The organism is Jeongeupia chitinilytica (assembly GCF_014652315.1).
GTDB classification, from domain to species: Bacteria; Pseudomonadota; Gammaproteobacteria; order Burkholderiales; family Chitinibacteraceae; genus Jeongeupia; species Jeongeupia chitinilytica.
Genome location: NZ_BMYO01000010.1, coordinates 1 through 55,935 on the forward strand (window position 1 = coordinate 1; position 55,935 = coordinate 55,935).

Annotated in this window: 56 protein-coding genes and 1 pseudogene (1 of these 57 only partly in view); 26 read left to right on the forward strand and 31 right to left on the reverse strand. The window is 64.2% G+C overall.

Annotated elements, in window-relative coordinates; genetic code table 11:
- Positions 1-273 precede the first annotated feature (273 nt).
- The 12 genes from IE097_RS16730 to IE097_RS16785 form a co-directional block, all read right to left on the reverse strand.
- On the reverse strand, positions 274-1,317 hold the full coding sequence (locus IE097_RS16730) for an NADP(H)-dependent aldo-keto reductase (protein WP_189462014.1): 1,044 nt from the start codon (positions 1,315-1,317) through the stop codon (positions 274-276).
- Between the two features lie 82 nt (positions 1,318-1,399).
- Positions 1,400-2,017 (reverse strand): glutathione binding-like protein, encoded by a 618-nt coding sequence (locus tag IE097_RS16735; protein ID WP_189462015.1) that lies wholly within the window; start codon positions 2,015-2,017, stop codon positions 1,400-1,402.
- A gap of 55 nt (positions 2,018-2,072) precedes the next feature.
- Positions 2,073-2,873 carry a class I SAM-dependent methyltransferase gene (locus IE097_RS16740; protein WP_189462016.1) on the reverse strand — a complete coding sequence of 267 codons (801 nt, stop codon included), beginning with the start codon at positions 2,871-2,873 and terminating at the stop codon, positions 2,073-2,075.
- A gap of 7 nt (positions 2,874-2,880) precedes the next feature.
- Complete coding sequence (locus IE097_RS16745; protein WP_189462017.1) at positions 2,881-3,699, reverse strand: NADPH-dependent oxidoreductase; 819 nt, start codon at positions 3,697-3,699, stop codon at positions 2,881-2,883.
- A 30-nt stretch (positions 3,700-3,729) separates the two neighbouring features.
- Positions 3,730-4,536, reverse strand: coding sequence for an ABC transporter ATP-binding protein (locus IE097_RS16750; RefSeq protein WP_189462018.1), 807 nt, complete (start codon positions 4,534-4,536; stop codon positions 3,730-3,732).
- 27 nt (positions 4,537-4,563) lie between these two features.
- Entirely contained in the window at positions 4,564-5,415 is an 852-nt protein-coding gene (locus IE097_RS16755) for an ABC transporter permease (RefSeq protein WP_189462019.1), read from the reverse strand.
- A 16-nt stretch (positions 5,416-5,431) separates the two neighbouring features.
- A complete protein-coding gene (locus tag IE097_RS16760) occupies positions 5,432-6,277 on the reverse strand; it encodes an ABC transporter permease (RefSeq protein ID WP_189462020.1) in 846 nt (281 codons plus the stop codon).
- A gap of 2 nt (positions 6,278-6,279) precedes the next feature.
- Complete coding sequence (locus IE097_RS16765) at positions 6,280-7,482, reverse strand: MFS transporter (protein WP_229797643.1); 1,203 nt, start codon at positions 7,480-7,482, stop codon at positions 6,280-6,282.
- A complete protein-coding gene (locus IE097_RS16770; protein WP_189462021.1) occupies positions 7,479-8,525 on the reverse strand; it encodes an ABC transporter substrate-binding protein in 1,047 nt (348 codons plus the stop codon). Before IE097_RS16770 ends, IE097_RS16765 begins: the two co-directional genes overlap by 4 nt.
- Before the next feature lie 7 nt (positions 8,526-8,532).
- Positions 8,533-9,594 carry an ABC transporter substrate-binding protein gene (locus IE097_RS16775; protein ID WP_189462022.1) on the reverse strand — a complete coding sequence of 354 codons (1,062 nt, stop codon included), beginning with the start codon at positions 9,592-9,594 and terminating at the stop codon, positions 8,533-8,535.
- A gap of 82 nt (positions 9,595-9,676) precedes the next feature.
- Complete coding sequence (locus IE097_RS16780) at positions 9,677-10,750, reverse strand: ABC transporter substrate-binding protein (protein WP_189462023.1); 1,074 nt, start codon at positions 10,748-10,750, stop codon at positions 9,677-9,679.
- A 10-nt stretch (positions 10,751-10,760) separates the two neighbouring features.
- The gene (locus IE097_RS16785; RefSeq protein ID WP_189462024.1) at positions 10,761-12,209 is read right to left on the reverse strand and encodes a putative porin; all 1,449 of its coding nucleotides are present in this window, start codon (positions 12,207-12,209) and stop codon (positions 10,761-10,763) included.
- 68 nt (positions 12,210-12,277) lie between these two features.
- Between IE097_RS16785 and IE097_RS16790 the strand changes: the two genes are divergently transcribed.
- The 5 genes from IE097_RS16790 (at position 12,278) to IE097_RS16810 (ending at position 18,943) form a co-directional block, all read left to right on the forward strand.
- On the forward strand, positions 12,278-12,544 hold the full coding sequence (locus IE097_RS16790) for a hypothetical protein (RefSeq protein WP_189462025.1): 267 nt from the start codon (positions 12,278-12,280) through the stop codon (positions 12,542-12,544).
- A 26-nt stretch (positions 12,545-12,570) separates the two neighbouring features.
- Complete coding sequence (locus IE097_RS16795) at positions 12,571-13,536, forward strand: TauD/TfdA dioxygenase family protein (protein ID WP_189462026.1); 966 nt, start codon at positions 12,571-12,573, stop codon at positions 13,534-13,536.
- 128 nt (positions 13,537-13,664) lie between these two features.
- Complete coding sequence (locus tag IE097_RS16800; RefSeq protein ID WP_189462027.1) at positions 13,665-14,588, forward strand: TauD/TfdA dioxygenase family protein; 924 nt, start codon at positions 13,665-13,667, stop codon at positions 14,586-14,588.
- A gap of 90 nt (positions 14,589-14,678) precedes the next feature.
- Positions 14,679-16,022 carry an LLM class flavin-dependent oxidoreductase gene (locus IE097_RS16805; protein ID WP_189462028.1) on the forward strand — a complete coding sequence of 448 codons (1,344 nt, stop codon included), beginning with the start codon at positions 14,679-14,681 and terminating at the stop codon, positions 16,020-16,022.
- A 911-nt stretch (positions 16,023-16,933) separates the two neighbouring features.
- On the forward strand, positions 16,934-18,943 hold the full coding sequence (locus tag IE097_RS16810) for an alkyl/aryl-sulfatase (protein WP_189462029.1): 2,010 nt from the start codon (positions 16,934-16,936) through the stop codon (positions 18,941-18,943).
- A gap of 163 nt (positions 18,944-19,106) precedes the next feature.
- On the opposite strand, the gene IE097_RS16815 is transcribed toward IE097_RS16810, so the two are convergent.
- Positions 19,107-19,511: a VOC family protein gene (locus tag IE097_RS16815; RefSeq protein WP_189462030.1), complete on the reverse strand. Its 405-nt coding sequence runs from the start codon at positions 19,509-19,511 to the stop codon at positions 19,107-19,109.
- Between the two features lie 210 nt (positions 19,512-19,721).
- Here IE097_RS16815 and IE097_RS16820 point away from each other — a divergent pair, with 210 nt between their 5' ends.
- Positions 19,722-20,114: a VOC family protein gene (locus tag IE097_RS16820; RefSeq protein ID WP_189462031.1), complete on the forward strand. Its 393-nt coding sequence runs from the start codon at positions 19,722-19,724 to the stop codon at positions 20,112-20,114.
- Positions 20,115-20,166: 52 nt separating this feature from the next.
- On the opposite strand, the gene IE097_RS16825 is transcribed toward IE097_RS16820, so the two are convergent.
- The 4 genes from IE097_RS16825 to IE097_RS16840 form a co-directional block, all read right to left on the reverse strand.
- A complete protein-coding gene (locus IE097_RS16825) occupies positions 20,167-20,502 on the reverse strand; it encodes a DUF2325 domain-containing protein (protein WP_308429729.1) in 336 nt (111 codons plus the stop codon).
- A gap of 205 nt (positions 20,503-20,707) precedes the next feature.
- Positions 20,708-21,913, reverse strand: a complete 1,206-nt coding sequence (locus IE097_RS16830) for an MFS transporter (RefSeq protein ID WP_189462032.1) — start codon at positions 21,911-21,913, stop codon at positions 20,708-20,710.
- Positions 21,914-22,024: 111 nt separating this feature from the next.
- A complete protein-coding gene (locus tag IE097_RS16835) occupies positions 22,025-23,140 on the reverse strand; it encodes a sigma-54 interaction domain-containing protein (RefSeq protein ID WP_189462033.1) in 1,116 nt (371 codons plus the stop codon).
- 208 nt (positions 23,141-23,348) lie between these two features.
- A complete protein-coding gene (locus IE097_RS16840) occupies positions 23,349-23,549 on the reverse strand; it encodes a hypothetical protein (protein WP_189462034.1) in 201 nt (66 codons plus the stop codon).
- A 228-nt stretch (positions 23,550-23,777) separates the two neighbouring features.
- On the opposite strand from IE097_RS16840, the gene IE097_RS16845 reads away from it, so the two are divergent.
- Together IE097_RS16845 and IE097_RS16850 are read left to right on the forward strand one after the other, a co-directional pair.
- Entirely contained in the window at positions 23,778-25,235 is a 1,458-nt protein-coding gene (locus IE097_RS16845) for a DUF1800 domain-containing protein (RefSeq protein ID WP_189462035.1), read from the forward strand.
- On the forward strand, positions 25,228-26,430 hold the full coding sequence (locus tag IE097_RS16850) for a DUF1501 domain-containing protein (protein WP_189462036.1): 1,203 nt from the start codon (positions 25,228-25,230) through the stop codon (positions 26,428-26,430). The genes IE097_RS16845 and IE097_RS16850 overlap by 8 nt, the downstream gene beginning before the upstream one ends.
- Positions 26,431-26,470: 40 nt before the next feature.
- On the opposite strand, the gene IE097_RS16855 is transcribed toward IE097_RS16850, so the two are convergent.
- Complete coding sequence (locus IE097_RS16855; RefSeq protein ID WP_189462037.1) at positions 26,471-27,505, reverse strand: hypothetical protein; 1,035 nt, start codon at positions 27,503-27,505, stop codon at positions 26,471-26,473.
- Positions 27,506-27,652: 147 nt separating this feature from the next.
- A complete protein-coding gene (locus IE097_RS16860; RefSeq protein WP_189462038.1) occupies positions 27,653-28,942 on the reverse strand; it encodes an MFS transporter in 1,290 nt (429 codons plus the stop codon).
- 122 nt (positions 28,943-29,064) lie between these two features.
- Here IE097_RS16860 and IE097_RS16865 point away from each other — a divergent pair, with 122 nt between their 5' ends.
- Both IE097_RS16865 and IE097_RS16870 read left to right on the forward strand, forming a co-directional pair.
- On the forward strand, positions 29,065-29,670 hold the full coding sequence (locus IE097_RS16865) for a TetR/AcrR family transcriptional regulator (protein WP_189462039.1): 606 nt from the start codon (positions 29,065-29,067) through the stop codon (positions 29,668-29,670).
- A gap of 71 nt (positions 29,671-29,741) precedes the next feature.
- Positions 29,742-30,350, forward strand: a complete 609-nt coding sequence (locus IE097_RS16870) for a hypothetical protein (protein WP_189462040.1) — start codon at positions 29,742-29,744, stop codon at positions 30,348-30,350.
- Positions 30,351-30,630: 280 nt separating this feature from the next.
- Here the strand turns inward: IE097_RS16870 and IE097_RS16875 are convergent, their stop codons facing one another.
- On the reverse strand, positions 30,631-31,671 hold the full coding sequence (locus IE097_RS16875; RefSeq protein WP_229797644.1) for a LysR family transcriptional regulator: 1,041 nt from the start codon (positions 31,669-31,671) through the stop codon (positions 30,631-30,633).
- A 17-nt stretch (positions 31,672-31,688) separates the two neighbouring features.
- Here IE097_RS16875 and IE097_RS16880 point away from each other — a divergent pair, with 17 nt between their 5' ends.
- Positions 31,689-32,489: an alpha/beta fold hydrolase gene (locus IE097_RS16880; protein WP_189462041.1), complete on the forward strand. Its 801-nt coding sequence runs from the start codon at positions 31,689-31,691 to the stop codon at positions 32,487-32,489.
- Between the two features lie 390 nt (positions 32,490-32,879).
- Positions 32,880-34,637, forward strand: coding sequence for a P-loop NTPase fold protein (locus IE097_RS16885; RefSeq protein WP_189462042.1), 1,758 nt, complete (start codon positions 32,880-32,882; stop codon positions 34,635-34,637).
- A 313-nt stretch (positions 34,638-34,950) separates the two neighbouring features.
- Here IE097_RS16885 and guaA read toward each other — a convergent pair whose 3' ends face one another.
- Entirely contained in the window at positions 34,951-36,519 is a 1,569-nt protein-coding gene (gene guaA, locus IE097_RS16890) for a glutamine-hydrolyzing GMP synthase (RefSeq protein ID WP_189462043.1), read from the reverse strand.
- 232 nt (positions 36,520-36,751) lie between these two features.
- Here guaA and IE097_RS16895 point away from each other — a divergent pair, with 232 nt between their 5' ends.
- From IE097_RS16895 to IE097_RS16930, 9 genes and pseudogenes are all read left to right on the forward strand, one after another.
- Complete coding sequence (locus IE097_RS16895) at positions 36,752-37,354, forward strand: DedA family protein (RefSeq protein WP_189462044.1); 603 nt, start codon at positions 36,752-36,754, stop codon at positions 37,352-37,354.
- Between the two features lie 144 nt (positions 37,355-37,498).
- Positions 37,499-38,227 (forward strand): annotated as a pseudogene (locus IE097_RS16900) (methionine ABC transporter ATP-binding protein); the annotation flags it as partial.
- Positions 38,219-38,509 (forward strand): NIL domain-containing protein, encoded by a 291-nt coding sequence (locus tag IE097_RS19650; protein ID WP_444542878.1) that lies wholly within the window; start codon positions 38,219-38,221, stop codon positions 38,507-38,509. The pseudogene IE097_RS16900 and the gene IE097_RS19650, both read left to right, overlap by 9 nt.
- Complete coding sequence (locus IE097_RS16905; protein ID WP_189462045.1) at positions 38,502-39,170, forward strand: methionine ABC transporter permease; 669 nt, start codon at positions 38,502-38,504, stop codon at positions 39,168-39,170. The genes IE097_RS19650 and IE097_RS16905 overlap by 8 nt, the downstream gene beginning before the upstream one ends.
- 63 nt (positions 39,171-39,233) lie before the next feature.
- On the forward strand, positions 39,234-40,007 hold the full coding sequence (locus IE097_RS16910; RefSeq protein WP_189462046.1) for a MetQ/NlpA family ABC transporter substrate-binding protein: 774 nt from the start codon (positions 39,234-39,236) through the stop codon (positions 40,005-40,007).
- Between the two features lie 147 nt (positions 40,008-40,154).
- Positions 40,155-40,799: a paraquat-inducible protein A gene (locus IE097_RS16915; RefSeq protein ID WP_189462047.1), complete on the forward strand. Its 645-nt coding sequence runs from the start codon at positions 40,155-40,157 to the stop codon at positions 40,797-40,799.
- Positions 40,796-41,440, forward strand: coding sequence for a paraquat-inducible protein A (locus IE097_RS16920; protein WP_189462048.1), 645 nt, complete (start codon positions 40,796-40,798; stop codon positions 41,438-41,440). Before IE097_RS16915 ends, IE097_RS16920 begins: the two co-directional genes overlap by 4 nt.
- Positions 41,424-43,070 (forward strand): PqiB family protein, encoded by a 1,647-nt coding sequence (locus IE097_RS16925; protein ID WP_189462049.1) that lies wholly within the window; start codon positions 41,424-41,426, stop codon positions 43,068-43,070. Before IE097_RS16920 ends, IE097_RS16925 begins: the two co-directional genes overlap by 17 nt.
- Entirely contained in the window at positions 43,067-43,675 is a 609-nt protein-coding gene (locus IE097_RS16930) for a PqiC family protein (RefSeq protein ID WP_189462050.1), read from the forward strand. Before IE097_RS16925 ends, IE097_RS16930 begins: the two co-directional genes overlap by 4 nt.
- A gap of 67 nt (positions 43,676-43,742) precedes the next feature.
- Here the strand turns inward: IE097_RS16930 and IE097_RS16935 are convergent, their stop codons facing one another.
- From IE097_RS16935 to IE097_RS16965, 7 genes are all read right to left on the reverse strand, one after another.
- Positions 43,743-44,117: a DUF2237 family protein gene (locus IE097_RS16935; protein ID WP_189462051.1), complete on the reverse strand. Its 375-nt coding sequence runs from the start codon at positions 44,115-44,117 to the stop codon at positions 43,743-43,745.
- A complete protein-coding gene (locus IE097_RS16940; protein ID WP_189462052.1) occupies positions 44,110-44,901 on the reverse strand; it encodes an MBL fold metallo-hydrolase in 792 nt (263 codons plus the stop codon). Before IE097_RS16940 ends, IE097_RS16935 begins: the two co-directional genes overlap by 8 nt.
- Positions 44,898-45,674 (reverse strand): TatD family hydrolase, encoded by a 777-nt coding sequence (locus tag IE097_RS16945; RefSeq protein WP_189462053.1) that lies wholly within the window; start codon positions 45,672-45,674, stop codon positions 44,898-44,900. The genes IE097_RS16940 and IE097_RS16945 overlap by 4 nt, the downstream gene beginning before the upstream one ends.
- A 71-nt stretch (positions 45,675-45,745) precedes the next feature.
- On the reverse strand, positions 45,746-46,114 hold the full coding sequence (locus IE097_RS16950) for a PilZ domain-containing protein (protein WP_189462054.1): 369 nt from the start codon (positions 46,112-46,114) through the stop codon (positions 45,746-45,748).
- Positions 46,111-47,142 (reverse strand): DNA polymerase III subunit delta', encoded by a 1,032-nt coding sequence (gene holB / locus IE097_RS16955; RefSeq protein ID WP_189462056.1) that lies wholly within the window; start codon positions 47,140-47,142, stop codon positions 46,111-46,113. Before holB ends, IE097_RS16950 begins: the two co-directional genes overlap by 4 nt.
- The gene (tmk, locus tag IE097_RS16960; RefSeq protein ID WP_189462058.1) at positions 47,139-47,801 is read right to left on the reverse strand and encodes a dTMP kinase; all 663 of its coding nucleotides are present in this window, start codon (positions 47,799-47,801) and stop codon (positions 47,139-47,141) included. Before tmk ends, holB begins: the two co-directional genes overlap by 4 nt.
- 201 nt (positions 47,802-48,002) lie before the next feature.
- Complete coding sequence (locus IE097_RS16965) at positions 48,003-48,545, reverse strand: gamma carbonic anhydrase family protein (RefSeq protein WP_189462059.1); 543 nt, start codon at positions 48,543-48,545, stop codon at positions 48,003-48,005.
- 94 nt (positions 48,546-48,639) lie between these two features.
- On the opposite strand from IE097_RS16965, the gene IE097_RS16970 reads away from it, so the two are divergent.
- Genes IE097_RS16970 through IE097_RS16980 form a run of 3 tightly spaced genes read left to right on the forward strand, consistent with a single transcriptional unit; the run spans position 48,640 to position 52,975 of the window.
- Positions 48,640-50,700 (forward strand): M3 family metallopeptidase, encoded by a 2,061-nt coding sequence (locus tag IE097_RS16970; RefSeq protein WP_189462061.1) that lies wholly within the window; start codon positions 48,640-48,642, stop codon positions 50,698-50,700.
- Between the two features lie 36 nt (positions 50,701-50,736).
- The gene (locus IE097_RS16975) at positions 50,737-52,620 is read left to right on the forward strand and encodes a M30 family zinc metallopeptidase (protein WP_189462062.1); all 1,884 of its coding nucleotides are present in this window, start codon (positions 50,737-50,739) and stop codon (positions 52,618-52,620) included.
- Between the two features lie 43 nt (positions 52,621-52,663).
- Positions 52,664-52,975, forward strand: coding sequence for a hypothetical protein (locus IE097_RS16980; RefSeq protein ID WP_189462064.1), 312 nt, complete (start codon positions 52,664-52,666; stop codon positions 52,973-52,975).
- A 58-nt stretch (positions 52,976-53,033) separates the two neighbouring features.
- Here IE097_RS16980 and IE097_RS16985 read toward each other — a convergent pair whose 3' ends face one another.
- The 3 genes from IE097_RS16985 to fur are packed head-to-tail and all read right to left on the reverse strand — an operon-like array spanning position 53,034 to position 54,896.
- The gene (locus IE097_RS16985; RefSeq protein WP_189462066.1) at positions 53,034-53,762 is read right to left on the reverse strand and encodes an arginyltransferase; all 729 of its coding nucleotides are present in this window, start codon (positions 53,760-53,762) and stop codon (positions 53,034-53,036) included.
- Positions 53,759-54,460, reverse strand: coding sequence for a leucyl/phenylalanyl-tRNA--protein transferase (gene aat / locus IE097_RS16990; protein ID WP_189462068.1), 702 nt, complete (start codon positions 54,458-54,460; stop codon positions 53,759-53,761). Before aat ends, IE097_RS16985 begins: the two co-directional genes overlap by 4 nt.
- A gap of 16 nt (positions 54,461-54,476) precedes the next feature.
- Positions 54,477-54,896 carry a ferric iron uptake transcriptional regulator gene (gene fur, locus IE097_RS16995; protein WP_189462069.1) on the reverse strand — a complete coding sequence of 140 codons (420 nt, stop codon included), beginning with the start codon at positions 54,894-54,896 and terminating at the stop codon, positions 54,477-54,479.
- Between the two features lie 137 nt (positions 54,897-55,033).
- On the opposite strand from fur, the gene IE097_RS17000 reads away from it, so the two are divergent.
- Positions 55,034-55,492, forward strand: coding sequence for an outer membrane protein assembly factor BamE (locus IE097_RS17000; protein ID WP_189462070.1), 459 nt, complete (start codon positions 55,034-55,036; stop codon positions 55,490-55,492).
- A 4-nt stretch (positions 55,493-55,496) separates the two neighbouring features.
- Positions 55,497-55,935, forward strand: partial view of a 4-hydroxy-tetrahydrodipicolinate reductase gene (gene dapB / locus IE097_RS17005; protein ID WP_189462072.1) — the 5' portion only. It continues 362 nt past the right edge of the window; the window shows 439 of its 801 coding nt (coding positions 1-439); it begins with the start codon at positions 55,497-55,499; its stop codon lies off the right edge, out of view.

Below are 55,935 nucleotides of genomic sequence, written 5' to 3' on the forward strand. Positions count from 1 at the left end.
ATTTCGCACCGAACCGATAAACCCCTGATCGGACAGCGAAATTTCGTCACCCCGATTTCAGCCCTAACCGCAACGCCGCCCCAAGCCCGACTGCGAAGCTGACAAACTCATGCCAACAGCATCAAAACCGTCAGTTTCGGCCTCGCCGGACTCACCCAACCGGCCCGAACACCACTGCCGGCCCGTCAAACATCCCGCAGTCCCTGCTTCGCCGCGCCGGAAAAGCACAACGGGCGGCCCAAGGCCGCCCGTTGTTCAGCATCCCTACCCCGTTTACGGCGCCGGACTCGGCTGGCGCGTGTGGATCGCTTCGATCTCCTGCAGCGCCACTTCGCCCAGCGTGACATCGGCGCTGTCGATGTTTTCCTTCAGCTGCGCCAGCGTCGTCGCGCCGATCAGGTTGCTGGTGGTGAACGGCCGGCTGTTGACGAAGGCGAGCGCCAGCTGCACCGGCGACAGCCCGAGACGTTTTGCCAGCCCGACATACTCGCGTGCCGCCGCCTCGGCCTGCGGATTGGTGTAGCGCGAGAAGCGCTCGTACAGGCTGAGCCGTGCGCCTTGCGGTTTTGCGCCGTCGAGGTACTTGCCGCTGAGGACACCGAAAGCCAGCGGCGAGTAGGCCAGCAGACCGATGTCCTCGCGATGGCTGAATTCGCTCAGGCCGATCTCGAATGTCCGGTTCAGCAGGTTGTACGGATTCTGGATGCTGGCAACACGCGGCAGCCCGAGCCAATCGGCGGCATTCAGGAAGCGCGACAGTCCCCAGGGTGTTTCATTGGAGACGCCGATGGCACGCACCTTGCCGGCCTTGATGAAGCCGGCCAGCGCCTCCAGCGTCACCTCGATCGCGACGCTTTCCTCGCCGTCGATCCACGGGTAGCCGAGCCGGCCGAAGGTGTTGGTACTGCGATCGGGCCAGTGCAACTGGTAGAGGTCGACGTAATCGGTCTGCAGCCGTTTCAGGCTGGCGTCGAGTGCACGCTCCAGGTTGCTGGCGGTATGACCGCCCGGCGGGATATGCGACGGCTGGTGTGACTGCCGGACCGGCCCCGCTGCCTTGGTTGCCAGCACGATGTCCTTGCGGCGACCGGTCCTGGCGATCCAGCTGCCGATGTACTGCTCGGTGCGCCCCTGCGTCTCCGGCCGCGGCGGCACCGGGTACATCTCGGCGGCGTCGAGCAGGTTGACACCGCGGTCGAGCGCATAATCGATCTGCGCATGTGCTTCCGCCTCGGTGTTCTGTTCACCCCAGGTCATCGTGCCCAGGCCGATCAGGCTGACCTCGATGCCGCTACGCCCCAGCTTGCGATACTCCATCGTTCCTCCTCCCGGTGCAGCCGGCAGCACTACGCCACGACTGCGCCCAATGCGTGTTGATATGTATATATGCGATGCCGGATCAGCCGGCCTCCGCCGCCAGCGCGGCCTGCACGCTCGGGCGCGCCAGATAGGCTTCACGGAAGCGGTTCAGCGCGTCGAAGCCGGCGAAGTCCGGCCCGAGCCGCGCGATCCAGCGCACGAACACGCCGAGATAGGCATCGGCGATGGTGAAGCGGTTGCCGACCAGCCAGTCCCTGCCCTGCAGGTGGCGGTCGATGTGGGCGATGGCGGCATGCAGCGTCCGGGCCGATTGCCGGCGTATGCCGTCGTGGCTGGCCGGGTCGGCCGAATAGCGCTCCGGACGATTGACCTGGCGGAAACCGGCGGCGTGGATTTCGGTACTGATGTAGCTGATCCAGCTCTGGATCTGTGCGCGCTCGGGCTCGCCCGGCAGCGCGAACAGCGTGGTGCCCGGTTTCAGGTCGGCAAGGTAAGGCAGGATGGCGCCGTTCTCGGTAATGACGGTGTCGTCGTCGAGCCGCAGCGCCGGCACCCGCCCGAGCGGGTTGACCGCGTGGATCGGCGATTCGGCGGTGCGCAGCGCTACGCGAACGACTTCAACCGGCAGGTCGAGCTCGCGCACGACGACATGGGCGCCAAACGAGCAGGCATCGCGGGCGGTAAACAGGGTGCTCATGTGTTTCTCCTTATTTCGATGTGGATTTCTGTCCGGATTTCGGTGGAGACCGGCGTCAGGCCGGTTTGTGGGCCAGGGCAAACAGCAGGTTGCGATGCAGCAGGATGCCGTCCGCATTGCGGTGCGCGCCGATGCGGGCCTCGAGTGCGGCGAGCAGACCGGTGCGGACGTCCGGCAGGAATTCGCCGAGGAAATTGCCGAAGGAGCTGGCCTGGCTGAACACGCGGACGGCCTCGGCATCGGCGAAGCGGTCGGCGAACCGGCGCAGCCGGACATCGTCGACGTGAAAGCCCGCGGCTTCGAGCTGGGCGGCAAGTTCGGCGAAGGTCACCGGATGCGGCGTACTGCCGCTGCCGCCACGCCGGCCAAGACCGGCCTGAGCGAGCACATCGGCAACCAGTTGCTGCAGGTCGTGCGGGCGTTCGCGGCTGGCGCTGCTGATCGCGATCCGGCCGCCGGGACGCAGTACGCGCCACGCCTGGCGCAGCACCGCGTCCTTGTCCGGCAGCCAGTGATAGACGCTGTTGAGGATCACCGCGTCGAACGCACCGGCGGCGAAGCGCGACAGGTCCTCGGCCCGGCCGACTTCGGCGTGGTGCCACGGCGATGCCCGCTTGCGGGCGATGTCGACACGCAGCGGCAACGGTTCGATGCCGACAACACGGCCGGTCGGGCCGACATGATGCCGTGCGGCCAGTTCGGTCAGCCGGCCGGTCCCGGCGCCGATGTCGAGCAGGCTCTCGCCCGGTCGCAGTTGCAATGCATTGAGCAGGTGCTGGCCGTGTTCGTACTGCAGGTCGCTGACCGCGTCGTACTGTTCGGCCAGTTCGGGGGTATCGAGGGCAAGGCTGGGCATGGTGTCCTCAGTTGTCGATCAAAAAGCCGAGTGCTTCGATCTGCGCACGCAGGCGGTCACGGCCGTACAGCGTTTCCGGTCCGCGTACCCGCGCGACCGAATGCGCCGACCACGGCTGCGGCGGCAGGCCCTGTGCGGTATAGAAGCGCCGCATCACGGCGTCGTAATCGGCAACGGCGGCCTGCTGCGGACTGACCGCGTACCGTTCGCGATGCAGCACGGCGGTCTGCGGCAGCCGCGGCTTGACCGCCGACGGCCGGGTCGGATCGGGATGGCCGATCACCACGCCGAACACCGGCGCCACCTTGGCCGGCAGGCCGAGTTCGGCCGCCACCTTGTCGAGCTGGTTGCGGATCGCGCCGATGTAAACGGTCCCGAGCCCGAGCGATTCGGCCGCGGTCACGACGTTCTGTGCCGCCAGCGCCGCGTCGATCACCCCCATCAGAAAGGAATCGAGGTAGTCGAGCCCGGCGACCGGTTCGCCCAGCTGGGCACCGAGCCGTTCGAGCCGCGACAGGTCGGCCAGCCACACCAGCAGCAGCGGTGCGTCGCGGATGTGCTGCTGGCCGCCGGTCCAGTCGGCGAAGCGGTAGCGCCGCTCGCGGTCCTCGACCGCAACGACGCTCCACGCCTGCAGGTTGGACGAACTCGCCGCCGACTGCGCCGCCGCGACCAGCGTTTCGAGCGTGCCCGCCGGCAGCGCATCGGGCAGGAAAGCGCGGACCGAACGGTGGGCGAGCAGGCTCTCGAGGACGGCATTGCCGTCGACGCGGACATCCTGTTCGCTGCCGTAGCGGGCGTGGAGCAACTGGAAAAGTGCGCTCATCAATCTGTTCTCGTTGGGGAGGAAGTGGAATTACCAGGCGAACACGTAGTCGCCGAACGGCCGCGGCAGCGGTTCGATCAGTTGTGGCCTGGGTGCGTGGCCGAACTCGGACAGCACGTCGTCCTTGATTGCCACGAAGGCCGGATCGGCACGGTTGCGCGGATGCGGCAGCGGCACCGGCACGACGCGTTTGATCCGCCCCGGACGCGGCTGCAGCACGACGATGCGGTCGGCAAGGAAGGTCGCCTCCTCGACGTCGTGGGTCACCAGAATCATGGTGATGCCCTCCTGCTCCCAGATCCGCCGCAACTCGGCCTGCAGGTTGGCGCGGGTCAGCGCGTCGAGCGCGCCGAACGGCTCGTCCAGCAGCAGCACGCCCGGCCGGTTGACGAGGCCGCGGGCAATGGCAACGCGCTGGCTCATGCCGCCGGACAACTGGTAGGGATAGGCGGTCTCGAAGCCCTTGAGGCCGACGAGATCGAGGTGCCCGGCGATCGTGCGTTTCTTCTCGTCGTTCGACAGCGGCGAGTTTTCCAGCGCCAGACCGACGTTCTGTTCGACCGTCAGCCACGGGAACAGCCGGTGTTCCTGGAACACGATGCCGCGATCGAGGCTGGTGCCGCTGATCTTCTCGCCGTCGATGCGGATCTGCCCGCGGTAGTCGTCGTCGAGGCCGATCACCAGCCGCAGCAGCGTCGATTTGCCGCAACCGGAGCTGCCGACTATGGCGACGAACTCGCCGGGCTGGATGTGCAGATTGATGTCGTCGAGCACGTCGAGCTGTTCGCCCTTGACGCTGTACTGCTTGCCGACGTGATTGAGGCTGAGGGTGCTCATTGGTTTTCTCCCGTTGGATTCGGCCGCTCAGGCGGCGCGGTTGCGCCACTTGAGCGCGCGGTGTTCGAGCCGGACGGCAAACTGGTTCAGCAGCGCGCCGATGCTGCCGACGACGACGAGACCGAACAGCACCGAGCCCATGTTGAAATGCTCGCGGCCGTCGATCATCGAGTTGCCGACGCCGTAGCCGGACTTGAGGAAGTACTCGGCGCCGATGGTCGCCAGCCACGCGTAGATCAGTGCCAGATGCAGGCCGGTGAAGATCTGCGGGCTGGCCGCCGGCAGGATCACCCGGCGCCACAGCTGCAGCCGGCCAAAGCCGTAAACGCGCGCCACCTCGGCGTAATCGCGATTGACGCTGCGGATGCCTTCGAAGGTATTGATCGCCACCGGATAGAACGCCGCCAGCGCGATGAACACCACCTTGGCCGGCTCGCCCATGCCGAACCAGACCGAGATCATCGGAATCCACGCGAACAGCGCGATCTGCTTGACGGCATTGAAGCTGGGCGCGACCAGCAGCTCGGCCAGCCGCGAGGTGCCGAGCAGCGTACCGAGTGCAAAGCCCGCCAGCCCGCCGAGGGTGAAACCGGCCAGATCGCGCGAGACGCTGGCAAGCAGGTCCCAGACGAAGCCGCCGTTGAAGATCTGGTGCAGCCCTTCGACCAGCACGGCTTCCGGTGGCGCCAGCACCTGGGTGTTGGCAAGGCCGAAGCGGGTCACGGCCCACCACAGCGCCAGTACCGCCAGCGGCAGCGCGAAGCCGCGCCAGTCGCGCTGCGACAGCCAGCGCCAGAGCGCGGGGGGCTGCACGTGTTTGTCGGAGGGCACCTCGTCGCGGACGAGCACCGGATCGGTTTCGGGAATTGGATATGTCATCGCGGTGTCCTCCGGGTCAGAACGCTGCGCGCCGCCAGCGCAGCAGACGGGTTTCGGTGATTTGCAGGAACAGGTCGATCGCAAGGCCGACCAGGCCGATGACGAGCATGCACGCCATGACCACGTCGAGCTGGAACAGCTGCCGGCCCCAGACCATCTGGTAGCCGATGCCCTCGCTCGACGCGAGCAGCTCGACCGTCACCAGCGACAGCCAGGCGTTGGTCAGCCCGTAGCGGAACCCGTTGAACAGGCTGGGCAGCGTCGACGGAAAGATCACCTTCAGCCACAGCTGCCGCGGGTTGAAGCGGTAGACGCGCGCGACCTCGAGATACGGCTGCGGAATGTTGCGGATGCCCTGCTGGGTATTGATGGTGATCGGCACCGCGGCGGCCTTGGCGATGACGAGGATCTTCATCGCCTCGCCGATGCCGACCAGCATGATCAGGAGCGGAATCCAGCCGAGCACCGGCACTTCGGAAATCGCCTTGAAGCTCGGATACAGGTAGGCCTCGGCGGTTTTCGACAGCCCCATCGCCACGCCGAGCGCCAGCCCGATCACCAGCGCGGCCGAAAAGCCCCAGGCCACCCGGGTCAGGCTGATCGCGAGATTGGTCCACAGCTCGCCCGAGTGCCACAGATCGAGCAACGTCGTCCATACCAGCGCCGGCGCCGGCAGGATCTGTTGTGCCACCCAGCCGTTCAGCGTGGCGGCATGCCACAGCGCCAGCACCGCCAGTGGCAGGATCAGCGCCAGTGCGCCGCGCCACACCCGGCTGCGCAGGCCGGCCAGCGCCTGGGCCAGCCGGGGCGTGGCGGCCGGAGCCGCCAGCGCCGGTACGGGCAGTGTTTCGGTCAAAGACATGGTCAGACTCCTTGTACAAGAACGGCATCGCGACGCGCGAACACGCGCCAGGCGAACCAGATGAAACACGGGACGAAACAGAGGAACAGCGCCTGCAGGCCGAACAGTTCGCCGAGCACGCCGCCGGCGACGCTGCCGGACAGGCCCCCGGCCGGGCCGACCAGCGCCATCAGGCCGGCAACCTTGCCGCGCCCGAGGCGTGCGCCGATGTGGGCGAAACGCGCCAGATTGGCGATCTGCTGGATGCCGAGCCCGAGACCCAGCAGCACCGCGCCCTGCCACAGCAGCGCCGGCACGCGCGCCAGCCCGAGCAGCAGCAGGCCGGCCAGCGCGAGCGCGAAGCCGCTCAGGTAGAAGCGCGTCTCGCCGAGCCGGGGCAACCCGGCACCGAGCACGAACAGCGCCGCGATGTAGGCCGCGCCCTGCACCGAGATCAGCGCCGCCGCATGCGACGCGCCAAGGCCGAAGCCGTGGACGGCAATCGCCACGATGAAAAAGCTGAAATACATGTGCACCGCGCCGCCGGCGAACTCGATGGCGCTGACGTCGCGCAGCGCCGGCTCGCGCGCCAGCAGCGCCAGCTGGCCGCGGACCTCTTGCCAGCTCAGCGAGCGCGGCGCGTCGGCCCGGTAGCGCGCCGGACCGAACACCAGCGGTGCCAGCAGCACCGCCGCGACGAAGGTCGCGCCGATCAGCCAGTAGCTGGCCGCAAAGCCGAGCGCGCTGACGATCCCGGCCGCCAGCGCCGGGCCGATCAGGAACATGCCGAGCATGTGCGAGCCGCGGAACCAGCCGGCCTTGGCCTCGCCGACGCGTTCGAGCTGCTGCATGAACACCGTGTTGAGCGACACGAAGCGCAGCGGCATCAGGAAGCTGACCAGCGCGGTGCACGCCAGCAGCCACGGCACCGAGGCGAACGCCGGCACGGCCAGATACACCAGTCCGACCAGCACGCAGCCGATGCGGAACAGCCGGCCCGGGCCGTACTGGTCGACCATCACTCCCATCGGCAGGCTCATGAACAGGATGCCGATGCTTTGCGCGCCGGCCACCAGGCCGAAGCCGGTTGCGCCGGTGCCGAGCGACAGCGCGTACAGCGAGGTCGTGACCTTGGCGAGGCCGACGCTGATCCCCGCGGTCGACGTCAGCAGCACGAAGCCGAGCAGGAAACGGTGGCGGGCGACAAAGGCTTGCAACCGACTCACGCCGCCCCCTTGCCGTCGGCCGCCAGCGGCGTCCAGTACCGTTCGAGCTTCTGCGCCTTCAGCGCCTCGCGCAGGTATTGCGGCGCGATCCAGGCGTCGACATCGACGTCCTTGCGGATCAGGCCGAACTGGCGCGCAAAGCGCACCGCATCGCGGTAGTGCGCGTAGAAGAACGGATCGAGCAAGGGCGTCAGCCGCTGTTTCAGCGCATCGGGCTGGTAATCGCGCTGCCATGCCGAGACCGGTACGCCGGCGCGCGCCCAGCCGGTGAACACCTGCTGGCGATTGGCCTCGTCACTCGTCCACGCGGCGTTGGCCACCAGCGCGCTGACCAGCTTTTGCACCAGCTGCGGATGGCGCTGCTCGAACGCGGCGTCGACCAGCAGGTGCGTGTGTGCCGCGACCAGCGGATCGCGGCGCGTGTCCTCGATCACCCGGACCACTCCGCGTTCCTGCAGCTGCAGCGCGTTCACCGGCAGGTAGACGCCGTCGATGTCGCCGGCGGCCAGTGCAGCCAGTGTTGTCGCCCCGTCCATGTTGATGGTCTTGAAGTCGCGCTCGGCCAGACCGCGCTGCGCGGCGATCCGGTTGAACGTCAGCTGCTGCGTCGTTCCCTTGAACAGCGCGAACTTCCGGCCTTTCAGGTCTTCGAGCGAGGCGGCCTTCGACTTTGCCGGCACGACCAGATAACTCGGTGCCAGCCGGCTGTCGCCGAGCAGGATGCGGGTGTTCAGGCCGCCTGCCTTGCCGGTGATTGCCGCAAGGTCGCCCTGCCAGATGAAGTCGAGCTGCTTGCTGGCCAGTGCCTCGTTCGCGGCCGGGCCGGCGCCCTTGAAGAACACCCACTCGACCCTGATGCCGTCGGGTTTGAACGCGGCCTCGAGTACGCCGCGCTGCTGCGCGATCGCGGTGGCCGCACCGCCGAAGGTGGCCGGGCTGCCGCTGGCGCCGGTCGACACACCGACGCGGATCACCGCCGGGTTGGCGGCGACACCGAACGCCGACACAAAACCGAACAGCAAGGAGACGAGTGCGCGTTTCATCATCGCCTCACTTGGCCACGAGTTTGGGCTTGCCGGCCACGTTCAGCTCGGCCCAGTAGCCTTCGAGCTTCTGCTCCTTCAGCGCCTGCTTCAGGTACTTGGGCTCGAACCACTGATCGATGTCGATATCGCCGCGCACCAGCTTGAATTTCTTCGCCAGCGCCAGCGAATCGCGGTAGTGGGCATAGAAATTCTCGTCCAGCAGCGGGCTCTGGCGCTCCTTCAGCGAGGTGCCCTCGTAATCGCGCTTGAAGGCCGAGTACGGCGTGCCCGACTTGGCCCACTGCTGGAACACCTGGTCACGGTTCTTCTCGTCGCCGACCCACGCCTGCGTCTTCACCACCACGTTGACGAAGCGCTGGACGATCTCCGGGTACTGCTTCTCGAAATCCTCGGTCACCAGCACGTGGCTGGTCAGGCCGAATTCAGGGCCGGTTTTCTGGATGACACGGGCAATGCCGCGATCGACCAGCGGGAAGATGTCGGCGCCGAACAGCCCGCCGTCGATGTCCTTGGTCGCGATCGCCGCCTGCGTGGTCGCGGTATCCATGTTGATGGTGCGGAAATCTCGCTCGGCCAGACCCTTCTGGTCGAACACCCGTGCCAGTTGCAGCTGGCCGGCCGTGCCCTTGAACACCGCCAGCTTCTTGCCCTTCAGGTCATCGATATTCTGTTCGTTGCCACCGGTCGGCACGGCGATATAGCCGGGGCCGTTGCGGGTCTGCGCGACGATGATCTTGGATTTGAGCCCGCTGGAGCGGCCGACCAGTGAGGCCAGATCGCCCTGGAAGATGAAGTCGAGCAGCTTGTTGGCCAGCGCCTCGTTGGCGGCCGGACCGGCGCCCTTGAAGTAGTTCCACTCGACCTTGATGCCGTCCTTGCGGAACTCCTCCTCGATCTCGCCCCGGCTGGCGACGACGCCGATGGTGCTGCCGCCGACGACCGGACGGTTGCCGGTGCCGACCTGCGAGACGCCGATACGGATGACTTTCGGTGCGCCGGCGGCGATGGCATCGGCGCCCAGCGCGAAGGCCAGCGCGGCGGCGGCGAAACGGAACAGTGTTTTCATGGTTTCCTCTCCTGCGGTGGATGCGGCGCCTTGTGGGCGCCACCGGTCTGTCCGGGCCGGTTCGGCCCGTCGCTGGTCGCGACTATTTTTTCGGCACGCCCCTGGCGTCGTTGTCCGGCCAGTAGCCTTCGAGCTTCAGGTCGCGCAATGCCTGACGCTGGTACTTCGGTTCAAGCCAGGCATCGATGTCGACGTCGCCGCGGACGAGCTTGAATTTCTTCGACAGCGCCAGCGCGTCCTTGTAGTGCTGGACGAAGTAGTCATCGAACAAGGGCGAGAGCCGCACGCGCAGCGGCGTGCCGTCGTAGTCCTGCTTCCACGCGTTGTACGGCACGCCGGACTTGCTCCACTGCTGCAGCACCTGCTCGCGGTTCTTGTCGTCCGACGCCCACGCCGCCTGCTTCACCAGTGCAGTGACCACACGCTGGGTGATCTGCGGGTACTTCTTCTCGAAGTCCTCGGTGACGAGGAAGTGCGTCTGCCGCGCCAGGTTCGGCGCCTGGCCCTTGGTCGTGTAGACGACGCGGGCGATGCCGCGATCGACGAGGCCGTAGACCTCGGGACCGAACCAGCCGGCGTCGATGTCCTTGGTCGCGATCGCCGCCTGCGTCGTCGCGCTGTCCATATTGATCGACTTGAAGTCGCGCTCGCTCAAGCCTCCGCGCGCGTCGAGCACCTTGGCGACGACGAGCTGGGCATTGGTGCCCTTGAACAGCGCCACCTTGCGGCCCTTGAGGTCTTCGAGCGTTTTGGCGGTCGAGTCGGACGGCACCGCCAGATACGCCGTACCGCGGGTGCCGTCGGCGATCAGCAGCCGGGTCCTGAGCCCGCCGGCCTTGCCGATCAGCGCCGGCAGGTCGCCCTGCCAGGCAAAGTCGATCAGCTTGTTGGCCAGCGCCTCGTTGACCGCCGGGCCGGCGCCCTTGAAGAAATTCCATTCGACCTTGATGCCGTCGGCCTTGAACTCGTCCTCGAGCACGCCCTTGACGTTGGCGAGCGCGACCGACGAGCCGCCGAAGACCGGCCGGTTGCCGGTACCGACCGAGGCGACGCCGATGCGGATGACTGCCGGCCTGTCGTCGGCGCGGGACACGGCCGGCAGTGTCAGGCTCAAGGCCAGCACCAGCGTGGAAAGAAGGAAATGTCTGCGTTGCATGGCGCGATCCTCAGAAGCCGAACTGGAACTGGGCCAGGAAGTCGCTGTACGACTGATTCTTGGCCTTGTCATCGGTGTGGTTGATGTTCAGCTGGAATTTGGTCGTCTGGGCGAAGAACACATTCAGGCCCGCCGTGTAGACCGTCGATTCGTCGCTCGGCTTGTCGGTGTTCGGATCGAAGCGGTCATAGCGGAAGAACGGCTGGTAGGACTTCGGCCACCAGTCGTCGTAGCGGCCCTGCGCGCGGAAGCCCTTCACGAACTGTTCGCCGAAGTTGTAGAAGAAGGTCGCGGTGTGCGAGTCGCTCTTGATCGACGACACCCTGGTGTTGGCCTGCGTCGTGCCGCTGGCCGTGTCGTCGCGACCCTGGATGTATTCGTAGGTAACGCCGAACGGCTCGTGGTTGTAGGTCACGTCCACACCGTAGCGGACCCGGTCGCCGGTCCCGACCAGGGTGCCGGTGCCCGGTACGAACAGGTTGGCCTTGCCGCGATAGAACGAGCCGCCAACGGTGAGCTGACGCCACCACGAGTTGTAATCGGACGGCACCGTGAACGCGAGCCGGCCGACCCAGTCCTTGGCACTGTTGTTGTCCGAGGTATTCGGGCCGTTGCCGTTGACCACACCGAACGCATACGTCAGCAGCGGCGCGCGGTAGTTGTAGCCGTAGTCGACCACCGGATCGAAATCGCCGCGGGCGATCAGGCCGATCTGGCGCTGCGCCAGTCCGAGCCTAGTGGTGAACTGGGCGTTCAGGATCACCGGCTTCAGGTCTTCGGTCGCCGGCACTTCGAGACCGAAGGGCAGCAGTTGCTGGCCGAAGGCGATGTCGAGCCGCGACGTGGCCGGGTCGATCGTCGGCAGCACCGAGTACGTCAGATAGGCATCGAGCAGGTTGAGGAAGCTGTTGTTGCTCGCGGTCTGCTGCGACGCACCGGCCGAAAGCCGGTAGCCCAGATTGCGGCCTTCGTCGTAGTCCTTGTAGAGGTTGCCGGTGAACGCAAGGATCGCTGTCGGTACGTCGAAACTCGAATTGCGGTTGTTGACGACGCCGGCCGGGGTGCTCGAGCTGGTACTGGTCGCCTGCGACGAATAGGCGGCCCGCGCCTGGATCGTCCCGCCGACGTTCAGCGCCCGCGAGCTGGTCGCGGTTGCGGTGTCGCGGTCGCGCTGGACCTGGTACTTGAAGTTCTCGAGGTCGGCCTGCACGCCCTGCAGGTCTTCGCGCGTCGCCGGTGTGCCGGCGGCATCGCTGGCGGCAACCGCCGTTGCGGCCGGTACTGCCGGCGCGGCCTTGCTGGCCTGCGCGTTCTGGTCCAGCTGCTGCTGCAGCGCTTCGACCGCCTTTTTCAGCGCGACGATCTGCTTTTGCAATTCCTCGTTGCTCGGCGCGGCCGCATGACCGGCACCGGCCAGCGCCAGCAATCCGGCACCCAGCCAATATCTGTGCTGTTGCATGGTGATCTCCCTGATCTGGATGCGCGTCCCTGTGCGGGGACGTCGTCGCATCCATATAAGCGAAATGCATGCCAGCGAAATTCATTAGAAAAATCGGCAATAAAAAATCCGGACTGCCCGGTTTGCAACATGAGCGCGCAACAGCCTGCTGCGAAATCAGCAACCACCCGGCAGCGCGCACCGTTGCTGCAAATCCAGCAGCGCTGCTGACCACGGTGTCCGGATTTCAACAACGTCTTTCCGGCTGCGCGGCGCCGAAAACGACGCAAGCCGCGTCAACGCTGGATTGGTTGCGTTTGGCACGCTTTTCGCTGAAGGAGTGGCAAGCCCGGTGAGGGCCACGACCGAACAGGAGAACCGCATGACCGCCGTACCGCCGCTGACCAGCCAGCTCTCGCGTGCTTTCTATGCACTCAATGCCACCGGCCGCCCCGATGCGATCCAGCCGCCCGAACAGATCACCATCCGCAAGAACGACGGCGCGCTCGGCGCGATTGTCGAAGGCCTCGACGCCAACCGTCCGCAAGCGGCCGAAACGATCCTCCGGCTCAAGCAGGCGCAGCACGACCACTTCATCCTGATCTTCAAGGGCCAGCAGCTGTCCGAAGCCGCGCTGCTGACCTTCGCGACCTATTTCGGCTCGGTGTTCAACCCGCCCGAGGACGTGCCGGTGCTGGCGTCGAGCGATGGCGGCAAGACGCCGGACGTGGTGCCGGTGTCGAACGCGCCGGGCGGCTACACCGGCAACGGCGAACTGACGCCGCACGCCGACCACCAGTGGACGCCGATTCCGTCGGCCGGCTCGCTGCTGCATGCGGTCGAGCTGCCGGGCACCGGCGGCGACACCAGCTTCTACAACATCCATCAGGCGTACGAAGACCTCGACGCCGAGACCAAGGCGCAGATCGCCGGGCTGCAGCACATCACCTACAACCCCTTCCTGCGCATCGTCGACAACGCCCGCCGCGCCCAGCGCGGCCAGTCGCCCGAGTGGCCGGCCTACCGCACGCCGGACCGCGAACCGCTCGGACCGGGCTTCCCGGCGCCGCTGGTGCGCACTCATCCGGAGAGCGGCAAGAAGGTGCTGTGGCTGTCGACGCACACCGAGAACGAAGTCCTCGGCGTCGATCCGGCCGTCGGCCAGGCATTGATCGCCAGGCTGCGCGCCCACATCCAGCAGCCGCAATACCGCTACGAGCACAAGTGGACGCTCGGCGACATCGTGTTCTGGGACAACCGCGCCACGCTGCATTCGCGCACCGCCTTCCCCGAGCACGAACGCCGCGTGCTGAAGCGCGTGAGCATCGCCGGCTCGCGCCCGTTCTGATCCGGCCTTCGGGCGCATGCCTTCACCGGCTGCGCCCGAATGCAGCCCGGAGTCCTTCGCAATTCGAGTACCAGCGCGTCATCCCGCAGTTCGAGTGTTTTGCCCCATTTACCCTTAAGGAGTTCGTCATGAGCCAGATCACCATCCACCCGATCGCCGGCCGCATCGGCGCCGAAATCCGCGGCGTGCAGCTGTCGGGCACGCTGTCCGCCGACACGGTCGCCGACATCAACGCGGCACTGCTCAAGCACAAGGTCGTGTTCTTCCGCGGCCAGCAGCTCGACGACGCCGGCCAGCAGGCCTTCGCCGGACTGCTCGGCGACCCGGTCGCCCACCCGACGGTGCCGACCGTCGACGGCACCGACTACGTGCTGGAGCTCGACTCGGCCCACGGCGGTCGCGCCAACAGCTGGCATACCGACGTGACCTTCGTCGACGCCTATCCGAAGGCGTCGATCCTGCGGGCGATCAAGATCCCCGAACACGGCGGCGACACGGTCTGGGCCAATACCCACACCGCCTACCTCGACCTGCCGGCGCCGCTGCGCGAACTCGCCGACAAACTCTGGGCCGTGCACAGCAACGAGTACGACTACGCCAGCTACCGTCAGAACGTCAGCCCCGAGGCAATCGAGCGCTACAAGAACGTCTTCACCTCGACGCTGTACGAGACCGAGCACCCGGTCGTCCACGTCCATCCGGAAACCGGTGAGCGCAATCTGCTGCTCGGCCACTTCTTCAAGAAGCTGAAGGACCTGACCAGCGCCGATTCGCAACACCTGTATGCGGTGCTGCAGAGCCACGTCATCCGGCTCGAAAACACCGTGCGCTGGCGCTGGCAGGCCGGTGACGTGGCGATCTGGGACAACCGCGCGACCCAGCACTACGCGATCAACGACTACGGCGACGCCCACCGCGTGCTGCACCGGGTCACCGTCGCCGGCGTGCCGGCGGTGTCGGTCGACGGCCAGACCAGCCGCACGGTCAGCAAGGTGCCCAAGTTCGCACCGGCGGCCAACAACGAGCAGATTCCGGCCGACAAGGCTGCGTAATCCACGAACCGGCCGGGCCGGACGGCCCGGCCGCGCTTTCCACGGTCGCCACCGTGCCCCCTATTCCGACGAGATTCCGACGAGGTTGTCATGAGCCAACGCCAGCTTCACCTCAACGCCTTCCTGCTGACCAGCGGCCACCATGTCGCCGCATGGCGCCACCCGGATGCCCAGGCCGACGCCGGCCTCAACTTCGCCCACTTCAAGCGGCTGGCGCAGACCGCCGAGCGCGGCAAGTTCGACGGCGTGTTCTTTGCCGACGGCGTCGCCGTCTGGGACTATCCGGCCGAAGTCATCGGCCGCTCGGGCCAGATCGGCCAGTTCGAGCCGCTGACCCTGCTGTCGGCACTGTCGACGGTGACCGAGCACATCGGCCTGATCGCCACCGCGTCGACGACGTACAACGAGCCCTACCATCTGGCGCGCAAGTTCGCGTCGATCGACCACCTCTCCGGCGGCCGCGCCGGCTGGAACCTCGTCACCTCGGCCACCGACGCCGAAGCGCGCAACTTCAACCGCGAAGCCCACCTCGACCACGCGGTGCGCTACGAGCGCGCCCGCGAGTTCTACAACGTCGTTACCGCGCTGTGGGACAGCTGGGACGACGACGCCTTCATCCGCGACAAGCAGAGCGGCCAGTTTTTCGACGCGACCAGACTGCACCCGACGCACCACAAGGGCGAGCACTTCAGCGTGCGCGGCCCGCTGAACATCCCCCGACCGGTGCAGGGCCATCCGGTCGTGGTCCAGGCCGGCTCGTCCGAAGCCGGACGCGAGCTGGCGGCGCAGACGGCCGAGGTCATCTTCACCGCCCAGCAGACGCTCGAGGACGCACAGGCCTTTTATGCCGACGTCAAATCGCGGCTGGCGCGCTACGGCCGAACGCGCGATGCACTGAAAATCCTGCCCGGCATCTCGCCGATCATCGGCCGTACCGAGGCCGAGGCGCAGGACAAGTACGCCGGGCTGCAGGCCTTGATCGATCCGCATATCGGCGTCGCGCTGCTGTCGGGACAACTGGGTTTCGACCTGTCGGCCTACCCGCTCGACGGTCCGCTGCCCGAAGTGCCGGAAACCAACGGCCACAAGAGCCGTCGTGCACTGGTCATCGATCTGGCGCGCCGCGACGGGCTGACGATCCGCCAGCTGGCGCTGCGCGTCGCCAGTGCCCGCGGCCACTGGACCGTCGTCGGCACGCCGACGGCCATCGCCGACCAGCTCGAACTGTGGTTCAGGGAAGGCGGCGCCGACGGCTTCAACGTGATGCCGCCGGTGTTGCCGACCGGGCTGGACGACTTCGTCGACCTCGTCGTCCCCGAGTTGCAGCGCCGCGGCCTGTTCCGCACCGAGTATCAGGGCACGACGCTGCGCGAGCACCTGGGGCTGCCGCGGCCGGCCAGCCGGCATGCGCGACCGCAGGCGATTGCCGCCTGATCCGGTCACGCAGCGCCCCGGAACGCGCACGGCGTTCCGGGGCTACTGCTTGCCCACCGGTTGCCATGCCGAGCGCAAGCATTTTTACCCGTTGGCCCGCTTCGGCGCGCCCCCGGGCAAATGGCGATTCCGGCTCAGACATGCCGCGCCGGACTGCCTGCCGGACCGCACCAAGCGGTCCTTCGCCGGGGCAGACCGCATTCGCGCGCCCTGTCGCCCGGCGCATCGCCAGACGCCCGGATCCGGCGTCCACCCCGCTTCGCCGGCCAGGCCGCCAGACTGCGCCGGGCACGACATCGGTCGGAATCCGGCGCCTGGCATGCACATCTCGACACTCAAAGAAAGCATGAAAATAGTGAATCAAAAGAAACATATGTGAATTATTTAATATTCCCTATGGAAAATATTCGGGTTGATCGGCTAACCTTTCACGAATGCATCGCCTGCATTCTTTCCAGTGCAATATCACCCGGCGACCGGCGCATGCCCATGAACCGAAGTACCAACCCGAAGCGACATGGCTGCGCCGATCCGCGCGACGCGAACGAATCATGAAACGCCCCGTCCGCCCCGATCACGGCTCGGCAACGACCCCGGTTTCGCCGACCGGCGTTGCCGGCAACCGGCGCCGTGCCATGGCCGCTATCCGTGCCAGCCGGTCCGGTGTCTTGCCGGCGTCCCGAACGGAGCCTCCGCAGCACCGGGGCGGATCACCGCAATACGTGCCTTTGCGGCCTTGCGCGTTTGCGGCGGTGCGGATGCGTCATGCCGCCGGAATCACAGCAATCACTCATATAGTTGCATTTAACAACTATTTAACAACACAATGACAGTCAGCCGCGAAAGCGTGCCCGAGTTTCGAATCACGTCCCAGCTGATGTTCCAGCAGGTTTCCACAAGGAGTTGTCCCGATGAAAATGAAGCGCATGCTCGGTTGTTCCGCCGTGTTCTCGATGGTTGTGGTGTCAAACATGGCCATGGCTTATGACTTCAATACCCAGACGAAGAACGCGACCTCCTACACCAAACAAGCCAACGAGCAGGTGTACAAGGAACTCGACTTCGGCAACAAGACCGCATTTACCGATGCCGACCGCGGCTTCATCGCACCGCTGCTGAACAACGGCGACATCGACGGCGTCTTCAGCGCCACCGGTATGAACTACATGCAGGACAAGAAAGCGCCTGATTCGGTCAACCCCAGCCTGTGGCGCCATGCCCAGCTGGTGAACCGTGGCGGTCTGTACAAGGTCAGCGACCACATCTACCAGGTACGCGGCCAGGACCTGTCGAACCTGACCATCATCGAGACCGACAAGGGCATGGTGTTCTACGACGTCGAGTACTCGGGCAAGGCCCTCAAGGCGTCGATCGATCTGTACGAAAAGAACCGCGGCAAGCGCGCCCTGGTGGGCGTGATCATCTCGCACAGCCACGCCGACCACTTCGGCGGCTTCGAGGGCATCTATGCGGCGGGCCTCGCCACGCCGGAAGACGTGAAGAGCGGCAAGCTGCCGGTGATCGCGCCGGAAGGCTTCGTCGAAGAAGCCGTGAGCGAAAACGTGATGGCCGGCAACATCATGGCCCGCCGTGCCGGCTACCAGTACGGCAACGTGCTCAAGGTCAACGAGAAAGGCATCGTGACGGGTGCACTCGGCCCGGCGCTGGCGAACGACAAGTCGTCGCTGCCGATTCCGAACAAGTACATCACCAAGGATGGCGAAACCGTCAAGATCGACGGCGTCGACTTCGTGTTCTACCTCGTGCCGCACACCGAAGCACCGTCGGAAATGGTGATGTTCATTCCGAAGTGGAACGCACTGTCGATGGCCGAAGACGTGAACCACCTGCAGCACAACATCTACACGCTGCGTGGCGCCCAGATCCGTGACGCCGCCGCCTGGGCCAAGTACATCAACCAGACGCTGGGCCGCTGGGGCGACAAGGTCGAAGTGCAGTTCGGCCCGCACACCTGGCCGGCCTGGGGCAACAAGAACGTGGTCGAGTACCTCAAGACCCAGCGCGATGCTTACCAGTCGCTCTACGACACCACGCTGCGCTATGCCAACTACGGCTACGGTCCGGACGAGATTGCCGAAAACGCCAAGTTGCCGAAGTCGGTGTTCAACAACTGGGACAACCGCCCGTATTACGGCAATACCAAGAACAACCTGAAGTCGACCTACATCCGCAACCTGGGCTGGTATGACGGCAATGCGGCCAAGCTGGCGGCTTATCCGGACGCCGAGCGCGGCCAGCGCTACGTCGAGGCTTTCGGTGGCGAGCAGAAGGTGCTGGATGCGGCACTCAAGAGCTTCAACAAGGGCGACTACCGCTTCACGACCGAGCTGCTGAACAACATCGTCGCGTCGAACCCGAAGAACCAGAAGGCCGTGCTGCTGATGGCCGACGCGCTGGAGCAGCTGGGCTATCAGGAAGAGACCGCGCTGAACCGCAACTGGTACCTTGCCGGAGCGCAGGAGCTGCGTGCAGGCGGCAATGTGCCGAACAACCTGTCGACCACATCGCCGGAAGTGATCGCCGGGCTACCGGGTGACATGCTCATGCCGTACCTCGGCATGACGATCGACCAGATCAAGGCCGAGAAGGTGGGCAACCACGTGATCAACCTGAACCTGGCGGGCGAGAAGCCTTACAGCATCGATCTGCACAACGGCGTGTTCAACACTCTCGGCGACTTCAGCGCCAAGAACGCCGATGTGTCGCTCGATATCGCCAAACCGGACCTGCTGGCTTTCCTCGCCGGCAAGACCTCCCTCGACGATCTGGTCAAGGGCGGCAAGGCCAAGGTGAGCGGCGATACGAAGGTGCTCAACACGTTGCCGGGCCTGTTCGATCTGAGCATCAAGAACAACATGAACCTGGTACTGCCACTGCAACCGGAAAACCGGATCAGGTAACGCTGGCCAAGGGTGGCGGACCCGCATGCGGGCCACCACCCGACGCATCGGCACGGGATTCCCTGCAAGCAAAAGCCCCGGTCGACATTGACCGGGGCTTTTGCTTGTCGAAAACACGACCTCGCCATCCGTGCCGGACACCGGAGGTCCTGCGCAGGCCGACTTACGACTGAACGTGTGCAGGGTCCATGTACATCAGCTCCCACAGGTGACCGTCGAGGTCTTCGAAACCGTGGCCGTACATGAAGCCGTAGTCCTTCGGCTCGCGCAATGCCTTGCCGCCGGCAGCCAGCGCCTTGGCGACCAGCGCATCGACCTGCTCCCGGCTCTCGCACGACAGGCAGGTCAGGATTTCGGTGTGCGTGTTTGCGTCACAGAGCGCCTTGTCGGTAAAGCTCTGGAAGAACGGCTTGACCAGCAGCATCACGTAGATCGTGTCGCTGATGACCATGCAGGCGGCGCTCTCGTTGGTGAATTGCGCGTTGAAGCTGTAGCCGAGCGCGGCAAAGAAGGTTTTGGACCGCTCGAGGTCGTCGACCGCGAGATTGATGAACACTTGCTGGGCCATGGGTGCATCCTTTCGGTAGGAACGGGCGCCGTCATGGCACCCCGCACACCCTTTTTATCACAATGTCATTGCCAGCCAATCCGATTCTTTCAGGAAATTTTGGAATATATGAAAGTTGTTTCCAGGTTCCAATACGCCGAGTGCAAGCTGACGCCAAGGCCATCGCTCGCCGCAGCCCCCCCATTCCGATCATCGACGCGAGGTAGAACCATGAAGCTCGGCTACACCATCATCTACGTTCCGGACGTTGCCGCATCGTTGACGTTCTACGAGTCGGCATTCGGCCTGACACGCCGCTTCCTGCACGAATCGGGCAGCTATGGCGAACTCGATACCGGCGAAACCACGCTGGCCTTTGCCGACCATGCGCTTGGCGACGCCAACTTTCCCGGCGGCCACGTTGCCGCGCACGATTCGCCCAGACCGCTCGGATTCGAGATCGCACTGGTGACCGACGACGTCGCTGCGGCGCACGCCGCGGCGGTCAACGCCGGCGCAACCGAGCTGGCGGCGCCGGCCGGCAAGCCCTGGGGCCAGACCGTCTCCTACGTCCGCTGCCCGGACGGCGTGTTGGTCGAGCTGTGCACGCCGATGGCCGGCTAGCCGTCGGCCGGCTTGCCCCGCAGTCGCCGGAACAACCGTCAGGACCGCCAGGTCAGCGCGCCTGTGCGCCGATCCGGTCCAGCGACGCCGCCAGCGCGCAGGTCGAACGGCGGCAAGCAACGAAGCGCACGTTCTCGGCCTGCGCGGCCGAGCGGTAGTTGCGCATCACGTTGTGGCCGAGGAAATCGGTGAACAGGATGACGATGTCCATGCCCTTGATGCCGCTGGGCCGGCGCTGGTGCGAGGGATTGCGACCGGTGATGTGGTGGCCGATGCGGATGCCGTAATCGGCAAGCACATCGGGAATGTTGCCGAGCGAATCGGCACCGACGATATAGGCCTGCAGCGCGTCGGCGCGCGCGGCGGCCTGCGTGGCATGAGCGGTCATGTTGTTGTCCTTGCGCGGGCTGTAGTGCCAGATTAGCCGGCCGCAAATAGAACAACAAAGAATATGGATTTACTTTGTTATTCCACAAAAACACATACAACAACAGGCAGTAAGAGAACGGACAAGCAGCCTGAAGCCGTCATCCGCGCGGTGAGCACGCAAGGCAGGCCGGATTTCGCCGCACCAGGCCGGCCGGCGCCCCCCCTCAGTGCAGCGTGTCGCGCTGTGCCAGCGTCGGGAACAGCCGCATCCAGATCACGACCACCGCCAGCGTGCCGACGCCACCGAGCACGACGGCCAGCATCGGTCCGAGCAGCGCGGCGGTGACGCCGGACTCGAACTCGCCAAGCTGGTTCGATGCGCCGATGAACAGGCCGTTGACTGCGCTGACCCGGCCGCGCATCGTGTCCGGCGTTTCCAGCTGCACGAAGGTGCCGCGAATCACCATGCTGATCATGTCGGCCACGCCGAGCACGACCAGCGCCGCCAGTGACAGCCAGAACTGCGTCGACAGGCCGAAGACGATGGTCGCGACACCGAACACGGCGACGGCAATGAACATCGTCCGGCCGACCCGCTGCCTGAGCGGAAAATGCGCGAGCCAGATCGAGGTCGCGATCGCCCCGACCGCCGGCGCCGAGCGCAACAGCCCCAGCCCCCATGGCCCGGTATGCAGGATGTCCTTGGCGAAAATCGGCAGCAGTGCGGTCGCGCCGCCGAGCAGCACGGCAAACAGGTCGAGCGAGATGGCACCGAAGATGTCGGGGCGCGAACGGATGAAGCGGATGCCGGCCAGCAGGTTGTCCAGCGTCGCCTTCTGCGCCCCGCCCTGCGGTTTCTGCTGCGGCAATGCGAACATCAGTCCGGTCGCGACCGCGTACGCCAGTGCCGACAGCCCGTAGGTCAGGTCCGGCCCGACCGCGTACAGAAAGCCGCCAATGGCCGGGGCGATGATGATGGCGGCCTGGCGCGCCGATGCGGCGGCGGCGACCGCGGTCGGCAGCAATGGCGCCGGAACGATGCCCGGCAGCAGGGCCTGCATGGCGGGCATTTCGAACGCCCGCGCCGTACCGAGCAGGAAGGCGACGGCAAAGATCGTCTCGCGGTTGAGCCAGCCGCCGATGCTGCCGGCGAACAGCAGCAGCGCGCCGGCCACCTGCAGCGCCTTGGTCAGCGCGCAGATCAGCCGCCGTTCGTACTTGTCGGCGACATGGCCGATCTGCAGCATGAACAGCACGCGCGGCAGGAACTCGAACAGGCCGGTCAGACCCAGATCGAGCGCGCTGCCGGTCAGCGTGTACATCTGCCAGCCGATCGCGACGGTCAGGACCTGAAAGCCCCCGGCAGTCATGACCTGCGCGGACCAGAAGGCGAGGAAGGGACGGTGGTGACGCAGGGAATCGGCGGACATGGACTCGGACGGCGAAAGGCGGGAAGGACTTCCCGCCTAACGACGGCACAGCGGGCAAGGTTGACACATTACCCGATGAAACAATAAAAAAGACAACTTTTTACGGCGACCTCAGGCGGCGACCGCATCACCGCGCCATGCCGGCTCGCTGTCGCGCAGCATGCCGTGGCGCTTCAGCAGCGTACGCAGCACATTGCGCGAGATGCCGAGCAGCGCCGCAGCACGGACCTGGTTGTAGCCGCTGTGGCGGTAAGCCTCGTTCAGGATCACCCGCTCCAGCTCGTTGAACAGCCCCGGCTGGCCGGCGGCAAACAGCGCACGCAGCTGCTGGCCGATCGCCGCGAGCGGCGGCGCCTGGACATGCCCGCCGGCCTGCGTCGGCGCATGCGCCTCTCCCGCGTACGATGCCGCCCGGGTCGGCGCACCGGCCAGTTTCAGGTGCTCGGCGCGGATCTCGCCGCCGCTGGCGACCAGCAGCGCGAAGTGCACGACGTTCTCGAGCTCGCGGATGTTGCCGGGCCAGCCGTAGTCGAGCAGCGCCTGCGTGGCATCGTCCGACAGCTGTGGCTGCGCCAGCTGCAGGCGCTGGCTGTAGCGGCCGATGAAGTAGTCGACCAGCGGCAGGATGTCGCCCCGGCGTTCGCGCAGCGGCGGCAGCCGCAACTGGGCAATGTTGAGCCGGTACAGCAGATCGAGCCGGAAATGGCCGGCCGCGACCGCATCGCCAAGGTCGACGTTGGTCGCCGCCAGCAGGCGGACGTCGACCGGAATCGGCTTGCGGGCTCCCACCCGGACGACCTCGCCTTCCTGCAACACCCGCAGCAGCTTCACTTGCAGCGGCAGTGGCAGATCACCGATTTCGTCGAGGAACAGCGTGCCGTGGTGGGCCGCTTCAAACCAGCCTTCGCGCCGCGCCACCGCACCAGTGAAAGCGCCGGCTTCATGGCCGAACAGCTCGCTCTCGGCCAGCTGTTCGCTGATCGCGCCGCAGTTGACCGCAACGAACGGTCCCTTGCGGCCGCTGAGCTGGTGGATGTGCCGGGCAATCAGCTCCTTGCCGGTGCCGGTCTCGCCGATCACCAGCACCGGCATCGTCGAGGGGGCGATCCGTTCGAGCTGTTGCAGCAGGGCACGCGAGGTCTGGTCGGCGAATACCGCGGCCTTGGCGCGGATCGACAGCGGCGTGTCGCCACCAGGGAAGGAAAGCAGGGTCGGGCTGGCGTCCATTCGGGTCTCCTGGGTTCAGGCGACCGGTCTTGCGACGTTGCGCCCTACGATTGTTGCGTAAGGCAATTTACCGCGCCGCTCTTATTCCAACAAATAATTAAGAATTAGAACTTAATCATCGTGCAGAATAAAAACAGCAAGCAGTCAGGAAACGGACGCCGGCCCCGGCCGGCGGTGCACGTTGAAGCCGAAGCAGCGGAACGGCGGCCTAGTCTTCTTCCCAGACCTCGCGTGGCGCTTCGGCCAGCAGGCGGTCTTCGTGCGCCCAGCGCATCTGGCGCACCTTGAGGAAGGCCTCTTTCTTCAGCTGCCCTTTGGCCTGGTCTTCGCTCGACAACGCCCGCTCTCTGCGGATTGCCGCGCCATACACCGCATCCAGATACGACTCCGACTTGGTAATCAACGTCATGTCCTCCAGGAGCTGAGATGGTCAGCCTACATGCATCTGCCAGGACACGGCATGTCGATTGCGTTTTCCGGCAGGGATGCAGGCGATGACGCGACACTGCACGCCGAACATGGCAGCGATATTGCAGTGTATTCCCGAATGCGGGCGCAATGACAACCGCGCCACAGCCGCCGCCGTCAACGAAAGCCCCGGGCCGGCGTTGAGTGCGAAACCACACGGGAGCGCGCCATGCATCGTGCCTTGTTCACGCTGGCCTTTGCGGCACTGATGGCCGGCGCCGCGCCGGTACGGGCCGGCGGCGACGATTTGCGCTGGTTGCAACGCACCGGATTCGGTGTCGATGCCGCCGCGGTGCAGTCCTTGCAGAGGCTCGGTCCATCGCGCTATCTCGACGCCCAGCTCGGCCCGGAGCAACCGTTGCCGGCCAGCGTGCAGGCTCAAATCGATGCGATGCCGATCAGCAGCACCGGCATCGCAGCCCTCTTCGCCCAAGCCGACACGCTCAAGGCCGCCATCGACGCCGCGCAAAGCGATGCCGACAAGCAGGCGGCGAAAAAGGCTCATGGCGCCTTCGAGCAGGACGTGCTGCAACAGGCGATGCAGCGCAACCTGCTGCGCGCGATCCATTCGCCCGATCCGCTGCGGCAGAAACTGGTGTGGTTCTGGTTCAACCATTTCAACGTGTTCTCCGGCAAGAACAACGGCCGGTTGCTGATTCCCGATTACGAGGAAAACGCGATCCGGCCCTACGCGCTCGGCCGTTTCCGCGATCTGGTGATGGCGACGTTGAAGCACCCGGCGATGCTGGTCTACCTCGACAACGCGCAGAACGCCGCCGGCAAGCTGAACGAAAACTACGCGCGCGAGCTGATGGAGCTGCACACGCTCGGCGTCGACGGCGGCTACACGCAGGCCGACGTGCAGGCCTTGGCACGCATTCTCACCGGCGTGAGCGTCAACCTGCGCGGCGAAGCGCGGCCGCGCGCGGCGATGCAGCCCGGCTATCTGCACGAAGGCGCGTTCGAATTCATTCCGCGCCGGCACGACTGGGGCGACAAGGTGCTGCTGGGACAGACGATCAAGGGCACCGGGTTCGACGAGGTCGAGACCGCCGTGACCTTGCTGTGCCGCCAGCCGGCCACCGCCCGCCACATCTCGCAGCAACTGGCGACCTATCTGCTTGGCAGCCCGGCCGATCCGCAGCTCGTCGCCCGGATGACCGAGACCTTCCAGCGCAGCGACGGCGACATCGCCGCCACGGTGCGCGTGCTGTTCCGCTCGCCCCAGGCCCGCAGCGCGCCGCCGTTCTACACCGACCCGTACCGCTACGTCGTCTCGGCGCTGCGCCAGGGGTACGACGGCCAGACGCTGGGCAATGTGCAGCCAGCGATCAACTGGCTGAACCAGCAGGGCGAACCACTGTACGGCCGGCTGACGCCGGACGGCTACCCGCTCGATGGCGATGCGTGGGCCAGCGATGGCCAGATGGTGAAACGCTTCGAAGTCGCCCGCGCCATCGCCGGCGGACGGGCGCCGCTGGCGCCAAGTAGCACCCCCACGCCGTCGTACCAGTGGCGCTTCGCGCAATCGGCCGGTGTGCAGACGCGCAACGTGCTCGACCGCGCTACCTCGCCGACCGAATGGAACCTGCTCTGGCTGTCCGCCCCGGAGATGAACCATGACTGACCCCGTCCGCCGCCGGCTGCTGCAGGGACTCGGTGCCGGCCTGCTTGCCGGTAGCCTGCCCGCACGACTCTGGGCCGCCCCGGCCGCCGCGCCACGGCTGCTGCTGGTCTTCCTGCGCGGCGCCTACGACGCCACCAGTGTGCTGGTGCCCTACCGCAGCGACGATTACTACCGGCTGCGGCCGAACATCGCCATCGCCACGCCCGATACGGACAATCCGGCAGCGGCGCTGCAGCTCGACGACCAGTGGGGGCTTCACCCGGCGCTGCAGGACAGCCTGTATCCGCTCTGGCAGGCCGGCGAGCTGGCCTTCGTCCCGTTTGCCGGCACCGACGACACGTCGCGCAGCCACTTCGAAACGCAGGACCGGATCGAAGCCGGTCTGCCCGACACCGCGTCGCTGGCATCCCGCAGCGGCTTTCTGGGTCGGCTCAGCCGCGTGCTGCAGACCACGCCGGGTATCGCCTTCACTGCGGCGCTGCCGGCGGTGTTTGCCGGCGGTGACCGCATCCCCAATCTGGCGCTGCGCGACGCGGCGACCGCGCCGTTCGATCCGCGCCAGAGCGCCCTGCTTGCCGACCTGTACCGGGGACATCCGCTCGAAGACCGCGTCCGCGCCGGCCTCGAGATGCGCCAGGACGTGGCGCGCATGCTGGCCGGCGACATGCAGGCGGCCAGTCGCGGCGCGGCATCGTCGGCGGCGTTCGAGCAGCAGGCGCGGCGGATGGCGACGCTGATGCGCGACCAGTACCGGCTCGGCTTCGTCGATGTCGGCGGCTGGGACACCCACGTCAACCAGGGCGGCGCACAGGGCCAGCTGGCCAACCTGCTCGGCAACCTCGGCCGCGGCCTTGCGGCATTCCGCGACGAGCTGGGGGCCCCGGCCTGGCGCGATACCGTGGTCGTCGTGGTGTCGGAGTTCGGCCGTACTTTCCGAGAGAACGGCAACCGGGGCACCGACCATGGCCACGGCACCGTGTACTGGGTCATGGGCGGCAGCGTGCGCGGCGGACGGATCGCCGGACGGCAGATCGCGCTCAGCGAGGCAACGCTGTTCCAGAACCGCGACTACCCGGTGCTGAACGAGTACCGCAGTGTGCTGGGCGGCGTGCTGAAACCGCACTACCGCCTGAACGACAGACAACTGGCGGCGGTATTCCCCGGTGCTTCGCCGCTCGACTTGAAGTTGCTCTAAGCGCGCCCAGCGTGCCCGAGTCCACCCGGCACCGGATCCCTCATCGATCGGACCAGCCCGGCTGCTTCAGCTCGACCAGCGTGCTGGTCTCGCCGTTGCGCGTGAAGGCATAAGCAACCTTGTGCTGCCCCTGCACCCACGCAGTCGGTCGATAGTTGTCGTCCGCATCCTGCAGCATTTTCCGGCCACTGTTTTCCAGCAGTTGGGCGCCGTCTATGACCCCGCCCCATTTGTCCGGGTGTGCAGCGGTCAATGGCACATCATATCCGGCCACCATGATCTGTTTGTGATTGCATCCGGTACCGTAAACGTTCAAGAAGCGATATATGCAGTTGTAAAACCCCTGATCGATCGTGATCTGATCGACCAGCACATCTTCTTTTTTCGCGACCAGTTCCTGATCGAGTTTCTTACCGAGTAACTCAGCGGTTTCCGTTTCATATTCCAGACCCTTTTCAGGATTGAACGTGAATACGTGAGATGCCTTGACCTCAGCAGTACTTCCGTTTTTTTTCCGGCCTTTCCGGTTCGAGAAATCCCAGTACACGGCGGCATTGCCGGCCAACAGCTGCGTCGCCTGCGTCAGGGTCTTGCCGATCCGGCACGCATTGAAAACGATCTTGTCGAATACCGGCAGATCGCCCTTCTTCGTCAACCTGACAAAGCCCTTCGCAACAAGCTCCGGCTGCTGGCCGTCGATATCGTGGCTCGTGCCATGCACCACGACGATGGCACCGTTCACATGCATCCTGGAATGGGGCTGTGCGGTACCGGCGTTCTTTGCCGCCAACACGCCGATTTCGCTCAGTCGACTCTCGTCTACCGACGCCGGATGCGACACGTTGCCGTCCAGCCAGTCTTGATGGACCTTCGCATCGGCCACCCAGCCGATTCCGTCATCGTGTCGAGTGAACCGGCTCAACAGCTGCAATGCCCACGACGAGTTCCCGATATGGGCCACCGTGATCGACCGAATACCCGGCCGCATCATGTACTTGTATAAAAACCCCATGGCACTCTGGCGAACCATGGGGTCGGTATTCATCGTAATGATATGCAGGTGCTCTACGTTCATGGACTGCTCCGTGCCTGTGTGATCCGATCGGGTCGGCGTTCCCCGGCAAACGCCGCCAAGCACATTGGCATAAGCCGAAAAATGAACGCAAGCCACCGGAGCATTCATCGGCACGACAGCGACACACGCCCTGGCCTCTTCAATCGATCAAGCATGCGCAGTCACCGGCATCGGCTGGTGGCCCACACCACGATTGATCCGCAACACCAGCACCGCGCCGATCAGGCACAGACCGCCCGAAATCCACGTTGCCGCAGTGTACGAACCGAGGCTGCCGCGCAGCAGCCCGGCGCCCAGCGCCGCGAATGCAGCACCCAGCTGGTGGCCGGCGACGATCCAGCCGAAGATCACCGGTGCGTCGGCGCTGCCGAAGCGTTCGGTCGTCAGCTTCACCGTCGGCGGCACCGTCGCCACCCAGTCCAGCCCGTAGAACATCGAGAACAGCGGCAGCCCCATCAGGCCGAAACCGAAGGCGTACGGCAGGTAGAGCAGCGCCAGCCCGCGCAGGCCGTAATACCAGCACAGCAGGGTCCGGGCGTTGTAGCGGTCGGACAGCCAGCCCGACATCGTCGTACCGACCAGATCGAACAGCCCCATTGCCGCGAGGATGCTGGCCCCCTTCACCGGGGTGATGTTGTAGTCGCCGCACATGGCGATGAAGTGGGTGCCGATATAACCGTTGGTGCTGGCGCCGCAGATGAAGAAGCTGGCAAACAGCAGCCAGAAATCGCGCGTCTTTGCCGCCTTGCCGAGTGCGCCGAAGGCAATGGCGATCGGATTGCGCCTGGCCGCCGCGACATCGCTGAAATCCTCGGGCGCGCCGTAGGGCTTGAGGCCGACGCTGGCCGGTTTTTCCGGCAGCAGGAAGGCCAGCAGCGGAATCACCACCGCTGCCGCCGCGGCCACGGTCAGCACTGCCGGGCGCCAGCCCTGGTGCTCGGTCAGCGCCGCCAGCAGCGGCAGGAACACCAGCTGGCCGGTGGCCGAGCTGGCGGTCAGCAGTCCCATCGCCAGACCGCGCCGCTGCACGAACCAGCGGTTGACCACGGTCGCCCCGAGCGTCATCGCCGTCGCGCCGGTCGCACAGCCGACGATCAGCCCCCAGATCAGCTGCAGCTGCCACGTCGCCTGCATCAGGCTCGACAGCGCGATGCTGGCCGACAGCACCGTCAGCGCGGTCAGCACCGTGCGGCGCAGGCCGAAGCGCAGCATCGCCGCCGCGGCAAACGGCCCCATCAGCCCGAACAGCGCCAGATTGATCGACAGTGCCGCCGAGATCGTTGCCCGGCTCCAGCCGAACTCGTGCTCGAGCGGCACCATCATCACGCTCGGCGTCGCCCGCGTGCCGGCGGTGATCAGCATCACCAGAAACGTGACGGCGATGACGATCCAGCCGTAGTGCAGCCGGCCTTCGAACCTGTGGGCGATGCGTTTCATCGGCACATCCTGAATGCAGTGAGTTGACGATGTTACCGACCGGTAACATTACGTTGCCGATGCTATGTACCGAGCGGTAATATGTCAAGCGACACCCTCGTCCGTTCATCCAGGCCGTTGCCATGAACACCACCGCCAAACCGCCCCGTACCATCGTCGACGCCGACACTGCGGCAGCCCGCATCCTCGATGCCGCCGAAACGCTGTTCTATCGCGAAGGCTCGCGCAATGTGGGCGTCGACGCCGTGGTCAGGGAGGCCGGCGTCAACAAGATGAGCCTGTACCGGCAGTTCAGCTCCAAGGACGAACTGCTGCGGCGCTACCTGCAACGTCGCGACGACCGTTTCTGGGGCTATGTCGACGCCAGCCTCGAGCTGCATCCTCATGACGCCGCCGCCGCGCTGCGGCAGTTCTTCGCCGATCTGGCCGAGCGCGCCGGCAACCCGGCCTATCGCGGCTGCCCCTTCGTCAACATCGCGGTCGAGTATCCGGAGCGCGAGCATTTCGCCCGTGTCTTCGTGGCCGACAACAAACGCCAGCTGCTGCAAAAACTGACCGAACTCGCGACCCGCGCCGGCGCGCGCGATCCGGCCGCACTGGCGAAAGGCCTGGCCTTGCTGATCGAAGGTGCCTATGCGGCCAGCCAGACCTACGCCCCCGAAACCGAGTTGCTTTCAGCGCTACCGGCGACGGCCGATCTTCTGATCGCCGCCGCGATGCTGTCGTAAGCAAACACATTTCGTGATGCTTTCTGGATTCAAGAATTAACAACCGCTAATATTTTGTCCGGATTGATTCCATGCCCTACACGGACAAAACCATGCGTATCCAGATCGGCCTGCTCGCAGCAAGCCTGCTCCTTCAAGCCTGCAGTTCCGCCCCCACCCTCGACACTGCAGAAAGGGACAAGTACAACCCGGACACCACCGCACGCGTCCGCCTGTACGGCAACAACGGCGGTTCAATCCGGCTCTATCCCGGCAAGGACTGCAACACCGCGACCAAGGCTGATGTCGTCAGCGGTTCCGGTAGTCATCTGGAAAGTTTCAAGTCCATGCTTGGCGATCATCAGGTCAAAAGCATCGGCATGCCTGACTCGGCGCACTCGAAGAACCTGGGATACGGGGAAACGATTACCGAGAAGGTCATTCCTGCCAGCGTTCCCCTGACGGTGGTGATGCATTTCGGCTCGCCAAACAGCTATTGCTTCCCGCCACCTGCAACGTTCACACCGCAACCCGGCAGGAATTACGAAGCGTTTCTCCACATCGAGAACAAACGCTGCTATCTCAAGATCGATGTAATCGGTATCGATGGCACGGTAACACCGCAACCGTACGATGTTTGCAGCAAGGACCTGCTCAAGGAGCTGAACAAGCCGGACCCGTATACCGGCCCCAAAATCTGACAATATCCGGCATTTGGTCGGCGTTGTTGTCTTCAGGCAATGGCTTGAATGCCTGCGGTCATCCACGCTATTTTGCTTGCCGAAACGTGCGCCGGTCTTTTCAACCCCCGGGGAAAAGCCCGATGCCCGGCAGCAGCATGATCCTAAGGCATCATCGGGTCGGAACCGGCCCCACGCCACCGGCCAATCGCCACTGCAGCGCTGGCCAATGGATGCGCCGGAGGCAACCAGCTGCATGGATCGTGCACCGGGCCCGGCGTTCGGCGCCTGACCGGCGCATCTAGATCGCCATGCCTTGCCGCAACAACGCCGAGTCCGAGTGAATGGCGTCCCAAAGTCGCCGCGCGACCGGGCCGTGAGGCCGGTCTCGACGGCGTGCCGCGACCAGCTCGACAACATTGCCGGGCAGGTAGTCCCCGGCGATCGACAGCAGTCGGCCGTCGCGCAACTCCTCGTCGATCAGGAAGCCGGGCAAATGCCCCCATCCCATGCCATGCAGGATCAGTTCCTTTTTCATCGGCTGATCGGCCACCGTGCACTGGTGCGCCCCTTCGATGATGAAATAGTTGCGGGCAACCGAATGCTGCGCGGTATTGCGGATCACGCATTGGGTGAAGCCGCGCATCCGGGCCGGCGTGATGTCGCACGAGACCGGAAACGGCAAAAAGCCGGCTGCGACCACCGGGATGAAGGGGATCTCGCCCAGCGCGATGCATTCCAGCTGCGGGTCGCTCCGGTCCGCGTGGTGCAGGATCAGGTCGGCATCGTTGTCGAAAAGGCGTTCCTGCGGCCCGTCGATCGCTTCGAAATGCAGGTCCAGCCGCGTCACCGGGCAGCGCGCGAAAAAGCGGCTCAACCACGCCAGGATCGGCGGCCGCGGACACACGTCGCCGATCACCACACGCAGCACGCTCTCCTCGCCCATCGCCAGCTGGGCCGCGTGCGCCTGAAGGCCCTCCATTTCCCGCAGCAAGGTCTGGGCGCGCAGCAGGAACGATCGCCCCGCGTCGGTCGCCTGCACCCGATAGCCGCTGCGATCCAGCAGGCGCAGACCGAGCTGGCGTTCCAGCTTGGCGACCGCGGCAAACACTGCGGGGTGGGACCGATGCAGTACCGCAGCCGCCGACTGGAAGCCCCCGGTACTGACCACAGCGTCGAAGCATTGCAGCTCTTGCAGCGTGAAATCGCTCATGTTTGAAATACCTACAAAGAATCTAGAATCTTTGTAATTTTTTATGGGCAAGACCGCAACTAGGCTTCGTTTCGCCGGGTGCTCGGTGGTGCGGATGCGCCGCCGCGACGTCCCGTCCGACAACGCCATCAAAAGGATGCGGCAACATGGAAAATCGTCTTTTCTTCACGACCGGCGACGGCTGCAGGATCGCCTATCGCCTCGACGGGCCGGCGGACAAGCCGGTCCTGATGCTGTCGAACTCGATCGCCACGGCGCTGGAAATGTGGGACATGCAGATCGCCAGTCTCGCCAACCACTTCCGTGTGCTGCGCTACGACATGCGCGGTCACGGACAATCCGCCGCACCGGCCGGTGCCTACTCGCTGGACAGGCTGGGCCGTGATGTCGTCGAGCTGCTGGACGCGCTGGACATCCGGCGTGTCGATTTCTGCGGCCTGTCGCTCGGGGGCATGGTCGGCCAGTGGCTCGGCATTCATGCCGCCGACCGGATCCGCCGGCTGATCCTGTGCAACACCTCGCCCTACCTTGAAACGGCCGACCGGTTCGACGCCATGATTCGCGGGCTGGCGGATACCGACGACATGTCGGACATGGCCGGTATGTTCATCGGCAACTGGTTTCCGCCGGCGATGCGGGAAACGCCGAACGCCGTGGTCGACGGCTTCCGCAACATGGTGCTGGCGACGTCGCCGCAAGGCCTCGCCGGCAACTTCGCCGCCGTCCGCGACATGGATTTGCGCCGCACCGTCGCCCTTGTGGATAGGCCGACCCTCGTCATCGCCGGGCAGTACGACACGGTCACGCTCGCCAGCCACGGCGAGGAAATCGCAGCCACCATTCCCGGCGCCGAACTCGTCATCCTGCCGGCGGTGCACATGACCAACGTCGAGCTGCCCGATGCATTTCTGGCCACGTTGACGGGTTTCCTGCAACCGTCAGGCTGAGCGCCGCGGAGAACCCGGTGCCGGTCACCCCAAGAAAAAAGCCCCTTCGGCACGAGCGAAGGGGCTTTGCATTCAGCGATCAGCGATCGAAGAGCGGAATCACTCCCACTCCATCATCAAACACCATCACAAGCGATTGATTTTATTGTGATTAATTTATTCACATCAAGGATTAACCGTCAAAAATACCGTCAAACCCATTGCTACCGAGTTACGCCATTTAATCCGTCATCTAGACTTTGATAAATTTCTGGTTGAGTCAGCAAATGCCACAAGTTAAAGTAGTAAAAACAAATAATTTCGCTGACATTAAGCCGAAAATTGTCGAAGCTTCATAAGGTATAACCAAGCTGACCCACCCAAGTTATGAGAGCGGTCGAAGGAGCAAACGTGACACTAGCGAAATGCAAACAGAACTTCATCGAACTAGTTGGGGACGCTGACAACCGCGTCATCGCGCTCTCTGGGAAGTGGGGGACCGGCAAGAGTCACCTTTGGAAAGAGGTGCAGCAAGCGGGCACCACCGATAAGGAGGTCGAAGGGGCTATCTACACATCCTTGTTCGGATTGAGCACCATCGCAGAACTTAAACTGAAGATCGCTCAGGGCGTTCTGCCCGAGCTCAAATCAGGTGATTCGCTAGCCGAGGCCATTAAGAACGGATACAGCGGGGCCAAGAAGATACTCAAAAGCATTCACTCCGGCTTCTCTGCCCTTGACGAGTTGGCATTAATCGCGGCACCGATGATGATTAAAGGTCGCTTCATCGTAATCGACGACATCGAGCGAAAGCACGACAAGTTGAGTATCGATGAAATACTGGGCTTCGTTGATGACTGCGTACAAAACTTAGATTGCCGCATTCTATTAATCCTCAACAGCGATCACCTCGGGGACAAGAAACTTTGGGAGTTGTTCCGAGAAAAGGTAATTGACCACGAACTTCGGCTAGACACCTCACCTTCAGAGGCCTTCGATATTGCTGCAGCATTAACCCCCACGAGCTATAGCGCGCATATAAAGTCTGCTGTCGAAGCATGCCAGATTGCGAACATTCGTATCATTCGGAAGATCATACGAGTAGTGAACCGTTTGCTGGCTAACCGAGAGCCATTACCTCCTGAGGTGCTTCTCCGCGTCATTCCTTCGGCAACGCTCCTCAGCGCCATTCACTACAAAGGACTCGATGACGGCCCTGACTTCGATTTCGTACTCGGCTTCCAAGGCAGAGTTGCCGACATAATGAAGCGCGAATCGAGAAAGCAAGGTGAGGAGGAAACGCCCGAGGTTAAGGCAAAGGAAGGCTGGGGACGGTTGTTGGACAAGCTCGGAGTCCACAGTCCGGACGAATTTGAGGCTCTCGTGGTTGGCTACCTGAAATCTGGTTTGATCGAAGGCGAGTTGGTGGGCAGGATTATCGACCGTTATATGACCGAAACACAGATGCTGGCTACTCGACGACGCATGCGTGAGTTTTTCGACCGCAGCATCTGGCGAGTGGATCTTACGGAGGCCGAATTACTCGACGAACTCAGGGCATTGCTCCCAGACGTAGGCCTACTAGATATGTTCGCGGTGACTACCTTGCACGATCAGGCAATGGATCTGGCAGGGGGAGCTCGCTTGGCTCAAGACCTAATCGACAATTGGCTGATCACATTTCAACGTCAGCATCCACCTGGCCACGAGCCGGATCTGAGCCCGGACTTCAACTTCTTCAGTCAGCCTCTACATCCAAAAATCGAAGCTGAGATTCGAGCAGTGCAAGCGCGGCGACAATCCACTACTACGCTGCTCGAAGTGTGCAAAAAGATAAGTGAAGATCAAGGTTGGGGACCACGTGAGACCACGTTTATGAAGTCAGTGACCCCGGCCGACTACGAAGCGGCGATTGCCCAAACCACCGGTGCCGACTTGAAGCTCATCTTACTGCAAAGCATGGAACTCCTCACAAACCGCGGCATGTATGCCCCTCACTTCGGAGGTGCGCCCCAATCTTTCCTAGATGCCAGCAGAACGATCGTTCAGCGCGATCCCGACAGCCGTCTCAGCAAGCTGATTCGCAGCTTATTCCATGGACGCAAGATGGAGTCCGAGTTAATCACTCCTGTCGCGGCAATGGTTGCAGGTGAAGCCGCCGCGCCATAGTTTCTACACCGGTAGTGAATGATCAGCGACTTAGCACCGCCCTCCCGCTACTTTGATGCTCACGTAACCAAAAGACTTCGACATTCGCTTTAGACCTAGAGCCATCAATGCACGAAAAAATACCGTCAGCGTCATCAAGGACCTGACGGTATTTTTTTACCTAATTACTGATCTAAGATTTTATACCGTCAAAAAAACCGTCATTTCATGCAGCTTGATACAAATACAAAAAAAACCCTTCCCGAGCAATGCCAGGAAGGGCTTGGTTTCAACACTCTGAAAGCTATCAATAGTTAGCGATAGCTAACGAACGTCACTCCCACTCGATCGTTGCCGGCGGCTTGCCGCTGACGTCGTAAACGACGCGGTTGATGCCGCGGACTTCGTTGATGATGCGGTTGGAGACCTTGCCGAGCAGTTCGTACGGCAGCTCCGCCCACTTGGCGGTCATGAAGTCGCTGGTCTGCACCGCGCGCAGCGCAACCACGTATTCGTAGGTACGGCCGTCGCCCATCACGCCGACCGACTTCACCGGCAGGAAGACCGCAAACGCCTGGCTGGTCTTGTCGTACCAGTCGAAAGCGCGCAATTCGTCGATGAAGATCGCGTCGGCACGGCGCAGCAGCTCGCAGTACTCGTGCTTCACTTCACCGAGCACGCGCACGCCGAGGCCCGGGCCCGGGAACGGGTGGCGGTAGACCATTTCGTGCGGCAGGCCGAGGGTGACGCCGAGTTCGCGCACTTCGTCCTTGAACAGGTCGCGCAGCGGCTCGAGCAGCTGCAGCTTCAGCGTATCGGGCAGGCCGCCGACGTTGTGGTGGCTCTTGATCGCGTGCGCCTTGCCGGTCTTGGCGCCGGCCGATTCGATCACGTCCGGGTAGATCGTCCCCTGCGCCAGCCATTTGGCGTTCGGCAGCTTGGCCGATTCGGCCTGGAATACTTCGACGAACTCGCGGCCGATGATCTTGCGCTTGGCTTCCGGATCGCTCACGCCGGCAAGGTGGCCCATGAACTGAGCGGTCGCATCAACGTGGATCACCTTCACACCGAGGTGCTTGTTGAAAATGTTCATCACCTGCTGGCCTTCGTTCAGGCGAAGCAGGCCGTTGTCGACGAACACGCAGGTCAGCTGGTCGCCGATCGCGCGGTGGATCAGTGCCGCGGCCACCGACGAATCGACGCCGCCGGACAGGCCGAGGATCACCTCGTCGCTGCCGACCTGCTCGCGGATGCGCTGCACGGCCTGATCGACGTAGTTCGGCATCGTCCAGCCCGGCTTGCACGCGGCGATCTCGAGCACGAAACGGTTGATCATTTCGCGGCCCTTCAGCGTGTGCGTCACTTCCGGGTGGAACTGCACGCCGTAGAAACCCTTGTCGTCGTCGGCCATGGCGGCGATCGGGCACGACGGCGTTTCGGCGATCATCTTGAAACCGTCCGGCAGCGCGGTCACTTTGTCGCCGTGGCTCATCCACACTTCAAGGAAACCTTCGCCGTTCTCGCCGACGCGGTCTTCAATGCCGTTGAACAGCTTGCTGTGGTTGCGGGCGCGGATTTCGGCAAAACCGAACTCGCGCAGGTGGCCGGCATCGACCTGACCACCCAGCGATTGCGCCATCCACTGCATGCCGTAACAGATGCCGAACACCGGCACGCCGAGTTCGAACAGTTCCGGATCGGCCTGGTAATCGCTCTCGTAGACCGAGTTCGGGCCGCCGGACAGGATGATCCCCTTCGGGTTGAACGCGCGGATGGCGTCGATCGACATGTCGAACGGGTGCAGTTCGCAATACACATGCGCTTCGCGCACGCGGCGTGCGATCAGCTGGGCGACTTGCGAGCCGAAGTCGAGGATGAGGATTTTGTCCAGGGCTTGATCCATTGCCGGTTCCAGATTTCAGGTGACGGGTAACCTATTATTTTAACGCGATAAAGCACTTGCCGCGAGCACGGCCGATTCCCGGCGCGGAACGGGGCGTCGGCCTGATCCGGGCAAGGCGCGGAAACCGCCGGGGTTCGGCGTCGCATCGCGCCTCGCCTGCGCCGTCCGCATGCGCTGAACTTGTCCGTCGAATGCCGTGCTGGCCCGGACCACCTCGAAGCCGGAATGACCCATGCCGTTTGCCCACTTGCTCGCCGAATACGGCTACCTCGCCCTCTTCATCGGCTGCCTGCTTGAAGGGGAAACGCTGCTGATCCTCGCCGGTTTTGCCGCGCATCAGGGCTATCTCTCCTTGCCCCTGGTGCTGCTGGTGGCATTTTGCGGCGGTACGCTCGGCGACCAGCTCTTCTTCCTGCTCGGCCACCGCTACGGCCCGCGGCTGATTGCACGTTTTCCGGGCTACCGGCCGGCGGTCGACCGCGTCAATGCACTGCTGCACCGTTACCATTCCTGGCTCATCGTCGGCATCCGCTTCATGTACGGGCTGCGCATTGTCGGCCCGGTGACGATCGGCGCCAGCAGACTGCCGTTCTGGCGTTTTGCACCGTTCAATCTGCTCGGCGCCGCGCTGTGGGCCGGACTGGTCGGTGGTGCCGGCTATGCGTTCGGCCAGTCGATGCAGTGGCTGTTTACCGACTTCGAACGCTACGAGCGGCTTGCACTGATCGGCATCGTCACCGTCTGCGTGCTGATCGCCGTCCTGCGGCGGCTGCGCCGGCGCAGCCGCCCGAACCGCGGACCCGAAAGTGCCCGCCCGGACGATGATTACAGTTGAGGTGCATAATTCCCTTGTGAGATTTGTTTATCTCCAGAAAGATTTTGCCGTTATATAGCGATTGACTAAAATAGCGCCCTTGCGGCTAAAAGCCGAGAATTTCAAGACCGCGCGCACCCACAAGGTTGCTTTGTGACCACCACGATCCAGTTCAAGAACATCCACAAGTCTTACCGCGTCGGCGGACGCGACATCCCGGCCCTGTCGGGAATCGACCTGACGATCAATCCCGGCGAAATCTTCGGCATGATCGGCCACTCCGGTGCCGGCAAGTCGACGCTGGTCCGACTGATCAACCTGCTCGAACGTCCCACCGGCGGCGAATTGCTGATCGACGGCGCCGACATCACCCGTTTCGACAACGATGCACTGCGCGCCCTGCGCCGCCGTATCGGCATGATCTTCCAGCACTTCAACCTGCTGTCGAGCAAGACCGTCGCCGACAACGTTGCCTTTCCGCTCAGGCTCGCCGGCAAGAAAAGCCGTGCCGAAACCGATGCCCGCGTCGCCGAGCTGCTGGCGCGCGTCGGCCTGTCCGAGCACGCGAGCAAATATCCGAGCCAGCTGTCCGGTGGCCAGAAACAGCGCGTCGGTATCGCCCGCGCGCTGGCGACCGAGCCGAAAATCCTGCTGTGCGACGAAGCCACCAGCGCCCTCGACCCGCAGACGACGCAGTCCGTACTGCGGCTGCTGGCCGAAATCAACCGCGAACTCGGGCTGACCATCGTCCTCATCACCCACGAAATGGACGTGATCCGCACGATCTGCGACCGCGTCGCGGTGCTCGACGGCGGCAAGGTGGTCGAGCACGGTCCGGTCGCCGACGTGTTCCTGCACCCGAAGCACATCACCACCAAACGCTTCGTGCAGGAATCGGAACACGTCGACGAAAACGAACAGGACGACGATTTCGCCCATGTACCGGGCCGCATCATCCGGCTGACGTTCCGCGGCGAGGCCACCTACGAGCCGGTGCTCGGCAAGGTGGCCCGCGATTGCGGCGTCGACTTCTCCATCCTCGCCGGCCGGATCGACCGCATCAAGGACACGCCCTACGGCCAGCTGACGCTGGCGCTGACCGGGGGTGACGTCGACGCGGCGCTCGCCCGTTTTGAATCCGAAGGACTGACCGTCGAGGCGCTGCGCGATGCTTGAAACCCTGCTCCCCAACGTCGACTGGATCGACCTGTGGCAAGCCTGCCATGACACCTTCTCGATGCTCGGCTGGTCCTTGCTGTTCACGCTGGTACTCGGCCTGCCGCTCGGCGTGCTGCTGTTCCTGACCGGCAAACGCCAGCTGCTGTCGCAGCCGGTGGTCTACGGCCTGCTGTCCTTCGTCGTCAACGTGCTGCGGTCGGTGCCCTTCGTCATCCTGCTGATCGTGATGATTCCGTTGACCACGCTGATCACCGGCACCTCGTTCGGCGTGGCCGGTGTGGTCCCGCCGCTGGTCGTCGGCGCGACGCCGTTCTTTGCCCGACTGGTCGAGACCGCCTTGCGCGAAGTCGACCGCGGCATCATCGAGGCCACGCAGGCCATGGGCGCGACCACGCGACAGATCGTCTTCGGTGCGTTGTTGCCCGAAGCGCTGCCCGGCATTCTCGCCGCCGCCACCGTCACGGCGATCACGCTGGTGTCGTATTCGGCCATGTCCGGTCTCGTCGGCGGCGGCGGTCTTGGCGACCTCGCGGTCCGCAACGGCTATCAGCGCTTCCAGACCGACGTGATGATCGTCACCGTCATCCTGCTGCTGGTGCTGGTCCAGGCACTGCAGATGGCCGGCGACCGTCTGGTCACGCATTTTTCCCGCAAGTAAACCGTCGGGCCTCCCCATCCGGATGCGCCCGGCTCATCGAAAGTCCCACAAGGAGAGAAAGCAATGAAGAAGGTCCTCGCTCTGATCGCTGCCGCCGTGGCCCTGAACGCCACTGCCGCCGACAAGCTCGTCGTCGGCGCGACCGCCGTGCCGCACGCCGAGATCCTCGAGTTCGTGAAGCCGCAGCTCGCCAAGGAAGGCGTCGAGCTCGACGTCAAGGTGTTCACCGACTACGTGCAGCCGAACGTGCAGGTCGCCGAGAAGAAGCTCGACGCCAACTTCTTCCAGCACAAGCCGTATCTGGACGAGTTCAACAAGGGCAAGGGCACCAACCTCGTGACCGTGGTCGGTGTGCACATCGAGCCGTTCGGCATCTACTCGAGCAAGATCAAGAAGCTCGCCGACCTGAAGGCTGGCGCCACCGTGGCGATCCCGAACGACGCCACCAACGGTGGCCGTGCACTGCTGCTGCTGGAAAAGGCCGGCCTGATCAAGCTGAAGGACTCGTCGAACCTGTCCGCCACCCAGCGTGACATCGTGCAGAACCCGAAGAAGCTGAAGGTCAAGGAACTCGAAGCCGCCATGCTGCCGCGCGTGCTGAACCAGGTCGACATCGCCCTGATCAACACCAACTATGCACTCGAAGCCAAGCTGAATCCGACCAAGGACGCACTGGCCATCGAAGGCAGCCAGTCGCCGTACGTGAACATCCTCGTCGCCCGTCCGGACAACAAGGATAGCGCGGCACTGAAGAAGCTGTCGGCTGCGCTGACCAGCCCGGCCACCAAGAAGTTCATCCTCGACAAGTACAAGGGTGCCGTGGTGCCGGCGTTCTGATCGCCACCCGCGCTTAACCCAAAACAAGCCCGGTGTCAGCCGGGCTTTTTCTTGCTTTCCGAAAACGCCGCATCGGTTATGCTCACAACGTAGGCCGTTCATCCGGACCGCTGCTGATCGGTCCATTCCCATTTCCGGAGAAATTCGTTGCCCTCAGCGTCCGACAGCGCGTCTGCCCCCGCCGGCGCATCCTTCGAGCTGATTGCCTGCCACGAATGCGATCAGCTGCAGCAACTGCGCTATCCGCCCGCTTCCCGCATCGTCCGCTGCTGCCGCTGCGGCGGCGTCGTCTACCGCTATCATCCCGACGCACTGAACCGCACGCTGGCGCTGACCGTTGCCGCCCTGCTCCTGTTCATCGTCGCCAACGCTTTCCCCATCGTCGCGATCGACATGCAGGGCAATGTGCTGTCGACCAGCATGCTCGGCGCCATCGAGCACCTGTGGTCGACCCATGTCCCCGTCGTCGCGATCATGGTCGCGCTGACCACGCTGGTCGTACCGACGCTGACGATGCTGCTGCTCGTCTACGTGCTGGCACCGCTTCAGCTCGGCTACCGGCCGCCCGGTGCGCCGGCGCTGCTGCGGCTGCTGCACCTGTCCCGGCCCTGGGGCATGATCGAGGTCTACCTGCTCGGCATTCTGGTCTCGATCGTCAAGCTGATGGCCTATGCCTCGGTGATTCCCGGCGCCTCGCTGTGGGCGCTGATCCTGCTGATCCCGCTGATGGCGGCAATGATGGGCACGCTGCATCCCGACCAGATCTGGCGACGACTGGAGCAGCTCGCATGACCACCGCGCGCCGGATGCGTCTGGCCGGCTGCCACGAATGTGGCCAGCTTTCCCGCCTGCCGCAACAGCACGGCCATTGTCCGCGTTGCGGTGCCGCGCTGCATTTCCGCAAGCCTGCCAGCCTGGCCCGGACCTGGGCTTATCTGATCGCGGCGATGATCCTCTACATCCCGGCCAACACACTGCCGATGATGATTACCGGCTCGATCGTCGGCACCCAGTCGGACACCATCCTCAGCGGCGTCGTCTACCTCTGGACCTCCGGCGACTGGCCGATTGCCGCACTGGTGTTCTTTGCCAGCATCATGGTGCCGCTGCTGAAGATGATCGCCATCCTGTTGCTGCTGATCACCTGCCAGCGGCGTTCGCGCTGGCAACCGCAACAGCGGATCAAGCTGTACCGCCTGGTCGAGTTCGTCGGTCGCTGGTCGATGCTCGACATCTACGTCGTCACCATCCTCGCCGCCCTCGTCCAGGTGCAGTCGCTCGCCTCGATTGCCGCCGGCCCGGCCGCCGTCGCCTTCGCCGTCGTCGTCGTGCTCACCATGCTGTCGGCAATGAGCTTCGACCCGAGGCTGATCTGGGATCCGCTCGACGACGGACAAGAACAAACTGGAGAACCCCATGAGTCAGAACACTGAGACCGATCCGGTCCAAGCGCTGCCGACGGCCACCGAAGACCCGCCGAAAAAACGTTCGCTGCAGCTGGTGTGGATCATCCCCATCGTCGCGGCCCTGATCGGTGGCTGGCTGGCGGTCAAGGCCGTCCTCGATCGCGGCCCCGAGATCACCATCACCTTCCGCACCGCCGAAGGCATCGAGGCCGGCAAGACCAAGCTCAAGTACAAGGATGTCGACATCGGCCTGATCAAGCACGTCGTGCTGGCGCCGGATCGCCAGTCGGTGATCGCCACCGCCGAGCTCGCCAAGGACACCGACAGCATGCTGGTCAAGGACACCCGCTTCTGGGTGGTGCGGCCGCGCGTCGGCGTCGGCGGCGTGTCCGGCCTCGATACGCTGCTGTCCGGCGCCTACATCGGCATGGACATCGGCAAGAGCAAGGACAGCCAGCGCCACTACACCGGGCTCGAGTCTCCGCCCATCGTCACCGCCGGGCTGCCCGGCCGGCAGTTCGTGCTCAACACCGCGCAGATCGGTTCGCTCGACGTCGGTTCGCCGATCTACTACCGGCGCATCCTCGTCGGCCAGGTCACCGGCTACCAGCTCAACCCGAACGGCAAGGGCGTGACGATGAACATCTTCGTCAACGCGCCCTACGACAAGTACGTGACGCTGAACACCCGCTTCTGGCAGGCCAGCGGCCTCGACGTCAGCCTCGACGCCAACGGCTTCCGGGTACGGACCGAGTCGCTGGCCAGCATTGTCGCCGGCGGCATCGCCTTCCAGGAGCCGAACGACAGCAGCGACACCGCACGCGCGCCGGAAAACGCCGCCTTCCGGCTGTTCTCCGACCAGGTGCTGGCGATGAAAACGCCGGAAGCGGACGCCGAAACCTTCGTCATGTTCTTCCAGGAAAGCCTGCGCGGCCTGTCGGTCGGCGCACCGGTCGATTTCCGCGGCATCGTCGTCGGCGAGGTCAAGTCGATCAACCTCGAATACGACCCGAAAGCCAAGAACCTGCTGTTCCCGGTCGAAGTCTCGATCTATCCGAACCGGCTGAAAGCGCGCTACCGCAAGGGTGCTTCGGCGCCGGTCGATGCCCGTGACGACAAGCATCACAAGGTCATGGATGCGCTCATCGATCACGGCTTCCGCGCCCAGCTGCGGACCGGCAACCTGCTGACCGGCCAGCTTTACGTCGCGCTCGACTTCTTCCCGACAGCCAGCAAGGCCAAGATGGACTGGAGCGAAAGCCCGGTGGCGATTCCGACCACGCCGGGCAGCTTCGGCGACATGCAGAATACCGCAGCCAGCATCCTCAAGAAGGTCGACAACATCCCGTTCGACGGCATCAGTCAGGACCTGCGCAAGGCGCTGCAGAATCTCGACAGCACGATCGACCGTGCCAACAGGCTGGTCGACCGGCTCGACGGCGACGTCGCGACCGAGGCGGCCAAAACGCTGACCCAGGCCAAGGCCACGCTGGCAACCGCGCAGCAGGTCATGGTCGAGGGCTCGCCATTGCAACAGAACATGAGCAGCACGCTGCAGGAGGTTCGCCGTGCCGCCGAATCGCTGCGCAACCTGACTGATTATCTCGAACGCCATCCCGAGTCGCTACTGCGCGGCAAACCGGAGGAGAAACCATGAAACGCCTTACCCGTACGCTCGTCGCCACCGGCCTCGCCGCACTGATCGTCGCCGGATGCGCCAGCGCGCCGGCCAACTATTTCTACAGTCTCGGCAGTTCGGCGCTGGTCGATGCGCCGGCGATCGGCGGCGGGACCAGTGTCCCGGTAGCCATCGCCTCGGTCACCGTGCCCGAGGCGGTCGACCGCCCGCAACTGGTGGTACAGCACGCTGGCGAGCTGCGCATCCAGGAGCAGCGACGCTGGATCCAGCCGCTGCGTGGCGATCTCGCCGCCGCACTGGCCGAACAACTGGGCCGGCAGATCGGCGCCCCGGTTGCGACGCCGTCACAGGTCGCCGGCAGCGAAGCGAAGTTCCGCCTCGCGGTCGACGTCCAGCGCTTCGATTCGGTCCTCGGCGGCAGTGCAACGATCGACGCGCTGTGGCGCATCACCGATGCAAACGGCAAGGCCGTCAAAAATGGCCGCTTCAGTGCCAGCGAAGCCGCCAGGGACGCCGGCTACGATGCGCTCGTGGCCGCACATGGCCGCCTGGTCGCCAGGATGTCGCAACAGATCGGCGGCGAACTGAAGCCGCTGCTCGCGACGCCGGCCGTCGGCAAATAGCCAAACCAGCGTACACCGGCCAAGAAAAAGGCGCCCGTCAGGGCGCCTATTTGCCGTACGGAAACGTTCAGGGGCGATCGACTGCGTAGGCCACCAGCGTTTCCAGCGACACCGAATCGAGAATGGCCTCGTCGGTGGCGGCCAGCACGATCGGCGGCGCATGGCCGGCCAGCAGCGCTTCGATCCAGCGCGCGGCGCAAACGCACCAGTGGTCGCCGGGCCGCAAGCCACTGAACCCGTATTCGGGTCTGGGCGTACTCAGGTCGTTGCCCTGCTCGCGCGAAAACGACAGGAAGTCGTCGGTGACGCGGGTACAGACGGTGTGCTGTCCCGGGTCCTCGGCATGCTCGGCGCAACAGCCGTCGCGCAGGAAACCGGTCAGCGGGTCGAGGCTGCACGGCAGCAGCGCGCCACCCAGCACGTTGAATCGGCCATCAGCCATTGCCCGCCCCTTCGCTGACCAGAGTCATCCCATCGTAGCCAACGACGACGCCAGCCGGCAGTCGGGCCGACAGAGCGTGGTATTCGAGCTCGTGCGTCATATGGATCAGTACGGTCTGTGTCGCACCGATCCGCGCTGCCGCGGCCAGCGCCTGTTCGACGCTGAAATGCGTCGGATGCGGGACATTGCGCAGGCAATCGAGCATCAGCACGTCCAGCCCTTCGAGCAGCGGCAGACTGTCTGCCGGAATCTCCGACACGTCGGTGAGATAGGCGACGTTGCCGACGCGGAAACCGAGGATGGGCCACTTGCCGTGCATTAGCGGAACGGGCGTGACGGTGACGCCGTGCACGTCGAACGGCGCGTGTTCGACCTCGTGCAGTTGCAGCACCGGCTTGTCCCAGTATTCGTTCGGCGCGAACAGCGTGTAGGGAAAGCGTTCGCGGATGTGCGTCAGCATCAGCCGGTTGCCGTACACCGGCAGCGGCGCTTTCTGCAGCCAGCACCAGGCGCGCAGGTCGTCGATACCGTTCAGGTGGTCGGCATGCGGATGGGTATACAGCACCGCATCGAGCCGCAGCAGGTTTTCGCGCAGCGCCTGCGAGCGCAGGTCCGGGCCGGTATCGATCAGCATCGTTTGCCCGCCGGCACGGATCACGGCCGAAGCACGGGTGCGCCGGTTGCGCGGGTCGGTCGACGTGCAGGTCGGGCAGGTGCAGCCGAGCGCCGGCGAGCCGCCGCTGGAGCCGACACCGAGTAGCGTAACCTCGACCCCCCCGCTCATGCTGCGGCCTGCGCCCTGGCAAACAGCTTGAAGAAATTCGCCGTCGTCGCCTCGGCGACTTCGGCTACCGGAATGCCGCGCAGGTCGGCGATATGTTCGCCGACGTGGCGCACCCACGCGGGCTGGTTGGTCTTGCCACGGAACGGCATCGGCGCCAGATACGGCGAATCGGTTTCGATCAGCATCCGTTCCAGCGGTACCAGTTTGGCGACTTCCTTCAGCTCCTCGGCCTTCTTGAAAGTGACGATACCGGAGAACGAGATGTAGAAGCCCAGTGCCATCGCCGCCTGCGCCACCTGCCAGCTCTCGGTGAAGCAGTGCATCACGCCGCCGACCGCGTCGGCCCCTTCTTCCTTGAGAATGCGGATCGTGTCGTCGGACGCCGAACGGGTATGAATGATCAGCGGCAGCCCGGTCTGCTTTGCAGCGCGGATATGCACGCGGAAGCGTTCGCGTTGCCATTCCAGATCGCCTTCGAGCCGGTAGTAGTCGAGCCCGGTTTCACCGATCGCGATCACCTTCGGGTGACGGGCCAGCTCGACCAGCCCCTCGACGGTCGGCTCGTCGACATCCTCGTAATCCGGATGCACGCCGACCGAGGCGAACAGGTTCGGCGCCGATTCGGCCATGGCGATCACGCTCGGCCACTCGGGCAGGTTCACCGACACGCACAGTGCATGGCTGACGCGGTTTTCCGTCATTGCGGCGAGCAGTTCCTCGCGGCGTTCGGCCAGTTCGGGAAAATTGATGTGGCAGTGCGAATCGACAAACATGGCTATCTCTTGAAACGGCACAGGGCTGCAATGCAGCCCTGAGTGTAAATCACTTGCGATGCGGATCGCGTCTACATCGTGTGCGTGGTCCGGGCGCTCTGCAGGTAACCGCCGAGCAGCCCTTCGATCTTGGCCTTGGCCTGCGCGCCGGCTTCGTTGCCGGAAAAACGCACGCCGATGCCCTGCTGATGGTTGTTGTGCGCGCCGGCGGGCGTCAACCAGACCACGTGGCCGGACACGGCAATCTTGGCCGGGTCGTCGAGCAGGGACAACAGCATGAAGACTTCGTCGCCAAGACGGTACGGTTTGCCGGTCGGAATGAAGATGCCGCCGCCTTTGACGAAGGGCATGTAGGACGCATACAGCGCGGCCTTTTCCTTGATGTTCAGCGACAGCACCCCGGGACGCGAGGGGGCCTGCTGGCGGAAGTCTTCGCTCATTGTCGCTCTCCCTTGAGCGCGGCGCCCTTCAGGGCCGCCAGGTAATCGTAAAGCAGCGCCTCGATGTTCAGGCGTGCGTTCAGCGGATGGCTTGCCAGTCTGCGCGCGTCGATCAGGCGCTCGGCATAGCGCGGCAGTTGCGCGGCACGCGGCGCCAGTCGGGCCAGCGCCTCGCTGCGATCCGGATAATAACGGACTTTGCCGGCCATCGAGAATGCGACGAGGTCGTGTACCCATTTCTGCAACCAGTCGACGATCAGCGTCATTTCGACCTTGGCACGATCGTACTCGGCGGCCAGGCCGATCACGTCGAGCCCGCCGGGATTGGCCAGTGCGTCGAGCAGCTTCGTGCGCCACGGCAGCCATTCGGCCGATGCATCGTCCAGCGCCGCCAGCGGCGCCCCGCCGCTGTGGGCCAGATGCAGTTGCGGATTCACGACGCCCTGTTCGCCCAGCCAGCGTGCCGCGAGCTCCGGTGCCGGGGTCGGCAGCGGAAAGATCCGGCAGCGGCTGCGGATCGTCGGCAGCAGCCTGCGCCACTGGTGCGAGACCAGAATGAAGCGTGCGCCGGCCGGCGGTTCCTCGAGCGTTTTCAGGAAGGCGTTGGCCGCAGCGGTATTCATCGCCTCGGCCGGGTAGACCAGCGTGATCCGACTGCCGCCGCGGTGCGCGGTCAGGTTGACGAAGTCGCCCAACTCACGGATGTCGTCGACGGTGATCAGCGCCGATTTTTTCTTTGCCGGTTTGGCATCCTCGGCCGGCTCGTCGTCGGCATCCTGCGGCGCCAGCACGCGGAAATCCGGGTGGTTGCCGGCAGCGAACCAGCGGCAGCCATCGCAAACGCCGCACGGCGCGGCACTACGGTCGGCCGACTCGCACAACAGCGACGCCGCCAGCCGCTCGGCAAAGCGCCGCTTGCCGATGCCGGCTGCACCGGTCAGCAGCAGCGCGTGCGGCAACCGGGCGAGATTCGCCGTCAGCGCCCGCCACGGTTCGGACTGCCACGGGTACAGGCTGTAGTCGCTCATGCTTCGCCCCGCAGCCAGCGCGGCACGTCGATGGCCAGATCGGCCTGGATCGCCTCGATGCTGCGCGTGGCGTCGATCACCTTGACGCGCTGCGGATCGGCTTCGGCCCGCTGCAGATAGGCGGCGCGGACACGGGCATGAAAATCGGCGGCTTCCTGCTCGAAGCGGTCGAGCGCTTCGCGCCCGGCCATGCGTGCCAAGCCGACGTCCGGCGGCACATCGAACACCAGCGTCAGGTGCGGCTGCAACAGCGTTTCGCCGCGTTGTTGCACCCAATGCTCCAGCGCGGCGAACTTGGCCGGATCGAGCCCGCGTCCGCCGACCTGGAACGCCCAGGTCGCATCGGTAAAGCGGTCGCTGACGACCCACTCGCCACGGGCCAGCGCCGGCTCGATCACCGTCGACAGATGCTCCCGCCGCGCGGCGAACATCAGCAGCGCTTCGGTTTCCAGATCCATCGGCTCGGACAGCAACAAGGCGCGCAGCTTCTCGCCCAACGGCGTACCGCCGGGCTCGCGCGTCAGCACCGGCGCAATGCCGCGGCCGTTCAGCCAGTCGGCCAGCCACGCCAGTTGCGTGCTCTTGCCGGCGCCATCAACGCCCTCGACGCTGATGAAACGCGCCGGCAGCAGGCTCAGTTCGGAAAGGTGTTCGGACATGCGGCCGATTGTCTCACACCGTCGGAGCCCGCTCATAGCCGCATGCTCGCCAGGCGCCTCGTCCGACCGGGCCACGAAGACCTTGCCGGATTGCCAAGGAAATCCGGCGCAGCAGTACCGGCAAGAGGCCCTTTGGGGTCCGAAGCGCAGACAGTACAAACGTGTACGGCAAGCGGGTGCAACGCAGCCAGCGGGGTTTGATCAGCAGTCCGCCGGCTGGTCGCGGTACTTCTTCATCAGCCTGACATAGTGCGCAGCCGAATAGTTGAAGTGCGCCAGTTCGTCCTCGGTCAGTGGCCGGACCTGCTTCACCGGTCGGCCCAGATACAAGTAGCCCGATTCGAGCACCTTGCCCTGCGGCACCAGCGAGCCGGCACCGATCATCACCCGGTCCTGCACCACGACGCGATCGAGGATGATCGTACCCATGCCGACCAGCACCTCGTTGCCGATGGTGCAGCCGTGCAGGATCACCGCATGGCCGATCGTGACGCGGTCGCCGATGATCAACGGTGCCCCTTCCGGATCGTCCGGACGCTTGTGCGTCACGTGCAGCACGCTGCAGTCCTGCACGTTCGAATCGTTGCCGATGTGGATGTGGTTGACGTCGCCGCGCAGCACCGCGCCGGGCCAGACCGACGCATCGCGGCCCAGTTTAACGTCGCCGATCACCTGTCCGCTGGCATGCACCCATGCGCCGTCGTCCAGTTGCGGCGTGATCCCGTCGAATTGTTCGATTGCCATGACTATCCTTGAAATCGTGTCGTGGTTTGACCTTGAAAAGCATGCGCGCAAGGCGCATCTACGCTGTTACGACGATTCTACCCGAGACCTCACGATGACCCAGACCAACCCGCTGCTCGACCTGACCGGCCTGCCCCAGTACGACGCCATCCGCCCCGAACATGTCAATCCGGCGCTGGACGTCCTGCTCGAAGCGGCGCGGCAGGCGGTCGCTCAGGCCGAAACCGTCGAATCGCCAACGTGGGATTCGTTCGTCGCACCGTCGGAAGATGCGATGGAGCAGCTGGGCCGCGCCTGGGGCGCGGTCGCGCATCTGGAGTCGGTGGTCAATACGCCGGAATTGCGCGAGGTCTACAACGCCAACATCCCGCGCATCTCCAATTTCTATACCGAGCTGGGCCAGAACGAGCACCTCTACGCACGCTGGAAGCTGCTGGCCGCCAGCCCGGAGTTTGCAAACTACGACGAAACCCGCCGCACCATCGTCGAACACGCGATCCGCGACTTCAAGCTGTCGGGTGCCGAACTGCCCGATGATCAGAAAGAGCGCTTCATGCAGATCGAGGAGCGTTCGTCCGAATTGACGACGAAGTTCGCCCAGAACGTCCTCGACGCGACCGACGCCTTCGCACTGTATGTCGACAACGAAGCTGAACTCGCCGGACTGCCCGACGACTGGAAGGCCGCCGCACGCGCCGGTGCCGAAGCCGACGGCAAGGCCGGCTGGAAGGCCACGCTGAAAATGCCGAGCTACCTGCCGGTGATGCAGTTCGCCGAAAACCGCCAGTTGCGCGAGACGCTGTACCACGCCTACGTGACCCGCGCATCCGAGTTCGGTCCGGCCGAGCGCGACAACACGCCGCTGATCAAGGAAATCCACGCACTGCGTCAGGAAGGCGCGCAGATGCTCGGCTTTGCCAGTTTCAGTGAGGAATCGCTGGCGACCAAGATGGCCGAAACGCCGGCACAGGTGCTTGGCTTCCTGCGCGACCTTGCCGCACGTGCCAAGCCGCACATGCAGGCCGACCGTGCCGAAATGGAAGCGTGGGCCAAGACCAGGCTGGGTTACGACACGCTGGAAGCGTGGGATGCCGGTTTCGTGTCGGAACGCATCCGCGAGGAAAAGTACGCGTTCAGCGAACAGGAAGTGAAACAGTACTTCACCGAACCGACGGTCCTCGACGGGCTGTTCCGTCTGGTCGAGCAGTTGTACGGCCTGCAGTTCGTCCCGGGCACGGCGCCGGTCTGGCATCCGGACGTACGTTTCTATGATCTGAAGAACAGGGACGGCTCGCTCGTCGGCGGGCTCTACCTCGACCTGTACGCCCGTGAAGGCAAGCAGGGCGGCGCATGGATGAACGATGTACGCGGCCGGCGCAAACTGGCCGACGGCTCGGTCCAGACGCCGGTAGCGCTGATCGTCTGCAACTTCGCCAAGGGTGTCGAGGGCAAGCCGGCGCTGCTGCCGCACGACGACGTCATCACCCTGTTCCACGAAACCGGCCATGCGCTGCATCACCTGCTGACCGAAGTCAACGAGCTGTCGGTCTCGGGCATTTCCGGCGTCGAATGGGATGCGGTCGAGCTGCCGAGCCAGTTCATGGAGAACTTCGCCTGGGAATGGCAGGTGCTGCCGCAACTGACCCGGCACATCGACAGCGGCGCCTCGCTGCCGAAGGCGCTGTACGACAAGATGCTGGCCGCCAAGAACTTCCAGTCGGGCTCGGGCATGCAGCGCCAGCTGTATTTCTCGATCTTCGACATGGCCTTGCACGGCAACACCGGCGAAGTCGACCCGCAAACCGAGGCGCTGCAGATCCAGCAGGAACTCGGCATGCCGACACCGCCGGACTACAACCGTTTCCCGCAAAGCTTCAGCCATATCTTTGCTGGCGGTTACGCGGCCGGTTACTACAGCTACAAGTGGGCCGAAGTGCTCAGTGCCGATGCCTACGCGGCATTCGAGGAAGCCGCAAAAACCAGCGGCAACGTCGTCGATGCCACCGTCGGCGCCCGCTTCCGACACGAAGTCCTCGCCCGCGGCGGCAGCCGCCCGGCGCTGGAAAGTTTCACCGCCTTCCGCGGCCGCAAGCCGGAAATCGATGCGTTGCTTCGGCACAACGGTCTGGCGGAGCAACACCGGCAAAACACCTGAAGCAGCATTTTTCGGAAAAGCAAGAACGGGCGCCAGATGCGCCCGTTTTTCATGAAATTCTTACAAACAAACCTTGAACAACCTAGAAGGTCATTCAAGGTTTGTTTGAAAAATGGCGAAAATCCTCGCTATGATCGATCCCCAATTCAATTGCAACGACGATCCTCTCGAATTTCTTACAAAATGAAAACAACTGAAATTGCAGCACGAGCACTGCGCCATTTGCCGATCGTGCTGAGCGCCGGTCTTCTGGTCGCTTGTGGTGGCGGTGGCGGTAGCGGTGACTCCGGAGCCCCTGCACCAATTCCGACGCCTGCACCGACCCCGACACCGGCTCCCACTCCGTTACCCGCAGGCATGGTGCCTGTCGTCGACAATACATTCGGCACCGACTGCACAGGTTCGGACTGTGGCGCCACCAGTGCGACCAGTTACTCAGGCAGCGGTGTCGGTATGTGGCGCTATTCGAACCGGAGCAACGCCGTCGCAACGGTCCCCGTCACACTGGACAATGTGGGGGGCAAGACGCTGACCATGGTGTTCAGCAACGAAACCGGTGCGGATGTCATCATGCCGCAGGTCAAACTGTCATCGGTTTCGGTCCCCCTGGGCTCATATGCGCAGCAAAAGAGTACACCTGAGCTGGGTGATGGCAACGCGATACCTGCCAGCGTTCGCGGCTTCAAGCCCACCGGACTGTCACCTGCCACACCGCAAGTTTCCCGCAATATGATCGAAGTGCCTCCCCCCGCCAAGGCCGTGGTGGGCGACTTTCAGGACTGGAAGTACCTTGACGCAACCGATACCGATCAGACGGCGCGCGCTTACCTGAAATCGCAAACCCAGACCAGTGACGGCCGATTGATCAACATATGGGTGCAGGGCAGCGAGTTCGGTACGAATCCGGCGACCCAGATCACGCAGGTGATGGCCGACCAACTGGCGGCAAAGTTCGGCAACGGCAGCAATTCGGTCTATTCGCTGGTCACGACCCTCGCCGGCCAGCCATGGGGACCGCATCCGTATTCGAACCTGATTCCCGCAACAAGCAAAGACATCAATATCGTGGTGGTCAACTTTGCACCCGACGGCAAGGCTGGCGGTCTGCTCGGCTATTTCTATGCGCGGAACAACTTCACGACCGCATCGCAGCCCAAATCCAACGGGGCATTGGCGTTCTTCATCGACTCGGAAACCCTGTACAAGGGCGGAGATACCGGCGTGAAGGCCATCACCAGCACCTTGGCGCACGAGTTCGTGCATATGATCAACTTCTACCGGCGTGGTGTCCTGCTCGGGAGCGACTTCATCTACGACACCTGGCTTGAAGAAATGACCGCGATGATGATGGAGGACGCGATCAGCCAGAAGCTTGATCCGAGCTACAACCCGATTCGTGATTCGCGCTTTCCGGGCTGGTTGCAAAACGGCGGCTACAACTGTGCACTGACCAGCTGGAACGACAACAACGGCAGCAACTGCTTCAGCTACAGCATTGCCGGCAGTTTCGGCGGTTTCCTGCTGCGCCAGTATGGCCTCAATTTTTACCTTACCCTGTTGAACAGCGCCGTCTCCACCGATTCGGTCCGTCTGGTCGATGCAAGCATCAGGGTCAACGGCGGCCTCGGTTTCAGCGATGCATTCCGTCGTTGGGGTACTTCGATTGCACTGATGCCCGCCGCCGGCACACCGCTGTCCTTCGGTTATCCGGCCCGATCCGACAACGGTGGACTGATGACCTTACCGGCGCTGAACGGTCCGGACTACACCAGCATGCGCGCAGCGGGTTTGCCCAAGGTCCTACCAACCACACTGAAGGCCTATTCCCACTTCCCGGTGGTACGGACCAATCTTGCGGCAACGTATTCTGAAAATGTCACCGTTCCGCCAGGCACGACCTTGTCGGTCATCGTCAACTGATCCCCGCCTCCGCCATGAACGGGGGCATACAGGAGGTATACCCATGCGCCAATGGCAAATTCCAACGGCTCTGGCTGCCGGATTGTTGACCGTGGCCTGTGCGGCTCCGACGGTCCAGCTTGGCCAGCCCATGACACTGGAAGGCAAATTGGTCCTGAAGGGCAATGCGCCTTTTGTCGTGCCGGTGCTGCAAACCGCAAAGGGAAACTGGGAACTCCGCGGCCTCGCGGAACAGACCGCCGCTCGGTTGCAGAACAAGCAGCTGCAGGTCTCCGGTACGGTCAGTCGCCTGCAGCAGGGACCTGCGCTACCGCAACTCCAGGTCAGCAGCGTCAACGAACCAGGCCTGCAGTAGGCGGGTCCAGCCAAATGAACGGACCGCCAAGGCGGTCCGTTCTGCTTCATTCAGGCTTTTAATCGGGCTTAGCGTCAATCGGCCGCCACTCCGAATCCACCAGCCCCTCGATCGGCTTGTAGCGCGTCTTGTACGCCATCTTGCCGCACTGCTCGATCCAGTAGCCGAGGTACAGGTAAGGCAACCCGAACTGTCTTGCGAGACTGACCTGCCACAGCACGTTGTAGACGCCGTAACTCGCCCCCGGGACGTCCGGATCGTAGAAGGTGTAGACCGACGACATGCCGTCATCCAGCTGATCGATCAGACTGACCATGCGCAGCTGACCGGCCTCGCGGAACTCGACGAGAAAACTGGCAACGTTGCTTTTGAGGATGAAATTCTCGTACTGTTCGCGACCATCCTGATCCATGCCGCCGCCGGCATGGCGTCTGGCCTGATAACGCTGGTAGAGCATGAAGTGGGCATCCGAGTACTCGAGCCCGAGCAGTCGCGCGCGCAGATCACCATGCCGCTGCAGCGCGCGGCGCTGGCTGCGGTCGGCCTCGAACTCGCCGACCGGAATCCTGACCGGTACGCAGGCCCGGCAGCGGTCGCAATGGGGCCGGTAGACGAACTGGCCGCTGCGGCGAAAGCCGATCTGCACCAGCTGGCTGTAGCTCTGGGCATCGATGACTTCGGACGGCACCGCCACCTGCGAGCGCGCCAGCTGCTCGGGCAGGTAACTGCACGGATAGGGTGCGGTGGCGTAGAACTGCAGTTGCAATGACTGGATACGCGGGTTCATCTCGGTTCCCCCTGCGCCCGGTACAACCACGGTCCGGGTACATCTGGTTGGGCAGTAAGCTTTCTCAGCCTAGCAAGAAAATCGTCGCGCGGAATTTCCCGTCCGCCGAAGCGTGCCAGATGATCGGTCCGCATCTGGCAGTCGATCAGCCCGAACCCCTGCCCTTGCAGCCAGCGCACCAGATGGACGAATGCGATTTTCGACGCGTCCGGCGCCCGCGCGAACATCGACTCGCCGTAGAACATCCGCCCGATCGCCACGCCATACAAGCCGCCGGCAAGCTGGCCGTCGATCCAGCATTCGGCACTGTGTGCCAGCCCCTGCCGGTGCAGCTCGCCGTAGCCGGCGCGGATGTCGTCACTGATCCAGGTGCCGTGTTCGTGGCCGCGCGGGGCGGCACAACCGGCCATGACCGCATCGAACGCCGTATCGAAACGGACTTCATAAGTACGGTGACGGATGACCTTGGCCAGCGAGCGGCCGACGTGCAGTTCGTCGGGCACCAGCACCATGCGCGGATCGGGGCTCCACCACAGGATCGGCTCGTCGGGCATGTACCAGGGAAAGATGCCGCTGCGATAGGCGGCCAGCAGCCGCGCCGCGCCCAAGTCGCCACCGGCCGCAAGCAGGCCGTTGGGTTCGGCCAGCGCATGCGCAAGCGGCGGAAAACGCAGTGTCTCGTCAAGCCAGGCGATCATCAGGCCGAGCCGGTCCTCACTTCTTCTGCTGGCAGTCCTTGCAGATGCCGTACAGATACATCTCGTGATCCTGGATCTCGAAGCCGTGCGACTTGGCGATGGCCTCCTGGCGCAGCTCGATTTCCGGATCGCAGAATTCCTCGACCTTGCCGCACTTCACGCACACCAGATGGTCGTGATGCCCGCCCTGATTCAGTTCGAACACGGCCTTGCCGGTTTCGAAATGGTGGCGCTCGAGGATGCCGGCCTGCTCGAACTGCGTCAGCACCCGGTAGACGGTCGCCAGACCGATATCGGTGTGCTCGGCCATCAGCACGCGATAGACGTCTTCGGCCGAGAGATGGCGCTGTTCGCTGGTCTCGAACAGGTTGAGGATTTTCAGGCGCGGGCCGGTGGCTTTGAGGCCCATGCCCTTGAGTTCGTTGGCTTTGCTCATTGGGTTCCGTATCCGGGCAAGGTGTGTCGGCAAGGCTGCGGGGCCGGGCGACTATCGGTATGATATAGCGTTTACCGTGCCGACTCCAACCGGGTGCCGGCACACCGATTGGCTCATTTCCACGGATTGCAGGCTCCATGCAACTTCGCTTGATCGCCCCCCTGGTCGCCGCAGTGATGCTCAGCGGCTGCGGTGTCATGAACTGGCTGACCCCGTACAAACTCGACATTCCGCAAGGCAACGAAGTCACCGCCGATCTGGTCGGCCAGCTGAAGCCGGGAATGACCCGGGCACAGGTCCGCTTCCTGCTGGGTACGCCGCTGCTGACCGACCCGTTTCACGCCAACCGCTGGGATTACGTCTACAGCGATGCCCGTGGCGGCACGCTCGAAACGAAGAAAACCTTCGCGGTCTTCTTCGACGGCGACAGCCTGACGCGCTGGGAAGGCGAAACCCTGCCCGAAGCGGTCCGTGCCAAGGACGGCAAGATGCTCGATACGCGCCCGGATGCCGACAACAAGAACCTGCAAAGTGCCGTCGAGCCGGGTTCGGCTGGCGGCCCGACCCAGGAAGTCAAACCACTGCTGAAGGATTGAGGCCATGGCCATCCGTATTGCAATCGCCGGCGCTTCGGGCCGCATGGGCCGGATGCTGGTCGAAGCCACGCTCGCGGCTGCCGACTGCCAGCTGCACGCCGCGCTGGTCCGTCCGGGCAGCGACAGCCTCGGTCAGGATGCGGCCGCCTTTCTCGGCAAGGACTGCGGCGTTGCCATCGGCGCGGACCTGAAGGCGCTGGAAGGCGCCGACGTGCTGATCGACTTCACCCGCCCGGAAGGCACGCTGGCGCATCTGGCCGCCTGCCGCGCCTACGGCGTCAACATGATCATCGGCACCACCGGCTTCGGCGACGAAGAAAGTGCAGCGATCCACGCCGCCGCCGGCGACATCGCCATCGTTCACGCCTACAACATGAGTGCCGGCGTCAACCTGCTGGTCAAGTTGCTGGAAATTGCCGGCAAGGCGCTCAATGTCGGTTACG

Excerpts from the sequence above, each read along its gene's own strand:
- IE097_RS16870 (WP_189462040.1), top strand. The coding sequence starts at position 29,742 with ATGCCCTACACGGACAAAACCATGCGTATCCAGATCGGCCTGCTCGCA.
- IE097_RS16760 (WP_189462020.1), bottom strand. The coding sequence starts at position 6,277 with ATGTCTTTGACCGAAACACTGCCCGTACCGGCGCTGGCGGCTCCGGCC.
- IE097_RS16730 (WP_189462014.1), bottom strand. The coding sequence starts at position 1,317 with ATGGAGTATCGCAAGCTGGGGCGTAGCGGCATCGAGGTCAGCCTGATC.
- IE097_RS16965 (WP_189462059.1), bottom strand. The coding sequence starts at position 48,545 with ATGGCAATCGAACAATTCGACGGGATCACGCCGCAACTGGACGACGGC.
- IE097_RS16795 (WP_189462026.1), top strand. The coding sequence starts at position 12,571 with ATGACCGCCGTACCGCCGCTGACCAGCCAGCTCTCGCGTGCTTTCTAT.
- IE097_RS16830 (WP_189462032.1), bottom strand. The coding sequence starts at position 21,913 with ATGTCCGCCGATTCCCTGCGTCACCACCGTCCCTTCCTCGCCTTCTGG.
- IE097_RS16910 (WP_189462046.1), top strand. The coding sequence starts at position 39,234 with ATGAAGAAGGTCCTCGCTCTGATCGCTGCCGCCGTGGCCCTGAACGCC.
- tmk (WP_189462058.1), bottom strand. The coding sequence starts at position 47,801 with ATGTCCGAACACCTTTCCGAACTGAGCCTGCTGCCGGCGCGTTTCATC.
- IE097_RS16805 (WP_189462028.1), top strand. The coding sequence starts at position 14,679 with ATGAGCCAACGCCAGCTTCACCTCAACGCCTTCCTGCTGACCAGCGGC.
- IE097_RS16935 (WP_189462051.1), bottom strand. The coding sequence starts at position 44,117 with ATGGCTGATGGCCGATTCAACGTGCTGGGTGGCGCGCTGCTGCCGTGC.
- IE097_RS16855 (WP_189462037.1), bottom strand. The coding sequence starts at position 27,505 with ATGAACGTAGAGCACCTGCATATCATTACGATGAATACCGACCCCATG.
- IE097_RS16905 (WP_189462045.1), top strand. The coding sequence starts at position 38,502 with ATGCTTGAAACCCTGCTCCCCAACGTCGACTGGATCGACCTGTGGCAA.
- holB (WP_189462056.1), bottom strand. The coding sequence starts at position 47,142 with ATGAGCGACTACAGCCTGTACCCGTGGCAGTCCGAACCGTGGCGGGCG.
- IE097_RS16820 (WP_189462031.1), top strand. The coding sequence starts at position 19,722 with ATGAAGCTCGGCTACACCATCATCTACGTTCCGGACGTTGCCGCATCG.
- IE097_RS16880 (WP_189462041.1), top strand. The coding sequence starts at position 31,689 with ATGGAAAATCGTCTTTTCTTCACGACCGGCGACGGCTGCAGGATCGCC.
- guaA (WP_189462043.1), bottom strand. The coding sequence starts at position 36,519 with ATGGATCAAGCCCTGGACAAAATCCTCATCCTCGACTTCGGCTCGCAA.
- IE097_RS16930 (WP_189462050.1), top strand. The coding sequence starts at position 43,067 with ATGAAACGCCTTACCCGTACGCTCGTCGCCACCGGCCTCGCCGCACTG.
- IE097_RS16970 (WP_189462061.1), top strand. The coding sequence starts at position 48,640 with ATGACCCAGACCAACCCGCTGCTCGACCTGACCGGCCTGCCCCAGTAC.
- IE097_RS16980 (WP_189462064.1), top strand. The coding sequence starts at position 52,664 with ATGCGCCAATGGCAAATTCCAACGGCTCTGGCTGCCGGATTGTTGACC.
- IE097_RS16810 (WP_189462029.1), top strand. The coding sequence starts at position 16,934 with ATGAAAATGAAGCGCATGCTCGGTTGTTCCGCCGTGTTCTCGATGGTT.
- IE097_RS16755 (WP_189462019.1), bottom strand. The coding sequence starts at position 5,415 with ATGACATATCCAATTCCCGAAACCGATCCGGTGCTCGTCCGCGACGAG.
- IE097_RS16735 (WP_189462015.1), bottom strand. The coding sequence starts at position 2,017 with ATGAGCACCCTGTTTACCGCCCGCGATGCCTGCTCGTTTGGCGCCCAT.
- IE097_RS16815 (WP_189462030.1), bottom strand. The coding sequence starts at position 19,511 with ATGGCCCAGCAAGTGTTCATCAATCTCGCGGTCGACGACCTCGAGCGG.
- IE097_RS16850 (WP_189462036.1), top strand. The coding sequence starts at position 25,228 with ATGACTGACCCCGTCCGCCGCCGGCTGCTGCAGGGACTCGGTGCCGGC.
- IE097_RS16865 (WP_189462039.1), top strand. The coding sequence starts at position 29,065 with ATGAACACCACCGCCAAACCGCCCCGTACCATCGTCGACGCCGACACT.
- IE097_RS16975 (WP_189462062.1), top strand. The coding sequence starts at position 50,737 with ATGCGCCCGTTTTTCATGAAATTCTTACAAACAAACCTTGAACAACCT.
- IE097_RS16770 (WP_189462021.1), bottom strand. The coding sequence starts at position 8,525 with ATGAAACGCGCACTCGTCTCCTTGCTGTTCGGTTTTGTGTCGGCGTTC.
- IE097_RS16785 (WP_189462024.1), bottom strand. The coding sequence starts at position 12,209 with ATGCAACAGCACAGATATTGGCTGGGTGCCGGATTGCTGGCGCTGGCC.
- IE097_RS16780 (WP_189462023.1), bottom strand. The coding sequence starts at position 10,750 with ATGCAACGCAGACATTTCCTTCTTTCCACGCTGGTGCTGGCCTTGAGC.
- IE097_RS16745 (WP_189462017.1), bottom strand. The coding sequence starts at position 3,699 with ATGAGCGCACTTTTCCAGTTGCTCCACGCCCGCTACGGCAGCGAACAG.
- IE097_RS16740 (WP_189462016.1), bottom strand. The coding sequence starts at position 2,873 with ATGCCCAGCCTTGCCCTCGATACCCCCGAACTGGCCGAACAGTACGAC.
- IE097_RS16825 (WP_308429729.1), bottom strand. The coding sequence starts at position 20,502 with ATGACCGCTCATGCCACGCAGGCCGCCGCGCGCGCCGACGCGCTGCAG.
- IE097_RS16895 (WP_189462044.1), top strand. The coding sequence starts at position 36,752 with ATGCCGTTTGCCCACTTGCTCGCCGAATACGGCTACCTCGCCCTCTTC.
- IE097_RS16920 (WP_189462048.1), top strand. The coding sequence starts at position 40,796 with ATGACCACCGCGCGCCGGATGCGTCTGGCCGGCTGCCACGAATGTGGC.
- IE097_RS16950 (WP_189462054.1), bottom strand. The coding sequence starts at position 46,114 with ATGAGCGAAGACTTCCGCCAGCAGGCCCCCTCGCGTCCCGGGGTGCTG.
- fur (WP_189462069.1), bottom strand. The coding sequence starts at position 54,896 with ATGAGCAAAGCCAACGAACTCAAGGGCATGGGCCTCAAAGCCACCGGC.
- IE097_RS16750 (WP_189462018.1), bottom strand. The coding sequence starts at position 4,536 with ATGAGCACCCTCAGCCTCAATCACGTCGGCAAGCAGTACAGCGTCAAG.
- IE097_RS16860 (WP_189462038.1), bottom strand. The coding sequence starts at position 28,942 with ATGAAACGCATCGCCCACAGGTTCGAAGGCCGGCTGCACTACGGCTGG.
- IE097_RS16800 (WP_189462027.1), top strand. The coding sequence starts at position 13,665 with ATGAGCCAGATCACCATCCACCCGATCGCCGGCCGCATCGGCGCCGAA.
- IE097_RS16875 (WP_229797644.1), bottom strand. The coding sequence starts at position 31,671 with ATGGCGTTGTCGGACGGGACGTCGCGGCGGCGCATCCGCACCACCGAG.
- IE097_RS16985 (WP_189462066.1), bottom strand. The coding sequence starts at position 53,762 with ATGAACCCGCGTATCCAGTCATTGCAACTGCAGTTCTACGCCACCGCA.
- IE097_RS16840 (WP_189462034.1), bottom strand. The coding sequence starts at position 23,549 with ATGACGTTGATTACCAAGTCGGAGTCGTATCTGGATGCGGTGTATGGC.
- IE097_RS16845 (WP_189462035.1), top strand. The coding sequence starts at position 23,778 with ATGCATCGTGCCTTGTTCACGCTGGCCTTTGCGGCACTGATGGCCGGC.
- aat (WP_189462068.1), bottom strand. The coding sequence starts at position 54,460 with ATGATCGCCTGGCTTGACGAGACACTGCGTTTTCCGCCGCTTGCGCAT.
- IE097_RS16835 (WP_189462033.1), bottom strand. The coding sequence starts at position 23,140 with ATGGACGCCAGCCCGACCCTGCTTTCCTTCCCTGGTGGCGACACGCCG.
- IE097_RS16945 (WP_189462053.1), bottom strand. The coding sequence starts at position 45,674 with ATGTTTGTCGATTCGCACTGCCACATCAATTTTCCCGAACTGGCCGAA.
- IE097_RS16790 (WP_189462025.1), top strand. The coding sequence starts at position 12,278 with ATGCCAGCGAAATTCATTAGAAAAATCGGCAATAAAAAATCCGGACTG.
- IE097_RS16940 (WP_189462052.1), bottom strand. The coding sequence starts at position 44,901 with ATGAGCGGGGGGGTCGAGGTTACGCTACTCGGTGTCGGCTCCAGCGGC.
- IE097_RS17000 (WP_189462070.1), top strand. The coding sequence starts at position 55,034 with ATGCAACTTCGCTTGATCGCCCCCCTGGTCGCCGCAGTGATGCTCAGC.
- IE097_RS16925 (WP_189462049.1), top strand. The coding sequence starts at position 41,424 with ATGAGTCAGAACACTGAGACCGATCCGGTCCAAGCGCTGCCGACGGCC.
- IE097_RS16775 (WP_189462022.1), bottom strand. The coding sequence starts at position 9,594 with ATGAAAACACTGTTCCGTTTCGCCGCCGCCGCGCTGGCCTTCGCGCTG.